Annotated in this window: 47 protein-coding genes, 1 tRNA gene and 1 pseudogene (2 of these 49 only partly in view); 26 read left to right on the forward strand and 23 right to left on the reverse strand. The window is 69.2% G+C overall.

Translation table 11 applies throughout. The features are described 5' to 3' along the window. From rlmN to DEIPH_RS12110, 5 genes are all read left to right on the forward strand, one after another. Positions 1-772, forward strand: the 3' portion of a protein-coding gene (rlmN, locus tag DEIPH_RS12090; RefSeq protein ID WP_034358421.1) for a 23S rRNA (adenine(2503)-C(2))-methyltransferase RlmN. Its footprint begins 263 nt before the window's first position; 772 of the gene's 1,035 nt are visible here — the last part of the coding sequence; its start codon lies beyond the left edge, outside the window; it ends in the stop codon at positions 770-772. A gap of 238 nt (positions 773-1,010) precedes the next feature. Beyond that, positions 1,011-2,693 (forward strand): tetratricopeptide repeat protein, encoded by a 1,683-nt coding sequence (locus tag DEIPH_RS12095; protein ID WP_034358423.1) that lies wholly within the window; start codon positions 1,011-1,013, stop codon positions 2,691-2,693. Beyond that, positions 2,690-3,946 carry an SPOR domain-containing protein gene (locus DEIPH_RS12100; protein ID WP_034358425.1) on the forward strand — a complete coding sequence of 419 codons (1,257 nt, stop codon included), beginning with the start codon at positions 2,690-2,692 and terminating at the stop codon, positions 3,944-3,946. Before DEIPH_RS12095 ends, DEIPH_RS12100 begins: the two co-directional genes overlap by 4 nt. Before the next feature lie 4 nt (positions 3,947-3,950). After that, a complete protein-coding gene (locus DEIPH_RS12105) occupies positions 3,951-4,646 on the forward strand; it encodes a redox-sensing transcriptional repressor Rex (protein WP_034358427.1) in 696 nt (231 codons plus the stop codon). Then, the gene (locus DEIPH_RS12110) at positions 4,643-5,263 is read left to right on the forward strand and encodes a hypothetical protein (protein WP_034358429.1); all 621 of its coding nucleotides are present in this window, start codon (positions 4,643-4,645) and stop codon (positions 5,261-5,263) included. The genes DEIPH_RS12105 and DEIPH_RS12110 overlap by 4 nt, the downstream gene beginning before the upstream one ends. Positions 5,264-5,349: 86 nt before the next feature. On the opposite strand, the gene cpdB is transcribed toward DEIPH_RS12110, so the two are convergent. The 6 genes from cpdB to DEIPH_RS12140 form a co-directional block, all read right to left on the reverse strand. After that, a complete protein-coding gene (gene cpdB, locus DEIPH_RS12115; protein WP_034358430.1) occupies positions 5,350-7,236 on the reverse strand; it encodes a 2',3'-cyclic-nucleotide 2'-phosphodiesterase in 1,887 nt (628 codons plus the stop codon). 44 nt (positions 7,237-7,280) lie between these two features. Further along, positions 7,281-8,552: a lactate 2-monooxygenase gene (locus DEIPH_RS12120; RefSeq protein WP_034358432.1), complete on the reverse strand. Its 1,272-nt coding sequence runs from the start codon at positions 8,550-8,552 to the stop codon at positions 7,281-7,283. A gap of 25 nt (positions 8,553-8,577) precedes the next feature. Then, entirely contained in the window at positions 8,578-9,237 is a 660-nt protein-coding gene (locus DEIPH_RS12125; RefSeq protein WP_034358434.1) for a DUF5639 domain-containing protein, read from the reverse strand. Next, positions 9,224-10,669, reverse strand: coding sequence for an FAD-binding oxidoreductase (locus DEIPH_RS12130; protein WP_034358436.1), 1,446 nt, complete (start codon positions 10,667-10,669; stop codon positions 9,224-9,226). The genes DEIPH_RS12125 and DEIPH_RS12130 overlap by 14 nt, the downstream gene beginning before the upstream one ends. 127 nt (positions 10,670-10,796) lie before the next feature. Continuing rightward, positions 10,797-12,074 (reverse strand): glycolate oxidase subunit GlcF, encoded by a 1,278-nt coding sequence (glcF, locus tag DEIPH_RS12135; protein WP_034358438.1) that lies wholly within the window; start codon positions 12,072-12,074, stop codon positions 10,797-10,799. Positions 12,075-12,154: 80 nt separating this feature from the next. Beyond that, positions 12,155-12,967, reverse strand: a complete 813-nt coding sequence (locus tag DEIPH_RS12140; RefSeq protein ID WP_034358440.1) for a pyruvate, water dikinase regulatory protein — start codon at positions 12,965-12,967, stop codon at positions 12,155-12,157. A 165-nt stretch (positions 12,968-13,132) separates the two neighbouring features. Here DEIPH_RS12140 and ppsA point away from each other — a divergent pair, with 165 nt between their 5' ends. Beyond that, positions 13,133-15,532 (forward strand): phosphoenolpyruvate synthase, encoded by a 2,400-nt coding sequence (gene ppsA / locus DEIPH_RS12145; protein WP_034358442.1) that lies wholly within the window; start codon positions 13,133-13,135, stop codon positions 15,530-15,532. 72 nt (positions 15,533-15,604) lie between these two features. Here the strand turns inward: ppsA and DEIPH_RS12150 are convergent, their stop codons facing one another. From DEIPH_RS12150 to DEIPH_RS12160, 3 genes are all read right to left on the reverse strand, one after another. Next, a complete protein-coding gene (locus DEIPH_RS12150; protein WP_034358445.1) occupies positions 15,605-16,801 on the reverse strand; it encodes a branched-chain amino acid ABC transporter substrate-binding protein in 1,197 nt (398 codons plus the stop codon). A 157-nt stretch (positions 16,802-16,958) separates the two neighbouring features. Beyond that, entirely contained in the window at positions 16,959-18,050 is a 1,092-nt protein-coding gene (gene dinB / locus DEIPH_RS12155) for a DNA polymerase IV (RefSeq protein WP_034358447.1), read from the reverse strand. Between the two features lie 35 nt (positions 18,051-18,085). After that, positions 18,086-19,315, reverse strand: coding sequence for a 23S rRNA (cytosine(2499)-C(5))-methyltransferase (locus DEIPH_RS12160; protein ID WP_034358449.1), 1,230 nt, complete (start codon positions 19,313-19,315; stop codon positions 18,086-18,088). An 87-nt stretch (positions 19,316-19,402) separates the two neighbouring features. Here DEIPH_RS12160 and DEIPH_RS12165 point away from each other — a divergent pair, with 87 nt between their 5' ends. Then, positions 19,403-20,302 (forward strand): Ig-like domain-containing protein, encoded by a 900-nt coding sequence (locus DEIPH_RS12165; protein ID WP_034358450.1) that lies wholly within the window; start codon positions 19,403-19,405, stop codon positions 20,300-20,302. Positions 20,303-20,371: 69 nt separating this feature from the next. Here the strand turns inward: DEIPH_RS12165 and DEIPH_RS12170 are convergent, their stop codons facing one another. The 6 genes and pseudogenes from DEIPH_RS12170 to DEIPH_RS12195 form a co-directional block, all read right to left on the reverse strand. After that, positions 20,372-21,577 (reverse strand): thiolase family protein, encoded by a 1,206-nt coding sequence (locus DEIPH_RS12170; protein ID WP_034358452.1) that lies wholly within the window; start codon positions 21,575-21,577, stop codon positions 20,372-20,374. Continuing rightward, positions 21,570-22,760, reverse strand: coding sequence for an alpha/beta hydrolase family protein (locus tag DEIPH_RS12175; protein WP_034358455.1), 1,191 nt, complete (start codon positions 22,758-22,760; stop codon positions 21,570-21,572). The genes DEIPH_RS12170 and DEIPH_RS12175 overlap by 8 nt, the downstream gene beginning before the upstream one ends. Positions 22,761-22,774: 14 nt before the next feature. Beyond that, positions 22,775-25,123 (reverse strand): 3-hydroxyacyl-CoA dehydrogenase/enoyl-CoA hydratase family protein, encoded by a 2,349-nt coding sequence (locus DEIPH_RS12180; RefSeq protein WP_034358458.1) that lies wholly within the window; start codon positions 25,121-25,123, stop codon positions 22,775-22,777. 278 nt (positions 25,124-25,401) lie between these two features. Further along, complete coding sequence (locus DEIPH_RS12185; protein WP_034358460.1) at positions 25,402-25,671, reverse strand: hypothetical protein; 270 nt, start codon at positions 25,669-25,671, stop codon at positions 25,402-25,404. After that, the gene (locus DEIPH_RS12190; RefSeq protein WP_034358462.1) at positions 25,668-26,420 is read right to left on the reverse strand and encodes a sulfite exporter TauE/SafE family protein; all 753 of its coding nucleotides are present in this window, start codon (positions 26,418-26,420) and stop codon (positions 25,668-25,670) included. Before DEIPH_RS12190 ends, DEIPH_RS12185 begins: the two co-directional genes overlap by 4 nt. Before the next feature lie 93 nt (positions 26,421-26,513). Then, positions 26,514-26,744, reverse strand: a pseudogene (locus DEIPH_RS12195) (enolase C-terminal domain-like protein); the annotation flags it as partial. 240 nt (positions 26,745-26,984) lie between these two features. Here DEIPH_RS12195 and DEIPH_RS12200 point away from each other — a divergent pair. Next, positions 26,985-27,401, forward strand: a complete 417-nt coding sequence (locus DEIPH_RS12200) for a hypothetical protein (RefSeq protein ID WP_034358465.1) — start codon at positions 26,985-26,987, stop codon at positions 27,399-27,401. Positions 27,402-28,054: 653 nt separating this feature from the next. Continuing rightward, a complete protein-coding gene (locus DEIPH_RS12205; protein WP_152544920.1) occupies positions 28,055-28,294 on the forward strand; it encodes a hypothetical protein in 240 nt (79 codons plus the stop codon). A 732-nt stretch (positions 28,295-29,026) separates the two neighbouring features. Here DEIPH_RS12205 and DEIPH_RS12210 read toward each other — a convergent pair. Further along, positions 29,027-29,101: transfer RNA gene (locus tag DEIPH_RS12210), tRNA-Ala, on the reverse strand. Positions 29,102-29,188: 87 nt separating this feature from the next. Here DEIPH_RS12210 and DEIPH_RS12215 point away from each other — a divergent pair. Then, entirely contained in the window at positions 29,189-30,490 is a 1,302-nt protein-coding gene (locus DEIPH_RS12215) for an HD domain-containing protein (protein WP_034358469.1), read from the forward strand. A gap of 36 nt (positions 30,491-30,526) precedes the next feature. Then, the gene (locus DEIPH_RS12220; protein ID WP_034358471.1) at positions 30,527-31,972 is read left to right on the forward strand and encodes a glycoside hydrolase family 13 protein; all 1,446 of its coding nucleotides are present in this window, start codon (positions 30,527-30,529) and stop codon (positions 31,970-31,972) included. A gap of 312 nt (positions 31,973-32,284) precedes the next feature. On the opposite strand, the gene DEIPH_RS12225 is transcribed toward DEIPH_RS12220, so the two are convergent. Then, the gene (locus DEIPH_RS12225) at positions 32,285-33,247 is read right to left on the reverse strand and encodes a homoserine dehydrogenase (RefSeq protein WP_034358473.1); all 963 of its coding nucleotides are present in this window, start codon (positions 33,245-33,247) and stop codon (positions 32,285-32,287) included. Between the two features lie 172 nt (positions 33,248-33,419). On the opposite strand from DEIPH_RS12225, the gene prfA reads away from it, so the two are divergent. The 5 genes from prfA to fdhD all read left to right on the forward strand — a co-directional run bounded on the left by prfA (position 33,420) and on the right by fdhD (position 39,517). Continuing rightward, positions 33,420-34,532, forward strand: a complete 1,113-nt coding sequence (gene prfA / locus DEIPH_RS12230) for a peptide chain release factor 1 (RefSeq protein WP_034358475.1) — start codon at positions 33,420-33,422, stop codon at positions 34,530-34,532. Then, positions 34,519-35,022 (forward strand): NUDIX hydrolase, encoded by a 504-nt coding sequence (locus tag DEIPH_RS12235; RefSeq protein WP_034358477.1) that lies wholly within the window; start codon positions 34,519-34,521, stop codon positions 35,020-35,022. The genes prfA and DEIPH_RS12235 overlap by 14 nt, the downstream gene beginning before the upstream one ends. 140 nt (positions 35,023-35,162) lie before the next feature. Continuing rightward, positions 35,163-38,168 carry a formate dehydrogenase subunit alpha gene (gene fdhF, locus DEIPH_RS12240; RefSeq protein ID WP_034358541.1) on the forward strand — a complete coding sequence of 1,002 codons (3,006 nt, stop codon included), beginning with the start codon at positions 35,163-35,165 and terminating at the stop codon, positions 38,166-38,168. A 36-nt stretch (positions 38,169-38,204) separates the two neighbouring features. Continuing rightward, on the forward strand, positions 38,205-38,720 hold the full coding sequence (locus DEIPH_RS12245; RefSeq protein WP_051517345.1) for a DUF1641 domain-containing protein: 516 nt from the start codon (positions 38,205-38,207) through the stop codon (positions 38,718-38,720). Then, positions 38,717-39,517: a formate dehydrogenase accessory sulfurtransferase FdhD gene (fdhD, locus tag DEIPH_RS12250; protein ID WP_235183237.1), complete on the forward strand. Its 801-nt coding sequence runs from the start codon at positions 38,717-38,719 to the stop codon at positions 39,515-39,517. The genes DEIPH_RS12245 and fdhD overlap by 4 nt, the downstream gene beginning before the upstream one ends. A gap of 229 nt (positions 39,518-39,746) precedes the next feature. Here the strand turns inward: fdhD and DEIPH_RS12255 are convergent, their stop codons facing one another. The 3 genes from DEIPH_RS12255 to DEIPH_RS12265 form a co-directional block, all read right to left on the reverse strand. Further along, a complete protein-coding gene (locus DEIPH_RS12255; protein WP_034358479.1) occupies positions 39,747-40,412 on the reverse strand; it encodes an anti-sigma factor in 666 nt (221 codons plus the stop codon). Next, entirely contained in the window at positions 40,409-40,993 is a 585-nt protein-coding gene (locus DEIPH_RS12260) for an RNA polymerase sigma factor (RefSeq protein WP_034358481.1), read from the reverse strand. Before DEIPH_RS12260 ends, DEIPH_RS12255 begins: the two co-directional genes overlap by 4 nt. Positions 40,994-41,089: 96 nt before the next feature. Then, entirely contained in the window at positions 41,090-41,371 is a 282-nt protein-coding gene (locus tag DEIPH_RS12265) for a Sec-independent protein translocase subunit TatA/TatB (protein WP_034358483.1), read from the reverse strand. A gap of 260 nt (positions 41,372-41,631) precedes the next feature. On the opposite strand from DEIPH_RS12265, the gene DEIPH_RS12270 reads away from it, so the two are divergent. The 5 genes from DEIPH_RS12270 (at position 41,632) to ilvC (ending at position 48,745) form a co-directional block, all read left to right on the forward strand. After that, a complete protein-coding gene (locus tag DEIPH_RS12270; RefSeq protein WP_034358485.1) occupies positions 41,632-42,600 on the forward strand; it encodes an RluA family pseudouridine synthase in 969 nt (322 codons plus the stop codon). Positions 42,601-42,807: 207 nt separating this feature from the next. Then, on the forward strand, positions 42,808-44,610 hold the full coding sequence (locus DEIPH_RS12275) for a DEAD/DEAH box RNA helicase (RefSeq protein WP_034358487.1): 1,803 nt from the start codon (positions 42,808-42,810) through the stop codon (positions 44,608-44,610). A 471-nt stretch (positions 44,611-45,081) separates the two neighbouring features. Beyond that, on the forward strand, positions 45,082-46,788 hold the full coding sequence (gene ilvB, locus DEIPH_RS12280; RefSeq protein WP_034358489.1) for a biosynthetic-type acetolactate synthase large subunit: 1,707 nt from the start codon (positions 45,082-45,084) through the stop codon (positions 46,786-46,788). After that, positions 46,785-47,393, forward strand: a complete 609-nt coding sequence (gene ilvN / locus DEIPH_RS12285) for an acetolactate synthase small subunit (protein WP_034358491.1) — start codon at positions 46,785-46,787, stop codon at positions 47,391-47,393. Before ilvB ends, ilvN begins: the two co-directional genes overlap by 4 nt. A 341-nt stretch (positions 47,394-47,734) precedes the next feature. Then, on the forward strand, positions 47,735-48,745 hold the full coding sequence (gene ilvC / locus DEIPH_RS12290; protein WP_034358492.1) for a ketol-acid reductoisomerase: 1,011 nt from the start codon (positions 47,735-47,737) through the stop codon (positions 48,743-48,745). A gap of 77 nt (positions 48,746-48,822) precedes the next feature. Here the strand turns inward: ilvC and dgt are convergent, their stop codons facing one another. Continuing rightward, positions 48,823-50,226, reverse strand: a complete 1,404-nt coding sequence (gene dgt, locus DEIPH_RS12295) for a dGTP triphosphohydrolase (protein WP_034358495.1) — start codon at positions 50,224-50,226, stop codon at positions 48,823-48,825. A gap of 268 nt (positions 50,227-50,494) precedes the next feature. On the opposite strand from dgt, the gene DEIPH_RS12300 reads away from it, so the two are divergent. Together DEIPH_RS12300 and DEIPH_RS12305 are read left to right on the forward strand one after the other, a co-directional pair. Further along, positions 50,495-52,045 (forward strand): 2-isopropylmalate synthase, encoded by a 1,551-nt coding sequence (locus DEIPH_RS12300; protein WP_034358499.1) that lies wholly within the window; start codon positions 50,495-50,497, stop codon positions 52,043-52,045. A gap of 61 nt (positions 52,046-52,106) precedes the next feature. Further along, positions 52,107-52,400 carry an antibiotic biosynthesis monooxygenase family protein gene (locus DEIPH_RS12305; protein WP_034358502.1) on the forward strand — a complete coding sequence of 98 codons (294 nt, stop codon included), beginning with the start codon at positions 52,107-52,109 and terminating at the stop codon, positions 52,398-52,400. Between the two features lie 57 nt (positions 52,401-52,457). Here the strand turns inward: DEIPH_RS12305 and guaA are convergent, their stop codons facing one another. After that, a complete protein-coding gene (guaA, locus tag DEIPH_RS12310) occupies positions 52,458-53,975 on the reverse strand; it encodes a glutamine-hydrolyzing GMP synthase (RefSeq protein WP_034358505.1) in 1,518 nt (505 codons plus the stop codon). A gap of 48 nt (positions 53,976-54,023) precedes the next feature. Then, a complete protein-coding gene (locus DEIPH_RS12315; RefSeq protein ID WP_034358507.1) occupies positions 54,024-55,364 on the reverse strand; it encodes a PEGA domain-containing protein in 1,341 nt (446 codons plus the stop codon). Positions 55,365-55,475: 111 nt separating this feature from the next. Here DEIPH_RS12315 and DEIPH_RS12320 point away from each other — a divergent pair, with 111 nt between their 5' ends. The 3 genes in view from DEIPH_RS12320 to truD are tightly spaced (at most 58 nt apart) and all read left to right on the forward strand, a layout consistent with a single transcriptional unit that may run on beyond the window. Further along, the gene (locus tag DEIPH_RS12320) at positions 55,476-56,045 is read left to right on the forward strand and encodes a MogA/MoaB family molybdenum cofactor biosynthesis protein (protein ID WP_051517346.1); all 570 of its coding nucleotides are present in this window, start codon (positions 55,476-55,478) and stop codon (positions 56,043-56,045) included. Positions 56,046-56,048: 3 nt separating this feature from the next. After that, positions 56,049-56,843, forward strand: coding sequence for a hypothetical protein (locus DEIPH_RS12325; RefSeq protein WP_034358510.1), 795 nt, complete (start codon positions 56,049-56,051; stop codon positions 56,841-56,843). A 58-nt stretch (positions 56,844-56,901) separates the two neighbouring features. Next, positions 56,902-57,470, forward strand: the 5' portion of a protein-coding gene (truD, locus tag DEIPH_RS12330; RefSeq protein ID WP_034358512.1) for a tRNA pseudouridine(13) synthase TruD. Its footprint extends 517 nt past the window's final position; only the first 569 of its 1,086 coding nucleotides appear in the window; the start codon lies at positions 56,902-56,904; the stop codon falls past the right edge of the window.

Below are 57,470 nucleotides of genomic sequence, written 5' to 3' on the forward strand. Positions count from 1 at the left end.
GTACCTCGACCGCAAGACCATCTGCGTGTCCACGATGGTGGGCTGCCCCGCCAAGTGCGCCTTCTGCGCGACGGGGGCGATGGGCTTCGGGCGCAACCTGACGCCGGGCGAGATCGTGGGGCAGATTCTGGCGGTGGCGGGCGGCGAGGGCCTCGCGCCGCGCGAGCTGCGGAATCTGGTGTTCATGGGCATGGGCGAGCCGCTGCTGAACTACGACCACACCATGCAGGCGGCGCGGATTCTGCTGCACCCGCAGGCGCTGGGCATGAGCAAACGCCGCGTGACCCTCAGCACGGTGGGGCTGCCCAAAGGCATCCGGCGGCTGGCGGCGGAAGACGACCTCGGCATCAAGCTGGCGATCAGCCTGCACGCGCCCGACGAGGAAACCCGCCAGCGCATCATCCCGACCGGGCACCGCAACTCGATTGCCGAGATCATGGCCTCGGCGCGGGAATACCAGGCCGTCACAGGCCGCCGCGTGACCTTCGAGTATTCGATGCTGCGCGGCGTGAACGACCACCTCTGGCAGGCGGAGGAACTCGCCGGGCTGCTGCGCGGGCTGGTCAGCCACGTGAATCTGATCCCGATGAACCCCTGGGACGGCTCGGGCTTCGAGAGCAGCACCGAGGAGGAGATTCAGGCCTTTTACGACGCCCTGGAGGCGCGTGGGGTGGACGTGAGTGTGCGGCGCTCGCGCGGCAAGGATGCGGGCGCGGCGTGCGGCCAACTCGCGCTGAAGCGGCCCGGAGCCGCAGCGGGCGCACCGGCCTGAGCGCCTCCACCGGTCCCTCGTCTGTCCCTCTGCCTCCCTTCCGGGGAGGTGCTTTTCTTGAAAGCAGCAGCCCCGGCCAGCAGATGAGGCCAGTGAGGAAGGTAAATCCACGTCCCGCCACCTTCCTCACGGCGGCGTGAGAGAATTACGGCGCCCAGCGCACCCCAAGCCGCGTAAGGGTTCAGCAAGAGCCTGATGCTACGATTTTCATGTTCCCCCCGTTCAGGAGGCCCCTCCGGTGACTCAACATAACCTCAAGGTACTGCTCGGCCTGCTGCTGGTCGCCCCTCCCGCTGCCTCGGCCCAGACGCTGCTCGACACGTCGGCGGCCATCTCGGTGCAGAACACGTTGCAGCAGGGCCAGAGCGGTTCCATGACCGTCAACTTCGATGCCTGCAAGCTCGCGCCCCAGGCCTGCCCGGAAGGCCAGGCCCCCACCGGCCAGACGCCAGCCGGGCAGACGCAACCTGCACCCGCAACCGTGGCCCCCGCCGCGACGCCCCCGGCCCCCACGCTGCCCCCCGCCCTCCCGCTGACGGAGGCGCAGCAGAAGCAACTGGCCCAGGCTCAGGCCGCCCTGGGCGCGGGGCAGCTCCCTCAGGCCCGCACCCTGTTCGAGGGCCTGATCGCGCAGAACTACCGGCAGCCGGAACCGCATTTCGGACTGGGCCTGACGCTGCTCTCTCTGGGCAATCTGAAGGGGGCCGCCTTCGAGTTCACCCAGCTCGTGGCCCTGGCCCCGGAGCGCCCCGAGGGACCGTACAACCTGGGCGTGATCGCGGGCCGCGAAGGCCGCTTTGCCGACGCGCTGCGGCTGTACGGCGAGGCCGCGACCCTAGCACGCGGCAAGGCCGGCCCCGCCACGCAGCGGCAGGTGCTGGAAGCCCTGGCCGCCGAGCAGACCCGCGCCGGAGACTTCGCGGGCCTGAGCGCCACCCTGGCCGAGATCACGGCGCTCGACCCGAACGACGTGAATGCCCAGTTCCGGCTGGCGCAGGCCCAGGTGCTCGCCGGGCAGGGCGCAGCAGCGTTGCCGGGCGTCTACGCCGTGCTGGAGCGGCAGCCCGAACGGGTGGACGCCGCGCTGCTGGTGGCCGATATCTACGTGGGCCAGGGCCTGCCGGACCGGGCAGTGCGCGAACTCGACGCCGCCGCCGGACGGGTCAGGAACGGTGGGGACCGCGCGGTCCTGCTGCTGCGCAAGGCCGACGTGCTGGCCGCGAGCGGCGACACGCGGGCCGCCGTCTTCGCCGCGCAGGATGCCGCACGCGAGGACAGCCGCAATGCGGCCGCCTTCGCGCGGCTGGCCGAGCTGCGAACCGCCCGCAACGACCGGCCCGGGGCACTCGCCGCCTATGAAAAGGCCACAGCACTCGCCCCGCAAAATGCCGCCTACCGCACCGGGCAGGCCGCCTTGCGGCTCGCGCTGGGGCAGCCGGCCGGGGCCGCGCGGGACGCCGCGCAGGCCCTGCGGCTGAGTCCCGACCCGGCCACCCTGGCCCGCGCCCAGTTCGTACAGGGTGTCGCGGCGTACCGCCAGGGCCAGTACGGCCCGGCACAGACGGCGCTGCGGGCCAGCACCGCTGCCGCTCCCAGTGCCGAGGCGTACCTGTGGCTGGGCCTCAGCGCCTACGCCCGCAAGGACTACGCCGCAGCCGCGACGGCGCTGGGCGAGAGCGTGAAGTTGAACCCCACGCCGACCGCGCGGCAGAACCTCGCGTCGGCCCTGCTCGCCAGCGCCCGCTACGCGGAGGCCGAGGCGATCCTGCGCGGCCTGGTCAGCGACACCCCCAAGAACGGCGAGGCGTGGTATCTGCTGGGCCTGGCCCAGCGCGCCCAGTCGCGTGAACCCGAAGCCCGGCAGTCGCTGAAGACGGCGGCCAATCTGGGGAATGCCAAGGCCAAGGGAGCGCTGAAGTGAGCCGCGCCGAGAGCCGACCCCGCCGCTGGCCGGACCTGCTGATCGGCCTGCTGGTCCTGCTGCTGCTCGCGGGTTTCGCCCTGCTGCTCCTCGGGCAGCGCCGCCCGCAGCTGGCCCAGGCCCCTGCACCCGTGACCGAACCGGCCCCCGCGCCCGTCATTCCCGGCGCACCCGGCACCGAGATCGTGCCGGACCACAGCGCCGCCCCCACTCCGGTCGCCTCTTCCCCAGCACCGGACAGCGCCGGAACAGAGCAGGTTGGCGGCGCGAACACGGCGGCACCGGCCCAGACGGCGGACCCCGGCAACCCGCCGGCCACCCCGGCGACTGAACCCGCAACGGCCCGCCCGGCACAGCCTGACCCGGCGAAGGCGGACGCGGGCACCTCCACACCGGAAACGCCCCCCTCGGAAACGGCGGCCCCCGCACCCACCCCGCCCGCCAGCAGCGCGCCTGCGTCAGCCAGCGGCGAAGTGCCCGTGGTGCCCGCCGAACCCATCCCGGCGGCCCCCAGCGCCCCCCCTGCCCCGCCCGTGACCCTCCCCGATCCCCCGACGAACCCCGTCCAGCCGGTTCCCTCGCAGGCGACGGCGGGCCAGCCGTCCGGTGCGTCTGGCGTCCCGCCGCGTGCCGGGGGAGCGGTCGCCACCAGCGAGCAGCGCACGCCCCTGCGGAGCGACTACCGCATCAGCCTGGGCACCTTCGGCTCGGTGGGCACCGCGCAGAGCCGGACCCAGGGCGTCCGTGATCTCGGGTACACCGTCTACCCCATCGACCTGGGGTCCCAGGCGGTCGCGCAGGTCGGCCCCTTCGCGGACGAGGCGACCGCCCGGCAGGCCCTCGCGGATATTCAGCGGGCCTATCCCAGCGCGGTTCTGTATCCTCCGCGCAACCGCAGTCTGGGCGCTGCGGGCGCGGAGAGCACCGAGAGTGCGCCTTCCCGCCCCGCCTCCCCTGCTCAGGCACCTGCGGCCCAGACAGCCTCCAGCGAGGCCCCAGCCGCCGAGACGGCCAAGCCGACAGCCGCGCCGGTGCCCAGCGGTCCCGTCTACCTCCAGGTGGGGGCCTTCGACCGGGTGGAGAGCGCCCAGACGCTGGTGGGCCAGCTGCGCGAACAGGGCTACGCGCCCACCGTGAACGCCCCCGAGGGCCGCAAGGTCAGCGTGCTGATCGGCCCCTTCAGTGGCGCGGCCGTGACCAGCGCCGAGGAGAAGCTGGACGCGAACGGCTTCGACCACTTCCGGGTCCGGTGAACGCATGACCGGGATTCCGACCGCCACCATCAGCCGCCTCGTCACCTACCTGCGAATTCTGGAAGGGCTGGAAGCGCAGGAGGTGAGCCGCACCAGCAGTGGCGACCTGGCCGAGCGGGCGGGCGTCACCGCCTTCCAGGTCCGCAAGGACCTCGCCTACTTCGGGCGCTTCGGCACGCGCGGCATGGGCTATACGGTGCCCATCCTCAAGCGTGAACTGATGCGCGTCCTGGGCCTGAACCAGACCTGGAACGTGGTGATCGTCGGCGTGGGCCGTCTGGGGCAGGCCATCGCCAACTATCCCGGCGCGAGCGATTACCAGTTCCAGTACGTGGGCCTGTTCGACGTAAACCCGGAGCTGGTCGGAACCCAGGTGCGCGGCCTGACCGTGCGCCATGTGGACGAACTGCGCGATTTCACGCGTGGGGCGCGGGTGGACATGGGCTTTCTGGCCGTGCCGCCCGAACGTGCCCAGGACGCGGCCCAGGCCCTTGCCGACGCGGGCGTGCGGGGCATTCTCAACTTCGCCCCCACCGTGATCCAGCCGCGCACCCTGGAGCGGTCCGGCCAGCAAGAAATCAGTGATGAATGGCGTGCTGTGATTGTGGAGAACGTCGATTTCCTGGCAGGCATGAAACGGCTGGCCTTTTACATCCTGAACCCGCATCTCAGCACTGTGGATACAGAGGAGAATGAATGAAAAACCTGGCTCTTGGTCTCGTGGCACCCGTTCTGCTGCTCAGCGCGTGCGGTCAAGTTGGCGTCAACAACCGTGTCGATATCGGCATCTCAACCAACGACGCCACATCACAAGTCACCGTGACCAAGACAGTCACCGCGCCCGTCGTAGACGAGAAAGGAAACGTGACCAAGCCTGGGTCCACCACCTTCAGCTCCGGCGCGTCTGGGCCGGTCAGGTTTATCTTCACCGCCAGACCCGGCTCTGACGCCGCCTACATCACCGGCTACCGGATTACCCGCTATATCATTAACGGCACTGATGTCACCGGCAAAGAGGTCGTCGAGCAAAAGAAGATGAACCTTTATGTCGGCTCAGGTTTCACCTGTGCCGAACGAACGGCCACAGATTCCTGCTCCGCCAATGGAACCAACCTGGCTCCAGCCAATGGCCTGCCCAGTGCAGAAGTCGCCATCGATTTTGCCAGCGCCCTGATTCCAGTGGCTCAGCAAATCGAAGGCCCCGCTTACAGCACCGTTGACCTTGAGTTCGTAGGCAAGAGCAGCAACGGCGCGTCTGTCGTCATTCCGGTTTCCGGTATCGGCAGCAATGCCTATTTCAATCTCGTAAACAACTGATCCCTTAACCCTTCAGCAGCAGACAGGCAGAACAAAAAAGAGAGAGGCGACCATTCCACCGCCTCTCTCGCCAGTTGCTGCTCGCCTCAGAACTTGATCAGATACTCCGCAAAGCCGTCATCCCGCGTGCGCAGGAGGGTCGCCCCGGCGGGCAGGTTCTTCTGGGCGTTGGGGCTGCTGACGTACAGCAGGGTTGCGCCGGGGATGGGCGTGAGCTTCCAGTTGCCGTCGGCGGTGGGGTTCACCGTCTTCTGCTCGTTGAAGTACTTCACCAGCGCCTCGCGGGTCTCGTCGGGGGCCTGGAGGATGATGTTCTTGCCGGTCAAGCCGGGGAAGGAGCCGCCGCCCGAAGCGCGGTAGTTGTTGGTGGCGACCACGAACTGCGCCCCTGGGTCAATGGGCTTGCCCTGATACATCAGGTTCCTGATGCGGTGGGCCTGGTCGTTGACCAGTTCGCCCTTGCTGCCGTAGCGGCTGGGCTGGGTCACGTCGATCTCGTAGGTGACGCCGTCGATCACGTCGAAGTTGTAGGTGGGGAAGCTGTCGTCGACGAGCGCCTGGGGTTCGGTCTTGCTGGGGTCGATCTGCTTGAACTGCCCGGCCGCGCGCTCCAGCCACTCCTGCACCTGCGCGCCCGTCACCAGCACGGCCTGGACGGTGTTGGGGTACACGTACAGGTCGGCCACGTTCTTGATGGCGAGCGTTCCGGCGGGAATGTCGGTGTAGTAGCTGGCCCCGCCCCGGCCCCCGGCCTTGAAGGGCGCGGCGGCGCTCAGCACCGGCAGGTCCTTGTACTGGGTATTTGCCAGCGCGGCCTTGACGTAGGCGGTCTGGGCACTACTCACGAGCTGCACGCTGGGGTCGTCCTGCACGAGGGCCCAGTAGGACGTGATGGGCGCCGTGAGATCGGCCACCTTGCCGCGCACGTAGGCGAGGGTCCCCTCATGGGCCTTCTTGACGGCGGCGGCGATGCGCGGGTCGGGCGTGATGAGGCTCTTCTTGGCCGTCTTGTCCCAGATCGGGCGCAGGCTGGCCGTTCCGTCCGCGACCGTCCACTTCTGCGCCTTGCGGTCGTAGTTCAGCTTCAGGTCCACGATCCCCAGGTCACTGCCCCAGAAGCCCGCCATCACGACCGGCTTGCCGTTGATGGTCCCCTTGGTGAGGTCCGCGCCGGGAATGCTCTTGTACACCGGCCCCGGGAACTCCTGGTGGCTGTGGCCGCTCAGGACCACGTCGATACCGGGAACCCGGGTGAGTTCGGCGGCCACGTTCTCCTGGCCGGGCTGGTAATCGGCGCTGATACCGCTGTGCGCGACGGCCACGACGATATCGGCCCCCTGGGCCTTCATCTGCGGCACGAACTTGCGCGCGGCCTCCACGATGTCGGTGGTGACGATCTTGCCGTCGAGGTTGGACTTGTCCCAGTTGACGATCTGCGGGGGCAGGAAGCCGATCACGCCCACGTTGATGACGTAGGGGCGGCCCTCGGTGTCGTAGACGATCTTGCGCTCGATCAGGTAGGGCGTGAAGGCATTTTCGCCGGGTTTGCCGTTGCCGTCGTCCTTGTAGGCGTTGGCACTCACGTAGGGCATGGGCGCGGCGGCGATCACGCCCTGGAGGAAGGGCAAGCCGTAGTTGAACTCATGGTTGCCGAGGTTGCCCGCGTCGTACTTCAGGACGCGCATGGCGGCGTGCAGGGGGTGCATCTGCCCGGCCTTGAGCGGCTGCACCCGCGCCACGAAGTCGCCCAGCGGGTTCCCCTGGATCAGGTCGCCGTTGTCGTACAGCAGCGTGTTGCGCTTCTCCTCACGGGCCTGCTTGATCAGCGTGGCCGTGTACTCCAACCCGAACTCGCCGGTGGGCTTGTCCTGGTAATAGTCGTAGCCGAGCGCATTGGTGTGCAGGTCGGTCGTTTCGAGAATACGCAGGTCGACGGTCTGCGCACCCGCCGCTCCCAGGAGCAGGGCCGTCATCAGAGCAAACTGTTTATGCACGCCCTTCAGGATACGCGCCCCGGTCAGGGTTGTGTAGACGGCGCGAGATATTCCGGTCCCAGGTCCCGGGCTGCCCCCACCCCCATCAACCCCAGCGTGAGGTCGAACTCGGCCAGCACGTTCCCCAGCACCTCGCGCACGCCCGCCTCCCCCGCGAGGGCGAGGCCGTACACGTAAGGCCGCCCCAGCAGGACGGCCCGCGCCCCCAGCGCCAGCGCCTTGGCCACGTCCGATCCGGTGCGGACCCCACTGTCGAGGAGGACCGGCAGGTCGCCCGCCGCCGCGACCACACCGGGCAGGGCGTCGAGCGCCGCCACCTCCCCGTCGATCTGGCGACCCCCGTGGTTGCTGACGATCAAGCCGTCGGCGCCCCGGCGGACCGCCTCCCGCGCGTCGTCGGGATGAAGGATGCCCTTGAGGAGAATGGGAAGGTCGGTCCACTCGCGCAGGCGGCTCACGTCGTCCCAGCCGAGGTCGGGGCGGGTATAGGTGGCGGTGAAGCGGGCGGCGGCCGAACGCATCTGCTCCAGGCTGAGGCCGAACCGGCGGCCTTTGGCGGCCAGTTCGGTCCCAGCGCGCAGCAGGGCGGGGGTGCGGGGAGGCTGCACGGCGGGGGCGGGCAGGGGCGCAGCGAGCCGCGAGCGGAACACCGGGTCGCTGAGATACTGCGCGATGCCGCGCCCACGCAAAAAGGGCAGGCTCCCCAGGTCGAGGTCGCGGGGCCGCCACCCCAGCAGCGTGGTGTCGAGCGTCAGCACGATGGCCTGTGCGCCGCAGGCTTCGGCGCGGCGCACGAAGGAGCGCGTCACCTCGTCGTCGGTGCCCCAGTAGAGCTGAAACAGGCGGGGCGAGTCGCCCATCGCGGCGGCACACTCCTCCATAGGCACGGACGCCTGCGAGCTGAAGATGAAGGGGACGTTCTCCGCGGCCGCCGCCCGCGCCACCGCCAGGTCGGCTTCCGGGTGCGCCGCCTCCAGCACGCCGATGGGCGCGAGCAGCAGCGGCGCGGACAGGGTGCGGCCCAGCAGCTCCACGCTGAGGTCACGTTCGCGGGGACCGCTGAGCCGGCGCGGCCACAGCCGGACCCGCTCGAATGCCGCGAGGTTGGCGCGCATGGTGCGCTCGGCCCCCGCCCCACCCGCGATATAGGCAAAATCCGCCGCGTTCAGTCTGGCGCGGGCGGCTTCCTGCAACCGCTCGGGCATCACCGGGACAGCGGGCCTCTCACCGCCCAGGCCCCGCACGTAGATGCGCGTCTGCCGCGAGCGGCCCGGTCCCGACCCGATGTTCGTCATGGGTCAGGATAAAGCGCCGCCCCGGTTACAGGCGGGCGGCGACCCGTGCAAAGAGGGGGGGGACAGGTGGGACCTCGCCGCCGTCGACCCACCCGAAGCGGCGGTCACGCAGCGCGGCCCCCTCGCCCACCCCCATGCCCGCCGGAAAACGGGAGGTCAGGTCGAGCGGCCCCGTCACCTCCCTGGCCCCCGGCCATAGCCCCAGCGCCCGCTCCACCTCGCGCGCATGGCCGAAATGCATCAGGTGAACTTCGGCCCCGTCCTGCCACGCGAAGCGGGCGGTCAGGTGACCCAGCGCCGCCAGGGTGCCGGGGGCCAGGACGTGCCGCACGGACAGGCCGGGGCGCAGGCGTAACGTGACCTCCAGCGCCTCGCCCAGCGCGCCGAAACTCCCCACGAAGGGCCGGGTGAGGTCGTAGCCCTGCACGTTCTTCACGGTGCGCCCGCCCGCCCGGATCACCCGCCCACTGGGGGCGCGGAAGGTCACGCCCAGCACCTCCGCCCCGAAGAAGAAGGTCTGGCCGAAGCCGCCGCGCACGACCAGGCCGCCCACCCCCCCCGGCAATTCCACGGGTGGAAAGGGGGGGAACAGGCCAGCGGGAAGCGCGGCGTAGACCTCCAGCAACCCGGTATCGCCGCTGACAGTGGCGGTCTGGTCGCCGGGAGAGAGGTCAAGGACGGGCATGGTCACTTCCAGTCTCGTCCGGCAGCACCTTCCCCGGATTCAGCGCCCCCGCCGGGTCCAGTGCCCGCTTCACGTCCCACAGGGCCGCGAGGGTCACCGGGTCCACCGCCTCGCGCATGAAGGGGCGTTTCATGGTGCCGATGCCGTGTTCGCCGCTGAGGACGCCGCCGTACCGGATGGCGACGAGGGCGATCCGGTGGGCGAGGTCGTGGACGGCTTCCGCCGACTCGCGGCGCGGATCGAACAGGATGTTGGGATGCAGGTTCCCGTCCCCGATGTGCCCGAACTGCACGACGTGAAAGCCGCTGGCGTCGCCCAGCGCGCGAATCTCGCGCACCACGTCGGGCAAGGCGCTGCGGGGCACCACGATGTCCTCGTTCATGCGCTGCGGGCGGATGCGGCCCAGCGCCGGGCTGACGCTGCGGCGGGCCTGCCACAGGGCGGCGCTCTCGGCGTCACTGGCAGCGCGGCGCACGGTGCCCCCCGCCGCCAGACAGGCGGCCTCCACCAGGGCGCGTTCCTCCTCCACCGTTTCCAGGTCGTCGCCGTCGGTGTCCACCAGCAAGACCGCTTCCGCCTCACGCGGCAGCCCCAGGTGTAGATAATCCTCAACCGCGTTCGTGCAGGCCCGGTCCATGAACTCCAGCTTGCCCGGCACGGCCCCGGCGGCAATCGCGGCGCTGACGGCCTCGGCGCAGGCCCCCACTTCCGGGAAACTCGCCATCAGGGTGCGGGTGTACTGCGGGGGCGGGGTCAGGCGCAGCGTGGCCTCGGTGATCAGGCCCAGCGTGCCCTCCGAGCCGATCAGCAGTCCGGCGAGGTCGTAGGCGTCACGGGTCAGTTCATGCACCTCGCCGTCCGCGTCCACAAATTCCAGGGCCTTGACGTAATCCCCGCTCACGCCGTACTTGAAGCACAGCGGCCCGCCCGCGTTCTCGCCCAGGTTTCCGCCGATGGTGCTGGTGCGGAAGCTGGCGGGGTCGGGGGGGTAGATCAGGCCGAAGGGCCTCGCCTTCTCCGTCACCGCCAGCGTCACCACGCCCGCCTGCGCCCGCGCCTCACGCCGCTCGGGGAAGATAGCAAGCCGGGTCATGCGGGTAAAGGAGATGACGAGGCCGGGCAAGGCCGGAGCCGCGCCGCCCGAAAGCCCACTCGCCGCCCCACGCCCCACGATGGGCACACCCGCCGCCCGCGCCGCCCGCACCGCCGTCACCACGTCCGCCGTGCTTTCCGGCAGCACCACCGCAAGAGGCGTCGCGCCGAACTGAATCGCGTCGTACCGGTAGTTCAGGCGCTCGGAGAGGTTGGACAGCACCTTTTGCGGGCCGAGCAGGCGGGTGAGTTCGGCGGCCAGAGCGTTGTCCGGTTTCCCGTTTGAGCGGGGTTTGGGGGCGGGAGAGCCGGGGGAGAGGGCGGTTTTGCGGGGGGTCATGGGCGGCAACCCCTCCGACCCCTTCGGGGCCACCTCCCCTTAAAAGGAAGGCATGAAACCTGATGTTCTGGCTCCCTTTCAAGGGGAGCTGTCGGCGCAGCCGACTGAGGGGTCATCCGCGACCCGTTCACAGCTCCCCCCGGTAAGCCAAATCCAGCACTTCCACCGTATGCAGCACCGGCACCCGGCTCCCCTGCCGCCGGACGTGGCTCTGAATCTGCGTGTGGCAGCCGATGTTGCCGCTGGCGATCAGGTCGGGCATGGTGGAAAGGATGTTCCTGGCCTTCCGCACGCCGAGCTGATTCGCCAGTTCGGGCTGTTCGAGGTTGTAGGTGCCCGCCGAGCCGCAGCACAGGTCGCCCTCGGGCACCTCCAGCACCGTCACGCCGGGGATGGCGCGCAACAGTTCGCGCGGCGCGGCGCGGACGCCCTGGGCGTGGGCGAGGTGGCAGGCGTCGTGGTAGGCGACGGTGAGGGGCCGGGAGGTGGGCAGGAAAGGTTCGAGGTCGCCTTCCCGCAGCAGCCCCGCCAGAAACTCGCTGATGTCCTGCACCTTCACCGCGAAGGCCCGCGCCTGCGCCTCATCGGGGAGGCCGTGCAGCACCACCGGGTATTCCTTGAGGCCCGCGCCGCAGCCTGCCGCGTTGCTGAGGATCGCGTCATAGTCGCCCGGGTCGAAGGCGGCGAGGTTCTGACGCACCAGCCGCAACGCTTCTTCCCGCGCGCCGGTGTGCAGCGCAGCCGCCCCGCAGCAGCCCTGCCCTTCAGGCAGCACCACCTCGATACCGTTGCGGGCCAGCACTCGGAGCGTGGCCGCGTTGAAGTTGGGGGCGAGGGCCTGTTGCGCACATCCGGCGAGGAAGGCCACCCGGCCCCGGCGTTGGCCCCTGGCGGGCGTGACCCGTGGGCTGGGCTGCATCGCCGGAACATGCTCGGGCAGCAGGTCGAGGGGCGCACGCAGCGCAGTAGGCAGCACGGGCGCGAGGGGCTTGGTGTACTGCCCCACCCGCGCGGCGAGGCTGAACACCTTCGGGGCGGGGAGAATCTTCAGGATGGCCGCCCGCTTGGCGCGGTCCAGCGGCGAACGCTCGCGCTGCGGTTCGCTCCAGCCCCGGAAACTGGTGATGAGTTCGCCGTAGGGCACGCCACTCGGGCAGGCGGTCACGCACGCCTGGCACCCCAGGCAGCGGTCGAGGTGCGGGGCGGCGTCCGCGAGGGGCAGCGCACCTTCCAGCACCTCCTTCATCAGCACGATGCGCCCGCGCGGGCTGTCCATCTCGTCACCCAGCAGGGCATAGGTCGGGCAGGCGGGCAGGCAGAAGCCGCAATGCACGCAGGCATCCACCGCGTGCGCCATCACCTCGCCCTGCGGCCCGATGTGCTGCACGGGAATGTCGTTGTTCACGGCCTCTGCCTCACGGGGGACAGGATAGAGGGGCGGAGGGGGCAGGAAAGGGAGATATGTAGGGGAGCGTCCGCGCCCCTTTACCCCCGCCGCACCTGCGCCAGAATCCCCGCCGCGATCTCCTCGACACTGGCGCTGGTGGTGTCGCGGACGGGAATCCCGACCCGCTGAAAGAGGCGCTCGGCGCGGCGGACCTCGTGTTCGCACTGTTCTAGGCTGGCGTAACGGCTGTTCGGCTTGCGCTGGGTGCGGATGGCGTGCAGGCGGCGGGGGTCGATGGTCAGGCCATGCAGCTTGGCCCGCCAGGGTTCGAGGGGAAGGGGCAGCGACTCGCGCTCGAAGTCGTCCTCGGCCAGCGGGTAATTGCTGGCGCGGATGCCGTGCTGGAGGGCCAGAAACAGGCTGGTGGGAGTCTTCCCCGCGCGGCTGACGCCGACCAGGATCACGTCGGCCAGCCCGTACTGGCGGTCGCCCAGGCCGTCGTCGGTGGCGAGGGCGAAGTCCAGGGCGTCCATGCGCGCCAGGTAGCTGCTCTGGTCGTGCATGTCGTGGTAGCGGCCCACGCTGCGGGCGGCCCTCTCGCCGAACTCATGTTCCAGCGCCGTCAGACCGGGGCCAAGCAGGTCGAACAGCTGGGCGGGCGAGGCTTCCAGTTCGCGCAGCACGGCGGCGTCGGTGATGGTGGTGAAGATCAGGGGCCGCTCGCCCCGCTGGGCCAGCGCCGCCACCTCACGGGCCACCCCTTGCGCGGCGGGCACACTGGCGACGAAGGGCCGCTGGAGGTACTTGAGGGGCTGATTGGGAAAGTGCGCCAGCAGCGCGCGGGCGGTGTTCTCGGCGGTCAGGCCGGTGTGGTCGCTAACGATCAGCACGGTGCGGGGAGGCGGGGTCATGGTGGCAGCCTGACACGCCGGGGCGGGGGGCTGTCCAGAAGCCTGAAGATTGTCCCTGGGCAGGTGGCAGACGGGAACGGGCGGTCAGGGTAAGCTGTGGGGGTTTCCGAACACGAACCCCCGCCGGTTCCACACGCGGGAAACCCACCCACACGCGGAGGACGCATGGACATGATTCGCTGGTTCCAGACACTAAGGATGACGGACGTGGAGGTCGTGGGCGGCAAGAACGCCTCTATCGGCGAGATGATTCAGGGCCTGAGCAGTGCCGGGGTGCGGGTGCCGGGCGGCTTCGCCACCACCGCCGACGCTTTCCGGGCTTTCCTGACCCACAACCGGATCGAGGAGAAGATCAACGCGCGGCTCTCGGCGCTGGACGTGAACGACGTGGTGGCCCTGGCCGCCGCCGGGAAGGAGATTCGCGGCTGGGTCGAGGAAGGCGAATTGCCCGCCGAGCTGGAACAGGCCATCCGGGACGCCTACGCCCAGCTGACGCAGGAGGCGGGGGGCACCGAGCCGGACGTGGCCGTGCGCTCCAGCGCCACCGCCGAGGACCTGCCGGAAGCCTCCTTTGCCGGACAGCAGGAAACTTTTCTGAACGTGCGCGGCGCGGATTCGGTGCTGCACCATGTCCGGCTGGTGTTCGCCTCGCTGTACAACGACCGGGCGATCAGCTACCGCGTCCACCACAACTTCGAACATGCGGACGTGGCGCTTTCGGCGGGCGTGCAGCGCATGGTCCGCACCGACCTGGGCGTGAGCGGCGTGGCCTTTACCCTGGACACCGAGAGCGGTTACCGGGACGCGGTGCTGGTGACGGCGGCCTACGGTCTGGGTGAACTGGTCGTGCAGGGGGCAGTCAACCCCGACGAGTTCTTTGTGTACAAACCCGCGCTGAGGGCTGGCAAACGGGCGGTGCTGCGCCGCACCCTGGGCAGCAAGGCCCGCAAGATGATCTACGCCGAGGGCGGCGGTGTCGAATCGGTGGACGTGCCCGAGGAGGACCGCCGCCGCTTCTGCCTCTCGGACGAGGACCTGACCGAACTGGCCCGCCAGTGCGTGACCATCGAGGACCATTACCAGCGCCCGATGGACATCGAATGGGGTAAGGACGGGCGCGACGGGTTGATCTACATCCTCCAGGCCCGGCCCGAGACGGTGCAGAGCCGCGCCGGGCGCACGCTGGAACGCTTCGAGCTTCAGGGAACCGGCGAGGTACTGGTCGAAGGCCGCGCGGTGGGCAACCGCATCGGCGCGGGCACCGTGCGGGTGGTCCGCAACCCCTCGCAGATGGAGCAGGTGCAGGACGGCGACGTGCTGGTGGCCGACATGACCGATCCCGACTGGGAACCGGTGATGAAGCGGGCCTCCGCCATCGTGACCAACCGGGGCGGGCGCACCTGCCACGCGGCGATCATTGCGCGTGAGCTGGGGATTCCGGCGGTGGTGGGCAGCGGCACCGCCACCCGCGAACTGCAAAGCGGACAGGCCGTCACGGTCAGTTGCGCCGAGGGCGACACCGGGTACGTGTACGCGGGCCAGTTGCCCTTCCGCGTCAACCGCGTCGAACTCGACGCCATGCCCGCCGTCCCGATGAAGATCATGATGAACGTCGCCTCGCCCGACCGCGCCTTTTCCTTCGCCGCGCTGCCGAACGAGGGCGTGGGGCTGGCGCGCGTCGAGTTCATCATCTCCAACGTGATCGGCATTCACCCCCGCGCGCTGCTCGATTACCCGGACGTGCCGGATGAGGTCAAGGCGCAGATTGACGAGAAGACCGCCGGGTACGCCTCACCGCGCGACTTCTTCCGCGAGAAGCTGGCCGAGGGCGTGGCGAGCATCGCGGCGGCCTTCGCCCCCAAGCCGGTGATCGTCCGCCTCAGCGACTTCAAGAGCAACGAATACGCCCACCTGATCGGCGGCCCCGCCTACGAGCCGCAGGAAGAGAACCCGATGATCGGCTTCCGGGGCGCTTCCCGCTACCGCTCCGCCGACTTTGCCGCCGCCTTCGCGCTGGAGTGCGAGGCGATCCGCGAGGTGCGGGGCGGGATGGGCCTGACGAACGTGCAGGTGATGATTCCCTTCGTCCGGACGGTAGGCGAGGCGCAGACGATCATCGGGATTCTGGAGAAGAACGGCCTGACGCGCGGCGAGGCTGTGACTGAAGGGGATGAGGGCCTCAAGGTCATCATGATGTGCGAGGTGCCCAGCAACGCGATTCTGGCCGACCAGTTCCTCGAACACTTCGACGGCTTTTCTATCGGCAGCAACGACCTGACGCAGCTCACGCTGGCCCTGGACCGCGACTCCGGGCTGGTGGCCGACCTGTTCGACGAGCAGAACGAGGCCGTGCTGGCACTGATGAGCCAGGCGATCAAAGCTGCCAAGCGGGCGGGCAAGTACGTGGGCATCTGCGGGCAGGGGCCTTCGGACCACCCGGCGCTGGCCCAGTGGCTGATGGAGCAGGGCATCGACTCGGTCAGCCTCAACCCCGACAGCGTGCTGAGCACCTGGCTGCACCTGGCGGGGGAAGAGACGGGCGCGCGGGAGGAAGCGCGGGCGTAAGCCCAGCGCGAAAGAGAGGGGCGGCCCGGCAGGTGGGGCCGCCCCTCTCTTGTCTTTCCGCGCGGGATCAGCTTATTTCAGGCTGTCGGCGCTGACGATCTGGACCTTGGCGACCTGGGGCTGAAGCACCTCGTCGAAGCGCATGATCAGCACCCGCGAGCGCAGACGTTCTCCGTTGTCCGAGAAGGCGACGGCCCCCGTGATGGTCGTGCAGCGGGCCTTGTCGGCGTTGAAGCAGGCGGGAAGGTTGACCTTCCGCATGGCCGCACTCACCTGGGCGCGGGTGGGCAGCGCCTTGGCGTTGGTCGCCGCCGTCTTGATGGCCGCGAGAAGCGCGCTGGTCGCGTCGTAGGCGTACACGGCGACGCCGCTCGGCTTGCTCTTGTAGGCCGCCTGATACCGGTCCGTGAACTCCAGCGCGTTGGAAAAGGCACTCACCGGACCGAAGACGGTGCTGTAGACGACGCCCGCCCCCGCGATGCCGGTCCGCTGGAGAAAGCTGGGGGAATCCAGACCGTCGCCGCCCATGAAGGTCGCCGTGACGCCCGCCGCCCGCAGCGACTTGACGAGCTGGGAGCCGGTATCGTCCGTCCCGCCGAAATACACCATGTCGGCCCCGCTGGCCTTGACCTTCTTCACGGCGTCGGCCATCTGGGCGGGGGTCGACGCGCCCGTGTAGGCGGCAACGTTCACCTTGCGCTTCTTGAGGTTGCTGAGCAGCACGCGGGTCAGGCCGTTGCCGTAGGCCGTGTTGTCGGAGATCACGAACACCGACCGGGCCTTCAACTCGTCCGCGATGTAGTTCGCCGCCGCGACGCCCTGCGCGGCATCCGGCGCGACGACCCGGCTGAAGTGCGCCCAGTCATTCTGGGTGAGCTGATCGTTGGTGCTGGCCGGTGAGACCATGGCGAGGCCCGCCGGGCCGAATGCCTGCGCCACCACGTTCGACACGCTGGAGTTCAGCGCCCCGACTACGCCCAGCACGCTCCTGTCCGCCACGATGGACTTGGCGACCTGTCCGCCCAGCGACGCCGAGGCCTGATCGTCATAGGGCGCCAGCACCAGGTCGTAGCCCAGCGCCTTGAAGGCTCCGGCCTGCTCCTGCACCGCCAGTTCCGCGCCGCGTTTGACCTCGCTGCCGATGGCCGTCAGACTGCCACTCAGCGGACTGACCGTCGCCACCCTGATCGTGGCCGCATGGGCTGCGCCGAGCAGCAGCAGCGCGGAAACTGCCGCCGGCCGGATCCATCCTTTTCTCACCTTTTGCATACGTCACAGTACCGGGGCCAGCTCACAGCGCTCTTACAGGTGTTCCGTCGCGCCGGCGGCCACTCCCACACGCAAACGCCCGTCCGCAGACCGCTCAGACGGCTGACCCCATCCGCCGAGCTGGGGGGACTATCCTCACCCGAGGTCGGGCCGTTCTCTAGCCCGAGCGCGGTTCCTCCCACGCTTCCCCGAACAGGGTCGGCTGCGGCTCGGTGGGCACGCCCAGCCCCGAGACGGTGATGCCCACCAGCCGCACACCACGGCCCGCCGTCAGCTCGGGCGTGACGAGGCCGGAAGCCACCCGCGCCAGCGTCTCCGCAGTCCGCACGGTGTGGGGCAGGGTGACCCGCCGCGTGAGGACCGTCCAGTCCTGGAACTTGAGTTTCAGGATGACCACCCGCCCCGCCAGGCCCGCCCGGTCGAGCCGCCTCTCGACGTTCCGGGCCAGCTCCGGCAGCGCGGCCCGCACCTGCTCCAGCGTGCGGAGGTCCTCGGCATAGGTTTCCTCCGCGCCGATGCTGACGGGCGCGCGGTCCGGCTGCACCGGTCGGTCGTCCTGCCCGCGCGCGATCCGGGAAAAATGCTCGCCCACCCGCCCGAACAGCGTGACCAGCTGCCCGGGGGGCGCGGCGCGCAGGTCGGCCCCGGTCTGAATCCCGTGCGCGGCGAGCTTGCGGGCCGTCGCCGGACCGATGCCGTGGAAGTCGGCGGTGGGCAGCGCAGCCAGCAGGGCGCCGGCCTGCTCGGGCAGCAGCACGGTCAGGGCGTCGGGTTTGTTCAGGCCGCTCGCCAGCTTGGCGAGGAACTTGTTCACGCTCACGCCCGCCGTGGCCGTCAGCCCGGTCCGGGAAAGCATCTCGGCGCGGATTCGCTCCGCGATGCGGGTGGCGCTCGGGCCGCCGGTCAGAGGCGCCGTCACGTCCAGATACGCCTCGTCCAGCGAGAGCGGCTCGACCAGCGGCGTGTACCGCAAAAAAACCTCGCGGACCTGCGCGCTCACCTCGCGGTACGCCTCGAAGCGCGGCGGCACCACCCGCAGGTCCGGACAGCGTTCCAGCGCCCGGTACAACGGCATGGCACTCCGGACTCCGTCCACGCGCGCCTCGTAACTCGCCGTGAGGACCACGCTGCGCTTGCCGCCCCAGGCCACCGCGACGGGCTGCCCACGCAACCGGGGATCGTCACGCTGCTCCACCGACGCATAAAAGGCGTCCATATCCACATGGATGATCTTGCGTGGCCCCGCCACGGCCCTTCCCTCCCCCACCCCGGCCCCCGCCAGGGTCAGGGTTCCAGTTGCAGGTAGATCGCCTTCAGGTATTCGGCCTCGGGGAAGCTGGCGTGGTGGTCGGGCGCGTGGCGACTGGTCCGCAGCTCACGCCATTTGCGGCCGCTGCGCCGCGCCGCGCCCCGCACCGCCTCCCAGAACTCCTCGGCGCTGACGTGCGCGCTGCACGAGGCACTCACCAGCACGCCGCCGGGCGCGAGGCGGCGCAGCCCGTCGGCCGCCAGTTTGGCGTAAGCGCGAATGGCCCCTTCCCGCTCGGCTTCCCGCCGCGCCAGCGAGGGCGGGTCGAGGACGATCAGGTCGAAGGTGCGCCCCGTCTGCGCGAGCCACTCGAACACGTCCGCCTGCACCGTTTCATGCCGCGCCGTGAGGCCGGGGTTCAGGGCGAAGTTCCGCTCTGCGCTGGCGAGGGCGTGCGCGCTGATGTCGAGGCTGACGACCTCCCGCGCCCCGCCCCTCGCCGCGTACAGCGAGAAGCCCCCGGAAAAGGAAAAAGCGTTCAGCACCCGCCGCCCCCGCGAGAGCGTCTCCACCCGCCGCCGGTTCTCGCGCTGGTCGAGGAAAAACCCGGTCTTCTGCCCGCGCACCACATCCGCCTCGAACTGAAGGCCGGATTCGCGGAAGATGACGGGGCCGTCCGGCTCCGCACCCACCAGGGTCTGACCATCGTGCAGGACCGCCGCCTGCGCCAGCGCCTCAATGTTGCGACTGAGGCGCAGCACCACGCGTCTGGCCGGAAAACGCTGCGCAAGCAACTCCAGCAGCAGGGGCAGGTGCGGGAACCAGGCCGCCGTGTAGAGCTTCAGGACCAGCGTGTCCGCGTAGCGGTCCAGCACAGCCCCCGGGAAACCGTCGCTCTCGCCGTTCAGCAGGCGGTAACCGTCCGTCTCCCCGGCCTGGTTCACCGGTCCGAACAGGGGCGCACGCCGCAGCAGGGCCAGATCCAGCCGGTGCGCCCACCACGCCTCGTTCACGGTCACGGGCGTCCCCACGTGCAGCACCCGCAGCCGCAGCGGCGAGTGGGGATCGTACAGACCGAGGGCCAGAAAGCGGTCGCGGCGGTCGTACACCACGGCCAGTTCGCCCGCCTCCCCTGCGCGGTTTTGCTCGCGCACGCTCGACTCGTACAGCCAGGGGTGCCCCGCGCGCAGGTGCGCTTCCGCCGGGGCCGACACACGCAGGCGCAGGCGGGGGCGGGCGGGGGAAGAGGTGGGAAGGTCGGGCATCGGGAGGCAGGGTAGCGCAGGTGTCTGGCCGGGACTGTGCCGGATATGGGGCAACGCGGCCGAACTTCAACCGCTACTCTGGGCCGGATGAAAAAGCTTGCCCTGCCCTTCCTGAGTGCCGCACTGCTGCTGGCTGCCTGCGGGGGCGACCCCCGACCGACCGCCGACACCACGCCGCCCACGGTGGCTCTCCAGGCGACCCAGAGCGGCACCACCGTCAACCTGACCGCGACGGCGACCGACAACGTCGGCGTGACGAAAGTCGAATTCTACCGGGGCAATACCCTGCTCTCGGCGGATACGACGGTGCCCTACACCGCCAGCCTGCCCGTGACTTCCGCCGATAACGGGGCCGTGAACTTCACGGCCAGGGCCTACGATGCGGCGGGCAATCAGGGACAGGCGGGGGCGCAGGTCACGGTGAACATCCCCCGGGCCGGGACCCTTTACCAGGGCGTCTGGGGCTGGGCGGTGGCCGATGCCAGCACCGGGGACATTATCGAGACGGGTGCGATGGTCCTCGTCGATGAAGGCGACCACGAGGGCCGCAAGGTGGCCGTCGGCGCATACACCAACACGGCTCAGAGCCAGACGGGGGCCAGCCTCCTGGGGCCCATCACGGCGGCGGGTGAGCTGGAAACGATCTTCTCCTACGACCTGAATACCGAAGATCCCCGCGCCTACCTCGTAGCGATTGATGATGACGGTCAACTGGAAGCGACGGAGGACGGCCCTGCCTTCTTCGGCGCCGGCGCCCTGTTCGACCGCGCGACCCAGCAGCCCAACCGGGCGGTTGATGTCCTTCTCCTGCAACTCGACGACGAGGTACCCGCAGGTCAGGACGCTCAGGCCACGGCGAAGCGCAATGCGCGGGCACTCGCCGCCAGTACCCTGCGGCATCAATTCCGCACGGCATCTGGCCTCCAGGCCCAGACCCTGAAGACCGGTGCCCTTCAGCAGGCGGCGCGCGACATTCTGCGCCGCTGAGTTCATCCGCAAAAGTGAGCAGAGGGCGGCCCCATACATGGGGTCGCCCTTTCTCCACTCTGAAAAGCCTCAGTCTGCTGCCTGCTCGCCCTGCCCTTCTTCCGGGTAGACCTCGATCACGCCCGCCGCGCCCATGCCGCCGCCGATGCACATGGTGATCAGGGCCTTGCCGCCGCCGCGACGGCGCAGTTCGTAGATGGCGGTGGTGGTGAGCTTGGCCCCCGAGCAGCCGAGAGGATGCCCTAGCGCAATCGCGCCGCCGTTCACGTTCAGCTTCTCCTCGGGGAGGCCGAGTTCACGGATGACGGCGAGGCTCTGGGCGGCAAAGGCCTCGTTCAGCTCGATCAGGTCGATGTCGTCCAGCGTCAGGCCGGTCTGCGCCAGCACCTTGGGAATGGCCTTCACGGGGCCGATGCCCATCAGCTCCGGCTCGACGCCGGCAACTGCGAAGCCCAGGAACTTTGCCAGGGGCTTCACGCCGAGTTCCTGCGCCTTCTCGCCGCTCATCACCAGTACGGCGGCGGCACCGTCGGAAAAGGGGCTGGAGTTGGCGGCGCTGACCGAGCCGGTGGCCTTGAAGGCCGGGCGCACCTTCGCCATGTCTTCCAGGTTGGCGTCCCGGCGAATCAGCTCGTCCTTGTCGAAGTTGACGGTCGTGCTGGTTAGCTTGGTGCCCTTGAGCTTGTCCACCTGCACGGGCACGGGCACGATTTCCTCGTCGAAGCGGCCCGCGTCCTGTGCCGCCGCCGCCTTCTGGTGACTGCGGAGGGCGAACTGGTCCTGGTCCTCGCGGCTCACGCCGTACTTGGCGGCCACGTTCTCGGCGGTCAGGCCCATGCCGATGTACGCGCCGGGGCGGTCGTCCACCAGGTCGGGGTTGGGGCTGGGGTTGTGGCCGGTCATGGGCACCATGCTCATGCTCTCCACGCCGCCCGCCAGCATCACGTCGGCCTGGCCGGTCTGGATGGCCGCCGCCGCCATGGCGATGGTCTGGAGGCCGCTGGAGCAGAAGCGGTTGACGGTCACGCCGCCCACGCTATCGGGCATCCCGGCCCGCAGCGCGGCCATGCGGGCCACGTTCAGGCCCTGCTCGGCCTCGGGGATGGCGCAGCCCAGGTACACGTCCTCGACGATGCTGGGGTCCACGCCCGCGCGCTTGACAGCCTCGTCCAGCACGAGGGCGGCGAGGTCGTCAGGGCGGGTGTTGGCGAGGGTGCCTTTGACGCCGCGACCCACGGGGGTCCGGACGGCGGAAACGATAACTGCGTCACGCATGTGGTTCTCCTTGTTTCAGACCGGGCAGAACCCGGTGAATGAACTTCTCCAGCGCCGCGTCGTACTGCTGGGGGTCTATGTTCCAGCAGCGAATGTGCTTGGCCCCCTTGACGCGGTGGTACTCCACGAGGTCCGGGCGGGCGGCGGCGAGGGCGTCCGACTGTGCCACTGGAATGGTACGGTCACGGGCGCCGTGCCACAGGAGGATGGGCACCTTGAAACCCGGGGCGGCTTTGAGCTGGTCCACCACGTCGAAATCCTGCCCGCTGCGCCGGGTGACGAGGGCCTGCACCGCCCGCCCGATGTGCCGCGCCAGGAAGGCCGGGAGGCCGTAGCGTTGCCCGTTCGAGCGAATCACGTCCCGCCAGTCCAGCGCCGGGCAGTCGAGCATGACGCCCGTGACAGGCAGGGGCAGTGGCTCGTGTTCGGGCCGCAGCACGCTCAGGGCAATGTTGCCACCCATGGAAAAGCCGTACAGCACGGCCCGCTGGTAGCCCGCCTGCCGTGCCCAGTGCAGGGCCGCCACCACGTCCCCCGCCTCCTCGTCGCCCAGGGTGTGGAAGCCGCTGGGGGAACGGGGCGCGCCGTAGGCGTTGCGGAAGGTGACGAACAGCGACCCCGCCCCGGTGCGCCGCAGCGCCGGAAGCATCCGCAGCGCCTGCGACCGCTGTCCCCCGTGCCCGTGAATCACGATGACCACGGCGTCGCGCTCGCCTGAGGTGGGCGGGATGTGCCAGGCGGGCATGTCACCCAGCGGCGTGTCCACCGCCACGTCCTCGTAGGCCACGCCCAGCTGGGCCGGGGTGCCGTTGTAGACGAAGGTAGACACCCAGGCCACCGAGCCGTTCGGCAGCACCCCCCGCTCCTCCAGCACGGGCCGCTGCACCAGCGTGCCCGCCAGGCGGTGCGGCCCCAGCAGGGCGTGGCCCCGGTTGGGCCGGAGGGGCACGACCCCCACCACGCCGCGCGAGAGCGTCTCCGGCGAGGCGGGCAGCCACACCGTGTTGCCCCGCCGCCCCACCGGCACGAACACGCCCTTCACCCAGCGCGTCTTGGACCGCAGGGTGATGTCCGCGCCCACCAGCGCCCCGGCCACCAGCAACGTGGCGTAGGCCAGGGCGGCCCAGCCCAGGACACGTCGGCGGGACAGAGAACGCAGGCGGGAAAGGGGGCGCGGGGGCATGTCCGGTTCTCCGCTCAGTTCCGCAGGGGCTTGCCGGTCTTGAGCATGTGGGCAATGCGGTCCTGGGTGCCCTTCTTGCCCAGCAGCGTCAGGAAGGCTTCGCGCTCCAGGTCGAGGAGGTGCTGCTCACTGACCTTCGCCGTGCGGTTGTTGCCGGTGCCGCCGCTGAGAACGTGGGCGAGCTGCATCCCGACTTCGGCGTCGTACCGGCTGGCGTAGCCGCCCTCGGTCATGCCGTAGAGGGCCAGTTTGACGGCGGCCACCGCAGCCTCGCCCATCACGGGGATGTCCTGGCGGGGTGTGGGCATCACGTAGCCGGGCGCGAGGGCCAGCACCATCCGCTTGGCCTCCTCGATGATATGGTTCCGGTTCATCGCAATGGTGTCGTGGTCGCGCAGGAAGCCCAGTTTGCGGGCCTCCAGGGCACTGGTGGACACCTTGGCGGTGCCGATCAGCTCGAAGGCACGCTGCACGGCGGGCAGCAGCGGCTGGCCGGGCTGAAGCTGATCGGTGAAGCGCAACAGCATTTCCTTGGTGCCGCCGCCCCCGGGAATCAGGCCCACGCCCACTTCCACCAGACCCATGTACGTTTCCGCACTGGCGACGATATGGTCGGCGTGGATGCTGAACTCACAGCCGCCGCCCAGCGCGAGGCCAAAGGGAGCCGCGACGGTGGGGTGGGGCGAGAAGCGCATGGAGGTCGTGACCTGCTGGAACTGCTTGATGGCGCTGTCCAGCTCGTCCCATTCCTCGTCCTGCGCCTGCGACAGGATCAGCGGCAGATTCGCGCCCGCGCTGAAGTTCTCGCCCTGGTTGCCCAGCACGAAGCCCGCGTAGCCCATCTCCCCCACCAGCTTGTGCGCGTCCTGCACGGCGCGGAGCTGGTCCTCGCCCAGCGCGTTCATCTTGGCGTGCCACTCGACCAGCAGCACACCGTCGTCCAGGTCCACGATGCTCGCACCGGGGCGCTTCTTGACGACCTTCGTGGCGTCCTTCTTGAGGTCCGTCAGGATGAAGTAGGGAGCCTCGTACTTCGTCGGCTCGCCCGCCGGGGTGACGGTTTCACCGCCTTCGTAGAAGCGGTCGCGGCCCGTCTCCTTCATCTTCTGGAGGAGGGGCGGGAGGGTGCGCCCCTCACCTTCCAGGTTGGCGATGACGTTCTGGACGCCCAGGGTATCCATCGTCTCGAAGGGGCCTTCCTCCCAGCCGAAGCCCCACTTCAGGGCGTTGTCGATGTCCTGAAGGCGGTTCGAGACATTCCCGGCCATCTTGGCGGCGTACCAGAAGCCGTCGTTCATCACGCCGCGCAGGAAGTCGCCTTCCTTGCCTTCCGCGTTGTAGAGGGCCTTGACGCGCTGGGCCAGCGGCTGGTTCTTGACGCTCTCGACCAGGGGCACCTTGACCTTGCCCCGGTCCTCGTACTCCAGCGAGTCGAGGTTGAGCGACAGAATCTTCGTCTTGCCCTTCTCGTCCTTGGTCTTCTTGTAAAAGCCGCCGCCGGTCTTGTCGCCCAGGAACTTCTTGTCCTCCACCAACCGCCTGAAGGTGTCGGTAAGGCTGAAGTCCTCGTCCTCCGGCGTGGCTTTGCCGAGGTCCTGCGCCACGTGGTAGATGATGTCCAGGCCCGAGAGGTCGGCGGTGCGGAAGGTGGCACTCTTGGCGCGGCCCAGCGCGGGGCCGGTAAGCTGGTCCACCTCGTCGGGCGTGAGGCCCGCTTCCTGCATGTGCTGCATCGCGCGGACGATGCCGTACACGCCGATCCGGTTGGCGACGAAGCCCGGCACGTCGTTGGCGATCACGATGCCCTTGCCCAGCACGTTCTCCCCGAACGCCACGAACGCCTTCAGCACTTCGGGGTCGGTTTTGGGCGTGGGGATCACTTCGAGGAGGTGCAGGTAGCGCGGCGGGTTGAAGAAGTGCGCGCCCACGAAGCGGCGCTGGAAGTCTTCCGAGCGGCCCTCGATCTGGAGGTGCATCGGGATGCCGCTGGAGTTGCTGGAGATGATGGCCGTCTTCTTGGCGACGCCTTCCACCTTCGCCCACAGGTCACGCTTGGCGTCCAGCTTCTCGATAATGGCTTCGAGAATCCAGTCGGCGTCCTTGAGCTTCTTCAGGTCGTCTTCGAGGTTCCCCGGCGTGATGAGGCCTGCGCGGGCCGGGTCCATGAAGGCGGCGGGGCGGGCCTTGAGCGCCCGCTGAATCCCCTGCTTGGCGAGGAAGTTGCGGTCGGGATTGTCCGGCAGCACGATGTCGAGCAGCAGCACGGGAATGCCCGCGTTGGCAAGTTGCGCAGCGATGGCGGCACCCATCACGCCCGCGCCGATGACGGCGGCCTTCTGAATACGGTAGGGCTGTATCTTCATGCGACCTCCTGAAGCAGAACCAAAAATCTTGAACTCGGTTCAATTTTAAGGTGTGGCGGGGCGTTTGTCCACTCGTCTCCCTGGCACCACCTCAACTTTGAGCCGTTCTTCACGTGGACGGAAGTAGCCCCCGCTGGCCCGTACAGTGGGGGCAGTTCCTCCCACAACCCCTGCCCGACCAGAGCCGCAAGGAGACGCGGCTGGATGCCGAAACGCCCGCCACATGGACGGGCGTTTCTTGCCGGGAAGCTCTTGGCCGGAAGAGCTTTTGCTGAACGCTAGATGAAGCTCTTTACCACGTAGACCACGACCAGTCCACCCAGCGCGGCCAGGGCCGCGAGACTCAGGCGGCGGTCGCGGTTCCAGGCGGTGACGGCGACCCAGAGGGCGGCCAGCACCGGGACCAGGCCCACCCAGGTGACGCCCACGGCGGCCAGGTCCGGAAACAGCACGCCGACCGCCAACAGGACCACCGCCACCCAGAAGCCCGCCGGATACAGCCAGGCGGGGAGGCCCGCGAGTTCGCTGGGGTCCTTCTGCGGGGTCATCCGTGCCCCCAGTATTTCCACAGGAGCTGACCTGCCGTGAAGATCAGCAGCAGACTGAAAAACAGCTTGAGCTGTGCGGCGGGAATGCGGCTTTGCAGCCCGGCCCCCGCCCGCGCCCCGACCAGCACCCCCAGCGCCACGCCCGCCGCGAGGCGTACGTCCAGCAGCCCGCCCGCCTGGTACACCAGGGCGTTACCCACGGCGGTCAGGCCCATGATGAAGGTGCTGGTGGCAATCGCCTGCCGGATGGGCACGCCCGCGAGCAGGTTCAGCACCGGCACCTGCACCGTGCCCCCGCCGATGCCCAGCAGCCCGCTCATGATGCCCGCGAAGGTCATGGCGGGCGGCACCAGGCGGCTGGGTTCCCGCTCCACCTCCACCCGCTTCAGGCCACGCAGCAGGTTATAGGCCGAATACAGCAGCAGCAGCGCGAAAACGGTCGCCACGGCCCGCGCGGGCAAGACCAGCCCGAGAAAGGAGCCGACCGCGCCGCCCAGAATCGTGTATGGCGAGAGCAGGTAGCCGGTGCGGGCGCGCACCAGCCCCTGTTGCAGGTAACTGGCGGCCCCGCTCAGGCCCACGGCCAGCACCCCGATCTGCGATACGGCCACCGCTTGTCCGATCGTGATGTCGCGCCCGAACAGCGGCAACACGAACTCCAGCGCGGGCACCACGACCACACCCCCACCGAGGCCCAGGATGGCCCCCAGCACCCCGGCCAGCAGGCCCACGCCGATCACAGCGAGCATCAAGGGAAGATCACGCGGAAGAGGCTAACACGCGGATGCCGGCAACCGACCAGACAACGGCGGCCCTGGGCGGCCATCTCGCGGACATAGGCTTCAATTGACCCGAATCCCCAGGCCGGGACCGTCCGCCTCCTCGAACACCTGCGGACCGGTCAGGTCACCCAGCAGGGCGTTCCCGGCGTTGTCCTGGATGCCGAGGCTCTGCTCCCGAATCAAGGCGTTGTGCGATGCGGCGGCCACCCGGAGGCAGGCGGCCCGCGCGACCGGTCCCAGCGGGCAGTGCAGGGTCAGGGCCACGTCGTAGGTTTCGGCCATCGCCGCATCCTGTAGGAACTGCTTGAATAGCCCCTCTGTTCCCCAACGCGATGGGCGTGCCGGTCAGACAGCACATGGCCCGCAGCGGGCCGAGTTCGCCACGCGGACCAGTACCTCGTCGACTTTGCGGGCGCTGCCGAGGTCCCGGAGTTCCCCGGTGGCGTTCATCTTGACGGTAGTGAACCCCTCCGACGTGGGCGAGGTGGGCACACTGGCGAGGCGGAGAGGCCTGTTTGTTACAGTCGGGCCATGGACTTTCACGATTTGACACGTGTCGACCTGGACACGGCCGATCACCTCCTCCGCAGCCTGCGCGGCGTCATGGCGCGCCACGGTGTACTGAACCTCAAGGCCAGGGCCGGAGAACAGGGCCATCTGGAACTTCAGCAGGACGGCACGGCTCACCCCTTCGCCCTGCATCTGACGTGGGCACACCCCGGCGACCTCCCACGCTTGCGGCAGGCGGCGGCACTCCCCGCAGACGTTCCGCAGGAGACGGAGCGGGACGAGGTGACCTTCTACGGGGATTTGCTGATGGCGCTGCTCCGTATGGGCGTGCGGCGGGTGGAGTTCGGACCGGGGAGCCTTCTGGCCTTCGTGCCCGATGCTCAGGAGTCAGGCGGGATCGCCTTTAGAGGTGAGGGCCTCGTGTTCACGCCCCGGTGACGAGAGTCGTGGGGCGGGGAAGTCTCCCCTCCCGACCAGAAACGAACCTCCCGCCGCAGGGCCGGGGCAAGTACAAGGTGAAAGACAAACGGCACCGGGCGCTTTACCCAACGCACGAGACAGCAGTATCGGTGGCTTGACTGGCACGCTCTTCGCGGCACACCGCCAATCCCACTGGGTCTGGGTGGCCTGCCTGTATCTGAAGGACTTGAATCTCGGCAACCGTCAGCTTGCCCATGAACTCGGGTTGAATGAAGACGACGCTTGAAAGGCAGACGAGGACGGGACACAGCAGCCAACGACAAACCGCCTGTTCTCGGCATGATCGCCTGTGGCGGTCAGCTCTTCCTGCGGATGTGCGACAACGTTCAGCAAAGCATCCGCAGTGGGACAGCCATCAATGCCGACGAGTACAGCAGCTATGCCCGGCTGCCTGAATGAGGCGATCCTCACACGACCATCAACCCTGCTGAGGTGAGGTTGCTCCAGACGCCCTCAGCGTGGCATCTCTTCGCGATTCCTGCCGCGCTACATCCTGATACGCCACACCCACGTGAATGCGGGTGCGGGACGTACGAGCGACCCACATCAAAGACCTCATAGCGGCGCTCTCCCAACGGGAGATGAAGGGTGGGCGTGGCCTGGGCCAGGCTATGGCCCCCCGTACCCAGAGCAAGGTGCTGACGCGTCTGCGAGCGCTGTTCAAGGAGGCCGTGAGCGACCAGATCATCTACGCCAGCCCCATGGAGGGTGTCCGCCGCCTGAAAGGCCCCGCGCCCGATGTTGTCGGCAAGGCTCTCGACTTTGATGAGGCGACCCGCTTCCGGGAAATAGGAGAGGAACTACACACGGCAGCCTGTGCCGCCTGTGACCCGCCCTGTTCACGGCGATGAGTGTGGGCCTGCGCCGGGGAGAAGTCATGGGGCTTGCCTGGGACTGCGTGGACTTTGAACGGGGGGTGCTGCGTAGCCGTCGCCAACTCGTTCAGGGCAAGGGCGGAGTGAAGTTCGAAAATGCGCTCAAAACGCAGACATCCAAGCGCGACGTGTATATGCCAGAGAACCTGCGAGACAGACTGCTCGCGCACCGTGAACGTCAACGTGCGGAGCACGACCTGGTAGGACCAGACTGGGTGGAGACATGCGCAGTGTTTGCCACCGAGCTTGGCACCCGGACCTGCCCCGACAACCTCAATCGTGCGCTGGTTGCCATGATTGCCTGGTCGAGGCCGGGGAGGGGCAAGGCCGGCCGGGGCCGGTTTGGGAGCAGCGAAGCTTGCCCGATTGCAGGCCCTCGCAGGCGAGAACGGGGGGCTACCGAATCTCACCCCCCACGACCTACGCCACCCTCGCCCTCCGTAAGCGGGTGCCCGTGGAGGTCGTGAGCAAGCACCTGGGACATACCCGCGTCAGCATCACCCTGGACATTTACCGTCATGTCCTCGACAACGAACAATGTGAACACGTCGTCGATGTGTTCGCCCCAGGCTCGCCACCACTCCCGGCCCAGGCGGTCACTCCGGCATTGCTGAATTAGCCCTACTACACACCCATTACACACGAAGAGCGCCCAAGGAAGTTCTCCCCCGGGCGCTTCTCGTTTTTGCCGTCTACAACGGCATCTTCTGGTGGAGGCTAAGAGATTCGAACTCTTGACCCTCCGCTTGCAAAGCGGATGCTCTCCCGCTGAGCTAAGCCCCCTCAGCGGCGTACAAGGTAGCAGAGCGGAGGAGCGGAGGCAAGTGCACGACCTCAGGGGGCTACTCCCCTACCCGCTACCATACCGGCATGTTCCGTCGCCGGCCTCCCCTGCCGCCCTTCCCAGCGGGCGCCCTGCTGGTCGGCGGGGCGGCGCGCGACTGGTTCCGGGGTGTGGCTCCAAAAGACTTCGACTGGGCCGTTCCCGCGCCAGCGGCGGCGGCGTGGGAACTGGCGGCACAGACAGGGGGTTCTGCTTTCCCGCTCGACGAGACACGCGGGTACTGGCGCGTCCACGCCCCGGACGGCCGACAGCACGACTTCGTGCCGCTACCAGATGACGTAAGGGGTGACCTGTTGCGGCGAGACTTCACGGTGAATGCGCTGGCGCTCACGGCGGGCAGGCAGATTATCGACCCGGCGGGAGGACAGGCCGACCTGCGCTCACGGCGGCTGAGAATGGTGTCGGAAGCGAATCTGCGGGATGATCCGCTGCGGGCCTGGCGGGCCGCCCGCTTCGAGGTCACGCTGGGGTTCCGGCTGGACCCGCCGACGGAGGCGGCAGTGCAGCGGGTCGCCGCCGACCTCGCGGCAGGAACGTTGCCCATGCCCGCACCAGAGCGAATCCGCGACGAGATGCAGGCGCTCCTGATGCACCCAGAGGCGGCGCGCGGGGTGCTGCGGCTGGAGGATCTCGGCCTGCTGGCCCTGACCCTCCCGGAACTGCGCGAGGGGCGGGGCCTCACGCAGGGCGGTTTCCACCATCTGGACGTGTTCGGGCACGGGGTGGAGGCGCTGCATCAGCTGCTCACGCGCTTCCCGGAAGCAGACCTGCCGCTGCGCTGGGCGACCCTGCTGCACGACGTGGGCAAGCCCCGCACAGGCGGCACGAACGCGGAGACCGGCCACACCACCTTCTACGGACACGACAAGCTGGGGGCGGCCCTCACGCGGGGCAGCCTCACGCGGCTGCGCCTGCCCGCCGCCGAGGTGGACCGCGCTGCGGCACTGGTCGGCGCACATATGGTTCAGCTGCCCGCCGGGGAGCGGGAAGCGCGGCGCTTCGTGCACCGCCGCCGTGAGCTGCTGCCCGACCTGCTGCGGCTGATGCTGGCCGACCGCGAGGCCGCGCGGGGACCGCAAGGTACCCTGGCCACCCGCCACGCCTACGCGCTGGGGCTGGAGCGCGTGCTGGCCGCGCTGGAGAAGCAACCCACGCTCCCGCCCCCACTCATGACGGGCCGGGACGTGATGGCGCTGCTGGACATCCCGCCCGGTCCCGCCGTCGGGGAGGCGCTGCGGGCCGTCGCGGAGGCACAGGCGCTCGGTGAGGTCCAGACCGTGGCGCAGGCGCGGAGCTTTTTGCTGGGGCAGCGAAAACCCGGCCTGTAAGCGTTCCGTGAAGCGCTTCCGCTATCCTTGCCGCGCATGTCCCCCGAACCGCTTCCCCTCACGCCCGAATGGGTCAAGGACGCCGTCTTCTACCAGATCTTCCCCGACCGCTTCGCCCGCAGCGGGCGCGTCACGGGCCTGAACCTCCAGCCGTGGGGCAGCGCGCCGCAGCTTCACGGCTATATGGGCGGCGACCTGTGGGGCGTGCTGGACCACCTGGACCATCTTCAGGCGCTCGGGGTGAACGCCCTCTACTTCTGCCCCGTGTTCCAGTCAGCCAGCAACCACCGCTACCACACGCACGACTACGGTCAGGTGGACCCCATGCTGGGCGGCAACGCGGCGCTGAGGGCCTTGATCGACGCGGCGCACGCGCGCGGTATCCGGGTGGTGCTGGATGGGGTGTTCAACCACGCCAGCCGGGGCTTTTTTCAGTTCAACGACCTGCTGGAACAGGGGGAGGCGAGCGCCTACCGCGACTGGTTCCATGTGGAGGGGTGGCCGCTCCACGCCTACGACGACGCCCGGCCCGCGGGCTACCACGCCTGGTGGGGCATTCGCGCGCTGCCCAAGTTCAACACCGGCAACCCCGCCGTGCGCGAGTTCCTGTGGGGCGTGGGCGAGTACTGGATGCGCTTCGGGATCGACGGCTGGCGGCTCGACGTGCCCAACGAGATCGACGACGACGAGTTCTGGCGCGAGTTCCGCCGCCGCGTGAAGGCCGTCAACCCCGACGCCTACATCGTGGGAGAAATCTGGGGGGACGCCCACCGCTGGCTCGCGGGCGACCAGTTCGACGCGGTGATGAACTACCACTTCACCCGGCCCTGTCTGGCCTTTTTCGGCGGCCACACCCTCGATCATCCCATGAACGAGCGCAGCGGTCTGGGGCATGTGGACGCCATCGACGCCGCCGCCTTCGCCCGCCGGATGGAGGAGGTGACCCGGATGTACCACCCCGAGATCGTCCGGGCACAGATGAACCTGCTCGACTCGCACGACACGGCCCGCTTTGTCACGGCGGTGGGCGGCGACGCCAGCGCCTTTCGCCTCGCCAGCGTCTTTCAGTTCACCTACGTGGGTGCCCCCTGCATCTACTACGGCGACGAGGTGGGCCTCCCCGGCGGCCCCGACCCCGACTGCCGCCGCGCCTTTCCCTGGCAGGACGAGGCCGGCTGGGACCGGGAGACATTGAGCCTGCTGCAAAAGCTGACGGCCATCCGCCACACCGTCCCCGCCCTGCGCCGGGGCGAGTTCCGCGTCACGCACGCGGAGGGCGAAGGGCTGGTCTACGTGCGCGAACACGCCAGCGGGAATGCGTACGTCGCCCTGAACACGGCCCACACTCCCGCCCGCCTGCCCCTGAGCGGCGCGCAGCCCGGCAAATACCGCGACGCCCTGTCCGGATGGGTCTATGAGCTGGACGGAGAGACGGAGGTGGAGGTGCCGGCACGCGGCGCGGTGGTGCTGGTAAGGGAGTGAGGAAAGGGGCAAAACGCTTTCCACACGCTCTTTTCTCCAGGTTACGTCCATCCTCGGCTGCTCGTCTCTTCTTTTTCTCTGTGTCAGCAGACGCCCAATCCCCGCCTTCCCCCTCCACCTTCCAGACAGACGAGCCGTTCGGGCCGCCAGGCCCGAGGCCTTCCAACGGGAGCGAAGGATGGCGTCAAAGCCGGAACCGTTCTAGATCGAGTCCATCCATAAACGTCAGGGACGACTCTTGCCGAGCGCAGCGAAAAGCTCCCCTGCCCCCGCCGGGGGTAGGGGCTGGGGGTGGGGGCCACGCCTTCGACCTCAGTGCAACGGCACGTGCCCCGGAAACCCGATCAGCCAGTCCAGCAGGTCCCCCACCATCGCGGACGCCGTGACCATACCGCCCGCACCGCCCCCCGCGAAGATCAGCGACCCGCATTCCTCGCCTTCAAACACCAGGGCGTTGCGGCTGGCCCCCTCGTTACACAGCGGATGCGTGGCCGGGAGGCGCTGCGGCGAGACGGTGGCGCGCCAGCCCTCGCCCTCGCAGCACAGGTCGGCCACCAGCTTGATGCGTTCGCCCGCCGCGCGCGCGGCAGCCACATCGTCCAGCGTCACGGCCTCGATGCCCTGCACCTGCACGGCGGAATAGGGGAAATCCCCGTTGGCGCAGAAGCGGGCCAGCACGGTGAGCTTGTGCGCGGTGTCGAAGCCGCCGACGTCCAGGGTGGGCGGGTCCTCGGCGTAGCCCAGGGCCTGCGCTTCCGAGAGCGCCTGCGTGTAGGTCTTGCCGCCCTCCATCTGGGTGAGGATGTAGTTGCAGGTCCCGTTCAGCACGGCCTGGAGCCGGGTAAAGGTGCTGGCGCGCAGCACGGTGCTCATCGGGCCGATGACGGGGGTGCCCGCCATCACGCTGGCCTCGTAATAGAGGCGACCGGCGAGGGCATGGTCGCGCAGGTCGTCCCAGCGCTCGGCCAGCAGCGCCTTATTCGCGGTAATCACGGGCCGCCCGCTGCGGAGGTAGGGCAGCAGCAGGGCCAGCGGCTGCTCGATGCCGCCCAGCGCCTCGATCACCACGCTGCTTTCCTGGAGAAAGGCGGGGTCGGTGGTCAGCGGCGTGCCGGGCGGAACGTCGCGCGCCTTGCCTGCATCGCGCACCAGCACGCCCGTCACCTCAACCTGCACGCCGAGGTTGTCGAAAATATCCCTGCGCCGCTGGAGCAGGTGCAGGATGTTCTGACCCACCGTGCCGCACCCCAGGAGGCCCACCGTGACGGTTCTCATGCGGGTGACTGTAGCGCCCGCGTCCGGCATTCCGCGCCCACCGCCCTGTTGCCTGCCTTCCGGTCGTCTAGGGAGGGGGGCGGTAGACTGAGTCCATGATGCCTGTGTCAAGTATCCCCGCCCAGACTGGTTTGCGACCGCCCGGGTCGTGTCCGCCCGGGGAGGTCCGGGCTTGACGGGGGGCCGCCTGGAAGAGCTGGCTTCGGAATTCGGCATGGTCGAGCGCGCCCTGGGCGACCCGGCGATGCTGGCCGACGCCCGCGAATACGCCCGCCTGACCCGCCGCCACCGCGAGCTGACGCCAGTCGTGACCCTCTACCGCGAACACGCCGCGCTGAGCCGTGACTTGGCAGGCGCGCGCGAACTGCTGGCCGACCCCGACATGCGCGACCTGGCGGCGGGCGAGGTGGAAACCCTGAGCGCCCGCCTGGCCGAACTGGACGCCGAACTGGAAGTGCTGCTGCTCCCCACCGACCCCGACGACGCGAAGGACGTGATTCTGGAACTGCGCGCCGGGGCCGGGGGCGCGGAAGCCGGGCTGTTCGCGGTGGACCTGCTGCGGCTCTACACCCGTTACGCCGAGGGCGCGGGTCTGAAACTGAACGTGCTGGACGCCTCCGAGAGCGATCTGGGCGGCGCGAGCAAGGTCGTGGCGGAGGTGACGGGCGACCACGCCTTTCGCGCCTTCAAGTGGGAGCGCGGCGTTCACCGCGTTCAGCGCGTGCCCGCCACCGAATCGCAGGGCCGCATCCACACCAGCACGGTGACGGTGGCGGTGCTGCCCGAGGCCGAGCAGGGCGAGGTGGGCCTGGACCTCTCGGAGGTGCGGATCGACGTGTTCCGCTCACAGGGCGCGGGCGGCCAGGGCGTGAACACCACCGACTCGGCGGTGCGCGCGGTGTACCGGGCCGGGACGCCGGACGAGATCGTGGTCGTCTGTCAGGATGGCCGCAGTCAGATCAAGAACCGCGAGAAGGCGCTGGTCGTGCTGGCCTCGCGCCTGGCCGAACGGGAACGGGCCGCGCGCGAGGAGCGCGAGCGTTCGGAGCGCGCCTCGCAGGTGGGTACGGGCGAACGCAGCGAGAAGATTCGCACCTACAACTATCCGCAAAACCGCGTGACCGACCACCGGCTGGAAGGGGACGCCAAGAACTTCGCCCTCGACGGCGTGATGGCGGGCGGCCTCGCGCCGGTCGTGGCGGCCCTGGCCCGCGACGAACGTGAGCGGCAACTGCTCGACATGCAGGGAGACGGGGAAGAACGGGGCACGTATGGCGCGGCGTGACCTGCTGGTGGCGGCGGGCGTGCTGCGGGACCGTTTCGGGCGGGTACTGCTGGTCGGCAACGACTGGCAGGGCCTCGGGCGGGTGCGCCACACGTTGCCCGGCGGCGTGGTCGAACCCGGCGAGACGCTGCTCGAAGCCCTCTACCGCGAGATTGCGGAGGAGACGGGCCTCAAGCTCACCGGCATCAAGCACATGGCCTACACGGTGCATATCGAGGACGAGCGCCGGGGCGAACGCGCCATCGCCGTGGCCTTCGAGGCCACCTGGGAGGGCCTGCTGAACCCCGCCGACCCCGACGGCTTCATCGTGGAGGCCCGCTTCTGCACCCCCGACGAGGCGGTCGAGCTGCTGGAGTCGCCGCCCATGCGCGAGCCGCTGCACGACTACCTGCGGACCAACGAGCCGGGCCGCTTCTACGCCTTCAAGGGCTGGGACGGACGCGGCGGGTTGCGGGTGCCGCCGCTCAAAGCCGAGCCGTCGGCGCGGTAGGTGGGCGACAGATTCAGAGCCAGGGGCCTCCAGCGGTGGGGGCCTCTGTTCCTTTGACCGTGTTCTGCCCGGGTCCGAAGTAGACTGCGCGCCAGTCAAACCGCAGCAGTCAACCCCGCAGAAAGAATCGAGGTGTGCCCGTGCCCGGACCCGACATTCAGCTTCAGATCGACGGCGGCTCCTATGCCGCGCGGCAGGGTGAACCCCTGATCGACGCCCTCAACCGCGCTCAGGTCGAGCTGCCCCAGGTCTGCTACCATCCGCAGCTCGGCCCCATCCAGACCTGCGACACCTGCGTGGTGGAGGTGGACGGGCAACTGGTGCGCGCCTGCGGCACCCCCGCGCGGGCAGGCATGCGGGTCCGCACCGCCGTGCAGGCCGCGCAGCAGGCCCGCGAGGAAGCCTTCGACCGCCTCCTCGCCAATCACCTGCTGTACTGCACCGTCTGCGACAACAACAACGGCAACTGCACGGTGCACAACACCACCAAACTGATGGGGGTTCAGCACCAGAACCGGCCCTTTCAGCCCAAGCCCTCCGCTGTGGACGACTCCAACCCCTTCTACCGCTACGACCCCGACCAGTGCATCCTGTGCGGACGCTGCGTGGAGGCGTGCCAGAATTTGCAGGTCAACGAGACGCTCAGCATCGACTGGGAGGCCGAGAGTCCGCGCGTGCTGTGGGACGGTGGGCGGGAGATCAACGGGTCGAGCTGCGTGAGCTGCGGCCACTGCGTTTCGGTGTGCCCCTGCAACGCGTTGATGGAAAAGTCCATGCTGGGCGAGGCGGGCTACTTCACCGGGATAGAACTGCCGATGTTCAACAGCGCCGTGGCCCTGGTCAAGAACGTCGAGCCTTCGCTGGGCTACGTGCCCATCCTGAACATCAGCGAGATCGAGGCCGCCGGGCGTGAGGGCTACATCCGGCGGACCAAGACCGTCTGTACCTACTGCGGCGTGGGCTGCTCCTTCGAGGTCTGGACCAAGGACCGCCACATCCTCAAGGTGGAACCGACGCACGGCCCCGCCAACGGCGTGAGCACCTGCATCAAGGGCAAGTTCGGCTGGGACTACGTGAACAGCCCCGAGCGCCTGACCACGCCGCTGATCCGGGAAGAGTGGGGCTTCCGCGAGGCGAGCTGGGACGAGGCCCTGAACCTGATCGCGCGGCGCTTCCGCGAGATACGCGCGGAGTCCGGCCCCGACGCCCTGGCCTTCATTGCCTCCTCCAAGACCACCAACGAGGAAGCCTTTTTGATGCAAAAACTCGCGCGGGCGGTGGTCGGCACCAACAACATGGACAACTGCTCGCGCTACTGCCAGTCGCCCGCCACCCTGGGCCTGTGGCGCACCGTCGGCTACGGCGGCGACAGCGGCTCGATCTCCGACATCGAGCAGGCCGGGCTGGTGATCGGCATCGGCACCAACACCGCCGAGTCTCACCCGGTCCTCGCCACCCGCGTCAAGCGGTCGCACAAGCTGCGCGGGCAGCGTTTGATCATGGTGGACCTGCGCGAACACGAGCTGGCGCGGCGGGCCGACCTGTTCGTGCAGCCGCGTCCCGGCACCGATTTCGTGTGGCTGAACGCGGTCAGCCGGTACATCCTGGAGCAGGGGCTGGAAAAGAAGGACTTCCTGGCCCGCTGGGTCAACGATCTGGACGGGTTCCGGGCCAGCCTGGAGGGCTACACGCTGGCGCACGCCGAAGCGGTGACAGGTATCGCCCAGGACACGCTGCGGCAGATCGCGCGCGAGATCGTGCAGGCCGACGGCACCTGCATCCTGTGGGCGATGGGCGTGACGCAGCAGATGGGCGGCAGCGAGACGAGCAGCGCGATTTCCAACCTACTGCTCCTGACCGGGAATTACATGCGCCCCGGCGCGGGGGCCTACCCGCTGCGGGGGCACAACAACGTGCAGGGCGCGTCCGACATGGGCGCAATGCCCAACTACGTGACCGGCTATCAGAAGGTGGACGACCCCGGGGTGCGCGCCCGCTACGCCGCCGAGTGGGGCGTGGACCTCCCCGCCAGCCGGGGCCTGGACAACCACGAGATGGTCCACGCCATCCACGCCGGGGAACTCCGCGCCATGTACCTCAAGGGCGAGGAGATGAGTCTGGTCGATTCCAACTCGAACTATGTGGACGCGGCGCTCGAAAAGCTCGACTTCTTCGTGGTGCAGGACGTGTTCTTCAGCCACACGGCCAGCTTTGCCGACGTGGTGCTGCCCGCCAGCCCCAGCCTGGAAAAGGACGGCACCTTCACCAACACCGAGCGCCGGATTCAGCGGCTGTACCGGGCGCTGGAGCCGCGCGGCGGGAGCAGACCCGACTGGGAGATCATTCAACTCGTCGCCAACCGGCTGGGCGCGGGCTGGACCTACACCCACCCCTCGCAGATCATGGCCGAGATCGCCCGTCTGACGCCGCTGTATGCGGGCGTGACCTACGAGCGGCTGGAGGGCTTCCGGTCGCTACAATGGCCGGTCCACCCCGACGGCACCGACACGCCGCTGCTGTTCAAAGACGGCTTCCCCTTCCCGGACGGCAAGGCGCGGCTGTACCCGGCCCAGTTCGTGCCGCCGGTCGAGCCGCCGACCGAGGAATACGACCTGCACTTCAACAATGGCCGGATGCTGGAGCATTTCCACGAGGGGAACATGACCTTCAAGACTGGCGGCATCGCCCAGAAGGTGCCGGGTACGTTCGTGGAAGTCTCGCCCGAATTGGCGGGGGAACGCGGGCTGCAAACGGGCAGCGTCGTGCGGCTGGTGTCCCGGCATGGGGCGGTGCGGGTGCCGGTGCTGGTCACGGAGCGCGTGAGCGGCCACCAGCTCTACATGCCGATGAATACCCAGGACGCCGCGCAGGCCGTCAACCGCCTGACCGGCAGCCACGCGGACCTGAGTACCCACACGCCCGCCTACAAGGACACGGCGGTGCGCCTGGAGGTGCTGAGTGTGGACGGCCCACCCCCCCTCCCGCGCACCAACCACCGCTACGGCCACCCCACCCCGCAGAACGGCGTGGAGGTCGGGCGCAAGTGGCGGCGGCCCGATTACGTGTTTCCCGGGGCCAGCCTGACGATGCTGGAGGGGTCCAGCCTGAACGCGCGGGCCGACCGCAGCGGCGGCGCGGATGACTGACCCTAAAATCCCCGACTCCCGAAAGCCGAGGTAAAGATGGCCCGCTCCCTGAACTATGTCCCGCCCGTCCCCACCCCGCAGGAGGAGCTGACCGCCGCCAGTCTGGAAAACGCCGAGGCGCTGCTGGAGGGCCTGAGGCTGCTGCGCGCCCTGCACGAACACGGCGTGCTGGACATGCTGAACAGGGTGGTGCGCGGCGGCAGCGGGCTGACCGGCCAGACCCTGCATACACTGGAGGGGGTGGGCGGCACCGTCCTCATTCGCAACCTGCTGGAGGTGGGGCGCACCCTCACCGAACTCGACCCGCAGAGCGTGGGCACCCTGGGCCGCGCCCTGAACGCGGGCGTGAACGAGGGGGCCAGGCGGGTGGCCCAGGGCGAGCGGGTGGGCCTGCCCGAACTGCTGGGCTTGCTGCGCGACCCGGATATTCAGGTGGCGCTGACCGCCCTCTTTGGCACTCTCAAGGGCTTCGGGCACGCCCTCCGCACCGCCGACGCGCAACGGCAGGAGCCGACCGAGGAGCGCCGCACCAGCGGAGAACGCCCCCTGTGACCCGGCCGGAAGCGGTCACGGCGGCCCGCGTGCTGACCTACCACGCGGGCCGCCTGACCGGGCGCGAGGACGCGGTGGCCGTCGAGGAGCCGCTGGAGCTGCGCGTGCAGGACGGCGACGGGAGCGTCACGCTGGCCGTCACCATGCGCACGCCCGGCCACGACCGCGAGCTGGTCCTGGGCTGGCTGCACGCCGAGGGGCTGCTGGAGGCCGTTACGCGGCTCTCCGTCCTCCGGGACACGCCGAATGTGGTGCTGATCCGTGGGGATCCCGAACGGCTCCGGGCGGGGGCGCGCTCCGGGGTCACGTCGGCGGCCTGCGGGGTGTGCGGGTCAGGCAGCGTGGAGCGCCTCAGCGTGTGGGCTGCGCCGCCAGTCTGGACCGCAGAACCCCTCGCGCCCGAGGTGCTGCTCGGCCTGCCGGGGCGGCTGCGGGCGGCCCAGCCCGGCTTCGCGGCCACCGGGGGACTCCACGCGGCGGGCCTGTTCACGCCTGCGGGCGACCGGCTCGCCGCCTTCGAGGACGTGGGCCGCCACAACGCCGTGGACAAGCTGGTGGGCTGGGCGTTGGAGCGCGGCCAACTGCCGCTGACGGACCGCGTGCTGGTCACCAGCAGCCGCGCGGGCTTCGAGATCGTGCAGAAGGCCGCCCTGGCCGGGATTCCGGTGGTGCTGACGGTCGGTGCCCCCAGCAGTCTGGCAGTGGAAACGGCGACCGCCCTGAACCTCACCCTGATCGGCTTTGCGCGGGCGGACCACTTCAACGTGTACGCGGGAGCCGAACGCCTCCAGCCCTGAGCCGGCCTGAGGCCGAACCCGGCTCATACCGACTTGCTCTGATTCCAGAACATCTGGACAAACCACCTGATGTTCTTCCATCGCCGCAAGTTGGTATTTTCTTATTCTCGCTGTCTTGGGCAGAACGGACTGTCGGTCAGAACGGACTCGCTTGAGCAAGCCTGCCCTCCCCTTGAGGACACCTGCCCGCTCCGCTCGCCCCTCGTCTTCGACTCACCTTAAGTTCGTATCAGAGGGTCTGCACCAGGATGGGTGTGGTGGTCGGCTGGGGACTGCCGCCCGGCGGCTCGACGCTCACGGCGATGGTCGCGCCCGGCGGCAGCCCGGCCAGCAGGAACCCCTGTCCCTCGAACACGCCCAGCGACACGGGCACGCCGGCCTGCACCTGCCACATCTGATAGGCCCGTCCCGTGCTGGCCGGCTGACTGAGGTGCAGGTAGGCGCGGCCATCGGGCATCCGGACGAGTTGACCCAGGGTGTTACCGTTCGCGGTCACGGCCTGCGTGGCGGCTCCCGGAATCTGCACGTAGCGCTGAAGGGGATCGGCGGGAGGCCGCACGACGAACGCCAGAGCCAGCGCGGCAGCCAGACTGAGTGCGGCCAGCGGCAGCCAGGAGGTGGAGCGGGCGGGCACCGCAGCGCGGGGCGACGGGGCAGCAGCCGGCGTTCCGGCCTCCCGCTCGCTTGCCAGGCGGGCCAGCAGGCGGTCCTCGGCCCCGGCGGGCGGGTCCACCTCGGGGAGGGCGTCGGTCAGGGCCAGCAGCACCTCGCGCTCGGCGCGGAGTGTGGCACGCAGTTCGGGGCTTGTCTCCAGGGCGGCTTGCACGCGGGCCTCCTCGGCCGGGGGCAGGATGCCCAGGGCGTAGGCAATCAGTTGGTCACGGTCCACGGTCACGCGCGCTCACCTCCTTCCAGAGCGTCCGGCCCCCGCGCACTGCCCTCGCGGGCCAGCACGCCGCGCATGCGTTCCAGGGCCGCCCGCAAACGGGACTTCACAGTGCCGATCGGCAAGCCGGTCAGGGTCGCCAGCTCCGAGTGAGAGTAGCCGCGGTAATACGCCAGTTCAACCAGCTGGCGCTGCGGGGCGTCCAGTCCCTCCACGGCGCGGCTTGCCAGGATACGGTCGGTGGGGTCGGCAGACGGTACAGGTGCGTCCCAGTCCTCCAGTTCCAGTGCCGTCTCGGGACGGTCGCGCAGCTCCTGGAGGAAGCGGTGGTGGGCAATGCTCACCAGCCAGGTCTTGACACTCGCCCGCGTGGGGTCAAAGCGGGCGGCGTGCCGCCAGGCGTTCATAAAGGCGTCCTGCACGCAGGCCTCGACATCGTCGCGCTGCCGCAGCATCCGGTAGCCCAGGGCATACAGCAGCCGGGCGTAGCGGCGATGCAGCTCGCGCAGCGCGTCCTCGTGTCCCCCTGCCATGGCCTGAATGAGGGCGTCATCGGTCGGCTCGTGGGCGGGTGGCGGCTCGGCAGTCATGAGATGGGTGCAGCCTAACAGCTCGGTCGGGGGCCGCCATGTGCCGCGCCCTGCCAGGGCCTTAACGAGAAGCAGGCCCTTGGCGGAAAGCTCAGGTCAGGCGCGGGGCGTGTTCTCGGGCACAGCCGGGGTGGCAACGACCTGGGCAGCGGGAACGGGAGCGGCCGTGAGGGTGGGCACGGGTGCAGGCACGCCGTCGGCGGGAGCCGGGGTGTCCAGGCCGCGCCGCAGCTCGTCCGTCACGGCACCCGTGCTGCGGCGAAACTCGCGCAGGCCCTGTCCGAGGCTCTTGCCGAGTTCCGGCAGTTTGCGCGGCCCGAACACGACCAGCGCGACAAGCAGGATAATGATGAGTTCCGGGGCACCGATGTTGGGCATGAGGCGACCTCCTAGGGACGCGACCGGCAGGGCCGGAAGAAAGAGGCGGGAAAAAGAAAGTCTGAGGGGCACGGACGCCCGAACGCCTCCAGGGGTGGGGGCCGGAGCGGTTGGCGGTACAGAACGGGACGCGGGGGGAGCCACGTCAGGCCGTTCCGTACCTGTCTGGCTGTATGCCGTCCACGCCGAATCGGATCACCGGGCGCGGGAGGGTAAAGGCCGGCTCAACCTGGCGGGGCGTCGGCGCTACACTGCCCGCCGTGACCGGCGCACCCCCCACCCTGGACCTGACCGCCACGCCGGGCCGCCTCGACGCCGTGCTGGCCGACCTCGCGGGCGTGAGCCGCTCGCAGGTGGCCGGGTGGATCGCGGGTGGGCACGTGCAGGTCGGCGGCGTGGTGGTCCGGAAGGCCAGCCTGAAGCTCAGGGGCGGCGAGGCCCTGACGGTGCAGGTGCCCCCGCCCCCGGACGCGACCGTGGCCCCCGAAGCCGTGCCCCTCGACGTGCTGTACGAGGACGAGGCCCTCATCGCCGTGAACAAGCCGCCCGGCATGGTCACGCACCCCGCGCCAGGCGTCACCTCCGGCACCCTGGTCAACGCGCTGCTGGGCCGGATGGTGCTGCCCGAGCAGCCGGGCGCAGGCGGCCCCGACGGCTACCGCCCCGGCATCGTTCACCGGCTGGACAAGGACACCAGCGGCGTAATCGTGGTCGCCAAGACTGTCGAGGCCCACGCCCGCCTCGCCGCCGCCTTCAAGGACCGCGACACGCGCAAGACGTACCTGGCGGTTGCCTACGGCGCGTGGCGTGCAGAGGGACCAGTCAACGTGGATGCCCCGGTCGGAAGGCACCCCACGGCCCGGCAGCGCATGACCGTCGGCGGCGTGAATCCCCGCGAGGCGCAGACCCTGTTCACGCCGCTGGCCGCGCACCCGGACGGACATGGGCGCACGCTGGCCCTGGTGCGTGCCCAGCCGCGCACCGGCCGCACCCACCAGATCCGGGTCCATCTCGCGCACCTGGGCAGCCCGATCCTGGGCGACGCGGTGTATGGCCGCGAGAGTGCCGTCATGCCGCGCCACGCCCTGCACGCGCATTTTCTGGCCCTTCCCCACCCCATGACGGGCGAGGCGCTGCACCTGCATGCGCCCGCGCCGGACGACCTGCTGAGCGCCTGGGTGGCGCTGGGCGGCACGCTTCCGGCGGGGCTGGAGGGAGGACCCGAGTAAGGAAGCGGGAAATGGGAAACCGTAAGAGCTTCTTCCCGGGTCCCGTTCCCCCTTGCCTTTTCCCTCCGTATGGTGTAAACTTCTTTTTCGTGCGCCGTCCGGGATGTTCCCGGCGGCTGGAAGGTGCCCCCACTTTCAGGACATGCTGGATGCCGATTAGAGGCGTTTGCTGGTCACTGGGGACGCGCTTTCCCGAAAGGACCACAAATGAACTTTGATCAACTGATCGCGCCCGAACTCGCGGCGCGTCTCGCTGAGCGCGGCATTACGGAAGCCAGCCCCATTCAGGCGGAAAGCCTGCCCCAGACCCTCGCCGGGAAGGACCTGATCGGCCGCGCCCGCACGGGCACCGGCAAGACGCTGGCCTTCGCGCTGCCCATCATCCAGAACCTCGAACCCAGCCGCGAGCGGGCGCGTCTGCCCCGCGCCATCGTGGTCGCGCCGACCCGCGAACTGGCCAAGCAGGTCGCGGACGAGTTTTCCAAGAGTGGCCTGGGCCTCACCACCGTCACCGTGTATGGCGGCGCGGCCTACGCGCCCCAGGAAAACGCGCTGCGCCGGGGCGTGGACGTGGTCGTGGGCACCCCCGGCCGCCTGATCGACCACCTGGAGCGCGGCAACCTCGACCTGGGCGCGGTGCAGTACGCCGTGCTGGACGAGGCCGACGAGATGCTCAGCGTGGGCTTCGCGGACGCCATCGAGACCATCCTGCAAAAGACGCCCCAGGAGCGCCAGACCATGCTGTTCAGCGCCACCCTGAACGACGACATCCGCCGGATTGCCCGCAAGTACCTGCGTGAGCCGGTCGTGGTGGATATGGTGGGCGAGGGCAAGAGCCAGGCCGCCCAGAGCGTCGAGCACCTCAAGGTGAAGGTGGGCCGCACCCGCACCCGCGTGCTGGCCGACCTGCTGACCGTCTACAACCCCGAAAAGGCCATCGTCTTCACGCGCACCAAGCGCGAGGCCGACGAGCTGGCAAACGAACTGATCCACCGTGGCCTGGAAGCCGAGGCGCTGCATGGCGACCTCGCGCAGAGCCAGCGTGAGCGGGCGCTGGGGGCCTTCCGCAGCGGGCGCGTGGGCGTGCTGGTCGCCACCGACGTGGCGGCGCGCGGCCTGGACATCCCGGAAGTGGACCTGGTGGTGCAGTACCACCTGCCCCAGGACCACGAGAGCTACATCCACCGTTCGGGCCGCACGGGCCGCGCCGGGCGCACCGGCACCGCCATCGTGATGTACGGCGACCGCGATAACCGCGACATGCGCAACCTGGAGTACCGCACCGGCGTGCAGTTCAAGGAACGCACCCTGCCCACCCCCAAGGAAGTGCAGGCCGCGAGCGCCAAGGCCAGCGCCGACATCGTCCGCAAGGTGGACAGCGAGGTGGCGGGCAGCTTCCAGGCGGAAGCCGAGCGCCTCTTCAGCGAGCTGGGCCTCGAAGCCCTGACCCGGGCGCTCGCCAAGATCAGCGGCGTGACCGAACCCGTCAAGGCGGCCAGCCTGCTGAGCGGTGAGGAAGGCCTGACCACCATCATCCTGCACGCCGAGCGCATGAGCGTGGCCCGCGCGGTCGCCGTCATTGCCCGGAACAGCGACGTGGACACCCGCCGCCTCGGCAAGGTGCGCCAGTGGCGCGGCGGCGCGGTGGCCGACGTGCCCAGCGAGTTCGTCGAGAAGTTGCTGGCCGCCAACCCGCTGGAAGGCGAGGTCCAGGTGGAGGTCGCGCAGGAACTCCCCGAACTGTTCGAGGCCCCGACCCGCGAGGGCCGCCAGGGCGGCGGCTACCAGGGTGGACGCGGCGGCTCCCGCGACGAGGGCGGCTACCGGGGCAACCGGGGCGGCGGCTCTCAGGGCGGACGCGGCGGCTATGGCAACCGCGAGGGCGGCTACCAGGGCGGCGGCAACCGGGGCGGTCAGGGCCGCTGGGGCCGCGACCGTGACGACCGTCAGACCGGCGAGCGCCGCCGCGAGGACTTCGCGGACCGCGAGTTCGTGCCCGGCGGGCGCTGAACCCCGCCGCTGATTTCAGCCTCGACAGCGCCCCTGCCTCCGTGGTGGGGGCGCTGCTCTATGCCGCATTTCCGGGCCGAACGCCCGTTTGTTCCCCGGCCTGTACCCGTGGGGCGTCTAGACGCCTTCTCCTTCCGGCCTCTTCCCAGCGTTTAGGGTGAGGCCATGAACGCGCCGCACACCATTCTCGTGGTCGTAATTCTTAGCACCGGGGGTTCTGGCGGCTAAGCGCGAGCGCGTGCCACACACCCCCGCCCACCGACAGGGCGGGGGTTTTTCAGTGAAGGAAGTGAAGGAGAGGTCAAATATGGGAAGCCGGGAACAACAACAGCATCGGGAAACCGCCCGCCGGGGACTGGCCCACTGGGGTCTGGCCTACTGGGGTCTGGCCCCACGGGCCGCACTGCGCGCCGCGCCGCCTTCAGGTGAGCGTGGCGCGCGCCGTTTGGCGGGCCTGGAGGGGGGGAACACATGACGCAGGGGGACATGACGGGCGCGAAGGCGCTGTGGGCGACCCTGGTGGGGCACGGCATTACCACCGTGTTCGGCTATCCGGGCGGGGCGATCATGCCCGTATACGACGCGCTGACCTTTTACCCGGAGATGCGGCACATCCTCGCGCGGCACGAGCAGGGCGCCATTCACGCGGCGGAAGGCTGGGCCAAGGCGACGGGCGAGATCGGCGTGTGCCTGGCAACCTCCGGGCCGGGCGCGACCAACCTGGTGACGGGCCTGGCCGACGCGATGATGGACTCGGTGCCGCTGCTGGCGATCACCGGGAACGTGGCGCGGCACCTGATGGGCACCGACGCCTTTCAGGAAGCGGACATCACCGGGATCACGCTGCCGATCACCAAACACAACTACGTGGTGCGCGACGTGGAGGAACTGCCGCAGGTGATCGCGGAAGCCATCCGCATCGCGCGCAGTGGGCGGCCCGGCCCGGTGCTGGTGGATATCCCCAAAGACATTCAGCTCGCGGCCTACCAAGGCGAGATCGCCACGCCCCATGCAAGGCCGGAAGCGCCCGCCCCCGCGCCGGAAGCCCTGGAACGCGCCCGTGAACTGCTGCGCTCCGCCAAAAAGCCCGTCATCATGGTGGGTGGGGGCGCGCTGGACGCGGCGGCGGAAGTGACCGCCCTGGCCCGCGCCTGGGACATTCCGGTCATCACCACGCTGATGGGACTGGGGGCCTTCCCCTCCAGCGATCCCCTCTGGCTGGGCATGCCGGGGATGCACGGCTCGGTCGCGGCGAACCGCGCCATCAGCGAGGCGGACGTGCTGCTGGGCATCGGCCTGCGCTTTGACGACCGCGTGACCGGCCGGGTGAACGGCTTCGCGCCGAACGCCGCCATCATCCATGTCGAACTCGACGCCGCCGAGATCGGCAAGATCGTGCGGACGCACGTGCCGGTGCGCGGGGACGCGCGGGTGGCCGCCCGGCTGCTGACGGAAGGCGCGCAGAACCTCGACTTGCCCGAGTGGAAGGCGCAGATCGAGGAATGGAAAACCCGCACCCAGCGGCCCGACCACTGGGGGGCGGCTTACGGGGTGCAGGCCGTGGTGGAACGCCTCGGCCCGGACGACATCCTCTCCTCGGACGTGGGGCAGCACCAGATGCTCGCCGCGCAGCTCGCCCGCTTCGAGCGGCCCCGGCGCTGGCTGAACTCGGGCGGGCTGGGCACGATGGGCTTCGGCTTCCCGGCGGCCATCGGGGCCGCGCTGGCCGAGCCGGGCGTGCGCTCGGTGGTCATTGCCGGTGACGGCGGTTTTCAGATGACGGCGCAGGAACTCGCCACGCTGAAGATGTACGACATCCGCAACGTCAAGATCTGCATCGTCAACAACTCCTACCTGGGGATGGTGCGCCAGTGGCAGGAGATGTTCCACGGGCGCCGCTACTCGGAAGTGTGGCTGGGCGACTCCAACCCGGACTTCCTGAAGCTGGCGGACGCCTACGACGTGCCGGGCTACCGCGCCAGTAGCGCCGAGGAACTGCCTGCCGCCATCGACGCCTGGCTGGCGGACCCGAAAAGTGCCCTGCTGGAAATCGTGGTGCCGCACGAGCACGCCGTCTTCCCGATGGTGCCCGCCGGGGCGGCGCTGAGCGAGATGCTCGAAGCCGAACCCCCACGCACCGCGCAGCCCGTTTCCCAGAAGGAGGCGAAGGACGCATGACCGACCCCACCCCACGGGACCACCTCGTCTCCGCCCTGGTCCGTGACGAACCGCGCGTCCTGACCCGCATCACGTCGCTGTTCGGGCGGCGCGGTTACAACATCCGCAGCCTCTCGGTCGGCTCCACCGAGCATCCCGGCGTCAGCCGCATGACCTTTGTCGTGACGGGTGACCGAGGCGTGGTCGAGCAGGCGATGCGGCAACTGGAAAAGCTGCACGACGTCATCAGGATCATCGACCACAGCCTGGAAAAGTACGTGGACCGCGAGCTGGTGCTGGTGAAGGTCGCCATCACGCCCGAGAGCCGCGTCGAGGTCCGCCAGATCGCGGAGGACTTCCGCGCCCGCATCGTGGACGTGGGCCGCCACGCGCTGACCTTCGAGGTGACCGGCGACGAGGGCAAGATCACCGCCTTCATCGAGCAGATGCGCCCCTTCGGGATTCTGGAAACCATGCGGACGGGCCGGGTGGCGCTGACGCGCGGCAGCAACGCCGACATTCCCGCCCACGTCTACCACGAGGGCGAGACGCAGGCCCTCAAGCCCGCCGTGGAGGGCATCGAACCGCGCGAGGAGAAGGCGCGGGGGGTGCCGAATCTGTTTTAGGGAGCGTCAAGCCCGGTCGGTGAGGTATTCGACTCCGGCACCCACCGCTCTGAGTTGGTCCTCCAGTGCCAGCGCGGAGGCGGGTGCAGAAGAGAACGTGTAGATGTCAACGCAACAGCCACAGCCCCCGTTCTCCAACGCGGCCACGTCCACCCCACAGTGCGCCGCCCAGGCCTCAAAAGCGCAGCGCTGTGACGGTTCGTCTACTTCCAGAATGACACGCAGCCTGACTGCCGATGCGTCAGCATGATTCACATCCAGGACTCTACTCCCGCCGAAGAAGACCTCCTCCCCTAGCCCACATTCCCCCTCAACTCACTTTTTTATAGGAGAATCCCCCAATGGCTGCAAAAATGTACTACGACCGCGACGTGAGCCTCTCCCCCATCGAGGACAAGCTGATCGCCATCATCGGCTACGGCAGCCAGGCGCACGCGCACGCGCAGAACTTGCGGGACAGCGGGCTGAATGTGGTGGTCGGCCTGCGCGAGGGCAGCTCCAGCCGCCCCAAGGCGGAACAGGCGGGCCTGCGGGTGGCAAGCATCGAGGACGCCGTGAAGGAAGCGGACGTCATCATGCTGCTGATCCCCGACGAGACGCAGCCGCAGGTGTACGAGGAGAGCATCGCCCCCAACCTCACGGCGGGTAAGGCGCTGGCCTTCGGGCACGGCTTCAACATCCACTTCGGGCGCATCAAGCCACCCGCCGACGTGGACGTATTCCTGGTCGCGCCCAAAGGGCCGGGCCACATGCTGCGCCGCGTGTACGTGGACGGCGCGGGGATGCCCAGCATCTTCGCCGTGGGGCAGGACGCGAGCGGGAGCGCCCGCGACATCGCCCTGGCCTACGCGCGTGGCATCGGCGGCACCCGTGCGGGCGTGCTGGAGACTAGCTTCAAGGAGGAGACGGAAACGGACCTCTTCGGGGAGCAGAGCGTGCTGTGCGGCGGCGTCACGCACCTGATCCAGGCGGGCTTCGAGACGCTGGTGGAGGCGGGCTATCAGCCCGAAATCGCCTACTTCGAGACGCTGCACGAGGTCAAGCTGATCGTGGACCTGATCTACGAGAAGGGCTTCGAGGGCATGCGCCACTCGATCTCCAACACCGCCGAGTACGGCGACTACGTGACCGGCCCGCGCATCATCACCGATGAAACCAAGGCCACCATGAAGGACGTGCTGGGGGACATCCAGAGCGGGAAGTTCGCGCAGAGCTTCATTCAGGACGCCGAGAGCGGCTTCCCGTACATGCAGGAGCAGCGCGGCAAGATGCGCGACCACACGCTGGAAGTGGTCGGCAAGGAGCTGCGCGGCAAGATGCCCTTCATCAGCAAGCAGGAACTGGAGGTTTAAGAGCAGTCAGCTTTCAGCCGTCAGCGGTCAGCCTTTCCGGAGAGGAGGCTGGCCGCTTTCACTGGGGAACGCTCGCCTCAGGGCACGCGCACGCCCGTCAGAATCTGATGGAGTTCCAGCGCGTACGAGTCGGTCATGCCGGACACGTAGTCCGTGATGGCCAGCACCCGCTCGTAGGGCGTGAGCTTCAGGACCGCCTCCTCAGGCTTCAAATCGTGGAAAGTACCGTGCAGTTCGGGGCGGACACTCAGGTACTTCTTCGGAAACAGCTTGAAGAGCTTTTCACCTGAACGGCTGAGCTTCCCGCCCTCACCCAGGCCGGGCGGCAGCGCCCCCATCAACTCGTCAAGCAGACCACCGATCACCTTAAACCCGGCGTACTCCACCTGAAGGACCCGCTCATCCACATATACCTTGGCCTTGGCCTCGGCACCGAGGGCCTCGAAGGCGGCGTAAATCTGCGGCTCCGTGTCCGCCACTCCATCGATCAAAGCCTGCTTGTATGTTCCCTCGCGCAGTTCGTCCAGATGGCCCCTGACCACCACCATCACAGCCCGGGTCAGTTCACCGATGGCCTGGGCGCGCAGAGCCGAGACGTCCATCCTGTGCAGTTCCGCCACTCCCCGGGCACGGAGATTCGCGGGCAGCAACGGCTCAAGCAGTTGACACAGCCGCTCTTTGCTGACCAGCCGGGCATCGTGGGCGTCTTCCAGATCGACTACCCGGTAGCTGATATCGTCTGCCGCTTCCATCAGGTACACCAGCGGATGGCGGGCAAAACGGCCCGGTTCATACTGGGTCAGGCCCAGTTCCGCCCGCACGGTTTCAGCCAGTGCGGCGTCGGCCTGCGTGTAGTTGAACTTCTTGCGGGCACAGTCCGACCGGTCCACGGTGTGCCCGCTGCCCTGAGGGTATTTGAGGAGCGCACCGTAACTGGTGAACGTGAGCCGGCCCCCGCCCGCCCGTTCGCGGTCCCACAGCCTCGCCATGATGCGGAAACTCTGCGCGTTTCCCTCGAAGCGGGCGATATCCTGAAACTCTGCTTCCGTCATGTGCGGCTTCAATTCGCCCACGTGCCGCACAGCCCACTCCTGAATCGCGGCCTCGCCGGAATGACCGAAGGGTGGATTACCAATGTCATGCGCGAGGCAGGCCACGCTGACCACCGTGCCGAGGTCCTCGGGTGAGAGGTGATCAGGCAGCTCACCCCGCTCCCGGAGGTGCTTGCCGAACGCCTTCCCCAGACCTCGCCCCACGTTCGCCACTTCCAGGGTATGGGTCAGGCGTGTGCGCGTGTAATCGGACTTGGCGAGCGGAAAGACCTGCGTCTTGTCCTGCAAACGCCGGAAGGCACTGCTGAAGGTCAGCCGTCCAAAATCGGCATCGAACTGCGTCCGGCCCGTCGCGGCGTCCTCAAAAGCGTGACGGCTCCCATAGAGCCTCTTGTGGTCGAGAAGTTGTCCCCAGCGTTCCTGACTCATGTCCAGTTCCTCCTCATCTGTGACGCCCCCGGCAAGACGGCATTGTCTCACGCACCGCAGTCGGTGCCATGCTCACTTTCGGCTAGACGACTTCCCCTCCCCTCCCGTCCCGTCCCGTTACCATGCACCCTATGCAAGCGTTCGGCGGCCTTCTTCTTAGCCTTCCTCCGGTGGAGTGAACGGCGAAGACCCGCCTTACCCCCCGGAGGAACCCCCTCCGGGGTTTTTCTTTGTCCCCTCCCGCCCCCTCACCCTTCAGGAGACTCCCATGACGCAGCAGACCGCACAGGCCCAGCGCATCCGCATCTTCGACACCACCCTGCGCGACGGCGAGCAGTCGCCCGGCGTGGCGCTGAACCACACGCAGAAGCTGGAGATCGCGCACCAACTGGCCCGCCTGGGCGTGGACGTGATCGAGGCGGGCTTTCCCATAGCCTCCCCCGGTGATCTGGAGGGCGTGAGCCGCATTGCCCGTGAGGTCCGGGGGCCGATCATCGCGGGGCTGGCCCGCGCCAACCGCGCCGACATCGAGGCGGCGGCGAAGGGCGTGGAGCTGGCGGAAAAGCCCCGCATCCACACCTTCATCGCCACCAGTCCGATTCACATGGCGAAGAAGCTGGGGCTGGAACCCGACGCCGTGATCGAGCGCGCGGTGGAGTCGGTGCGCCTGGCCCGTTCCTTCGTGGACGACGTGGAGTTCAGCGCGGAGGACGCCACCCGCAGCGACCGCGAGTTTCTGGCCCGCATCTTCCGGGCGGCGGTGGAGGCGGGCGCGACGACGATCAACATCCCTGACACCGTGGGCTACACGACACCCGAGGAAATCCGCGACCTGTTCGCGTACCTGCGCGGCGAGTTGCCCGAACACATCATCCTGTCGGCCCACTGCCACGACGACCTGGGCATGGCGGTCGCCAACTCCATCGCGGCGGCGGAGGGGGGCGCGCGGCAGATCGAATGCACCATCAACGGCATCGGGGAGCGGGCGGGGAACGCGGCGCTGGAAGAGATCGTGATGGCGTTCCACACCCGCAAAGACCACTACGGCTTCGAGACGGGCATCCGCACCCGCGAGATCTACCGCAGCAGCCGCATGGTCAGCCGCCTGAGCGGGATGCCGGTGCAACCGAACAAGGGCGTGGTGGGCGACAACGCCTTCGCGCATGAATCCGGCATCCATCAGGACGGCGTGATCAAGGCCCGCGAGACCTACGAGATCATGAACGCCGAGCTGGTGGGCCGCGAGGCCGCCGTGCTGGTGATGGGCAAGCACTCGGGCCGCGCCGCTTTCCGCAAGGCGCTGACGGATCTGGGCTACGAGGTGGACGAGGACCGCATCAAGCACCTGTTCGCCCGCTTCAAGGACCTGGCCGACCGCAAGGGGCAGATTTTCGCGGACGACCTGCGCGCCCTGGTGGAGAGCCGCAGCGACGTGCCGCAGACCTTCACGCTGGAGGGCTTCCAGATCACGAGCGGCATGAACATGACCCCGGTCGCCTTCGTGCGCCTGCAAACGCCCGACGGCCCGGTGGACAGCACGGCCCACGGCGACGGCCCAGTCGAGGCGGCCTTCCAGGCCATCAACAAGATCACCGGCATCACCCCCACGCTGGAGAGCTACCGCATCCAGGCCGTGACGGGTGGGGGCGACGCGCTGGGTGAGGTCAGCATCGGCGCGCGCTACGGCGAGACGACGCTGCACGGGACCGGCGTGGCGACGGACGTGGTGGAGGCCAGCGCCCGTGCCTGGATTCGCATCGTGAATCAGGTGGTGGCCGGAATGGGCAAGAGTCGGGCGGTGAGCCAGACGACGGTGTGAGGACGCCGGGAAGCCGGGGGCGGAGTGCAGGACTCGGCCCCCTTTCCTTTTTGGAGGCCCAATGGTTCTAGAAATCGCCCTGCTCAACGTCCGCCCAGGTCAGACCGCTGCCTTCGAGACCGCCTTTGCCCAGGCGCAGCGGATCATTTCAGGAATGCCGGGGTATGTCCGCCACGAGTTGCAGAAGTGCCTGGAAGACGACCACAGGTACGCCCTGCTGGTGTGGTGGGAGACACTGGAAGACCACACAGTCGGCTTTCGCGGCAGTCCGGAATATCAGGAGTGGCGCGCGCTGCTGCACCATTTCTATGATCCGTTTCCGACGGTGGAGCATTTCGTGCCCGCGCTGCCGTGAGGAAGCAGGAGAAGGGGCCAGGGAAATGACGCTTCCTGGCCCCTTTTGGTCAATGCTTCACTCCCACTCAATCGTCGCGGGCGGCTTCCCGGTGATGTCGTACACCACGCGGTTGATCTCGTGGACCTGGTTCACGATGCGGTTGCTCATGGTCGCCAGGAAGTCGTAGGGGAGCCGCGCCCACTCGGCGGTCATGAAATCGTCGGTGGCGACGGCGCGCAGGGCAGTCGTGTAGGAGTAGGTGCGCTCGTCGCCCATCACGCCGACGGACTGGATCGGCGTCAGGACCGCGAGGGCCTGCGAGCAGCCGTCGTACAGCCCGAACTCGCGCAGGCCGCTGATGAAGATGTCGTCCACCCGCTTCAGGATGTCCAGCTTCTCCTCGCTGATGGCCCCCAGGCAGCGGATCGCCAGCCCCGGACCGGGGAAGGGGTGACGCATACGGATGTGGTCGGGCAGGCCCAGCAGCCGCGCGATCTCGCGCACCTCGTCCTTGAAGAGGGTGCGGAAGGGTTCCACCAGCTTGAAGGCCAGGTCTTCCGGCAGGCCGCCGACGTTGTGGTGGCTCTTGATGTTCGCGGCCCCCTCGCCGCCCGCCGACTCGATCACGTCGGGGTAGAGGGTGCCCTGCGCGAGAAAGTCGAAGGGGCCGTACTTGCGCGCCTCGCGCTCAAAGGCCCGGATGAACTCGCGGCCGATGATCTTGCGCTTCTGCTCGGGGTCGGAGACGCCTTCCAGTGCGCCCAGGAACTCAGCGCGGGCGTCCACGGTGACGAGGTTCACGCCGAGGGGGAGCAGCGCCGCTTCCACCTGTTCGCGTTCGCCCAGCCGCAAGAGGCCGTGGTCGATAAAGACGGCGGTCAAGCGGTCGCCGATGGCGCGGGACAGCAGCAGTCCCAGGGTGGAGGAGTCCACGCCGCCGCTGATGGCGAGCAGGACGCGGCCTTCACCCACCTGTTGCCGCACGCCTTCGATCAGCTCGTCAATGATGTGTTCGGCGTTCCAGTCGCGCGCCACGCCGCAGAGGTCGAGGAAGTTCGCCAGCAGTTGCCCGCCCTTGGGCGTGTGGACGACCTCGGGGTGGAACTGCACACCGTAGCGGTGAGTCACCGGGTTCTCGATGGCCGCGACGGGCGTGTCTTCGGTTTCCGCGATCACCTCGTAGCCCTGCGGAAGCTGCGTCACCGAGTCGCTGTGGCTCATCCAGGCGACGAACTCGCCCTGAATCCCGGCGAAAAGCTGACCGCCGTAGCGGGTCAGGTCGGCCTTGCCGTACTCGCGTTTCCCGGCCCGCTTCACGTCGCCGCCGGCCTCGTGCGCGAGGAACTGCATCCCGTAGCACACGCCCAGGATGGGCACCGCGAGGTCGAGGACGCCGGGGGCCGGACGCGGGGCGTTCGCGTCGTACACGCTGCTGGGGCCGCCCGACAGCACGAGGCCCTGGGGGTTTTCCTGCGCGATGCGCTCCAGGCTCGAGCTGCCCGGAAGAATCACGCTGTACGCGCCGAGTTCGCGGAAGCGCCGGGCGATCAGGCGCGTGAACTGGCTGCCGAAGTCGAGAATGACGACACTCACGGTCTGGATTGTCTCACGCGGCGGGCCGGGGGTGTCCGGGCGGGCGGATCAGGGCGTCAGGGCGATCTGCACGGGCACGCTGGTCGGAGCCGTCAACGTCACGGTGCCCGGCGTGTAGCCCTCGGCAGCCACGCGCAGGGTGTAGGTGCCGGGCCGGGGCAGGCGCACCACGCCGGGCGCGCGGCCCACCTCCTGGCCGGGGTCCACCTTCACGCCCTCCGGGGCCGAGACGAGGCTCAGGCGCACCGGCACCCCTTCTGCCCCCCGGACCACAAAGCGCACGTCGCAGCAGGACTGAGCCGCCGTGGCCGCCGGAGGGACCGCAACCGCCGCCGGCGAGGCCGACCGCCACAGCCACCACGCGCCGGCCACAAGCAGCAGCAGCGCCAGCACCGGCCACAGCCAGCCGGGGCGGCGGGCGGGTGCCGGGGCAGCCTCGCGGCCAGGTTTGACGATCTGGCGGGTGCCGTCCGCGTTCCACTTGATCCGGACCGGCTCACCGACCACGCGCCTCGCGGATACCTGCCCGGCCAGAGTGCCGGGGGCCACCGGGGGAGGAGGCGCGGGTTCTTCCTGCTCCTTCACCTGCGCAGATGCGGCCGTGTCTCCGTCGGTCTGCGCTTCCGCCGGGGAGGGCACGCCTGCGGCCGAGGCGCTGTCCGGGGCAGAGCTGTCCGGGGCAGCGCCGTCCGGGCCACCGTGCAGAGGCTCCGGCACACTGGCCGTGACGACCAGGGGGGTGGACGGAGGCGCGGAAACCGGAAGAGGCGTGGCGGGCGCATCCCGCTGGGCCTGCAACCGGGCCTCCTCCGGCGGGCCGGGAGGCCCTGCATCCTGCGCGGCGGGTTCCGGCTCCGCAGCGGGGGCATTCAGCAGGGCCAGGAGATCGTGGGCAGTGGCCCCGGCCGGCGCGTCCCGCAAGGGGGCCGGCACGCCTCCCAGCGTGTCCAGGGCGCTCATCAGGTCGTGCAGGTCCCCGGCGGGCGTGGTGTCCCCGCCCCAGGGCAGGCCCGCCCCGGCCAGCGCCACACGGCCGTCCACGCTCCAGAGCTGCGCGGCATTCACGCCGCCGTGCGTCAGGCCCGCGCCGTGCAGGGCCGCCAGTCCGGCCAGCGCCCCCCGCGCCGCGAGCAGCGGGTCGGAAGCGGGCAGCGCGTGCGGCGGCAGCTCGGTGACCACGTAGGCCGTCTCGCCGTCGATCCCGCCTTCACTGGGGGTCAGCAGGGCCGGGTCGGCGGGCAGGTCGGGCAGCGGGGCGGCGTGCGGCAGCACATGCAGCAGCACCGGCATACCGGTCAGGCGGTCGGTGGCGCGCAGCGTCCGCACGGCACCGGCGGGCCGGTCGCCCGTCAGATCACGCGCGGCCACGTAGGGGCCGATGGGCTTCACAGGGGCAAGTATAGGGGCCGGAGGCCGGTCCCGGCACAGCAAAGGCCCGCGCGGCCCCCACCGTGACGCGGTCCACGCCCCCCACCCCCCGCCCGGCGTATCGTGCCGGACATGACGGACGCTTCTCACCCTGCCGCCCCCGACCACCGGGCCGCCGCCCCCCGCGCCGTGCGGATCGCGGTTCTGACGGTCAGCGACACCCGCACCGAGGAGACCGACACCAGCGGCCAGTTCCTGCTTTCCGAACTGCGCGCCGGGGGCCACGAGGTCGTGGGCTACCGCGTGGTGCAGGACGACGCGCCGGCGATCCGCGCGGCCCTGACCGGATTCATGCGGGACGCGGCAGTCGTCGTCTCCAGTGGCGGCACGGGCATCACCGGGCGGGACGTGACGATTCCGGTGGTGGAGTCGCTGCTCACCAAGCCCATGCCCGGCTTCGGCGAACTGTTCCGGATGCTGAGTTACCGCGAGGTGGGCGGCGCGGCCATGCTGTCGCGCGCGGTCGGGGGCCTGGCGGGCCACACGCTGCTGTTCGCCCTGCCCGGCAGCCTGAACGCCGTGCGGACCGCCTGGGAGGGCCTGCTGAGAGACGAACTGGGGCACCTGGCCTTCGAGGTGGCGCGGCACGGGCAGCCGGGACCGGACCAGCCCGGACCGGGGCAGCCCGGCGGAGGAGGCTGAGCCGTGGCGGACTGGCTGGCGCCCATCTCCCACATCACGCTGCCCTACGCGCTGGCCCTGGCCCTGATCGCCGCGTACTGGCTGTGGCGGGTGGCGCGCGAGGCCGGGCACCGCTGGGTGCCGCACGTGTCCTGGTGGGCGGTGCCGGGGCTGGGGCTGCTGTGGACCACGCCCCTGGCCGACGCCCCCGCCCTGTTCGGCCTGGGCGCGGCGCTGCTGCTGCTGGCGGAGTTCTGGCCGGGTGCCTTCCGGCCCGCGCGGGTGCGTCCGGGCTGGGCCTGGCCCGCGGTGGGGGTGGTGGTCGGCCTCACGCTGCTGGGGCTGACCGCAGTGCGCGGCGGCACGGACCTCTCGGTGACGCTCGCGCTGGCGGCCCTGCTGGCCGGGCTGGGCGGCCTGCTGTCGGCGGCGCTGTACCGGGAGCACGCCGCCTCCCGCCTGCCGGGCCTGGAAGTCCGTTTCGGGCGGGTGCAGTTTCCCGAGTGGCCCGACCTGAGCGTCACCCTGACCGAGCGGGGCGCGCGGCTGGTGAACGTGTCGGACGGCCCGCTGCGGCTGGCGGGCTGGTCCCCTTCGGGCATGAATGCCTGGCTGCGCGTCCGCGACGAGGGCGGCGCACCCCTGAACACCCTGAATGCCGGGCAGAGCGCCTTCCTGCCGCTCAATGGGCGCGCGGGCGGCGTGCGCGTCTGGTACGTGCCGGTCCACCGCCGGGGGGGCCGGCAGCCGGGAGAGCCGCGCCTCTTTCGCGCCGACTGGACCCCGCCGGTCTACGCGGACCAACGGGTGCTGAACTGAAGCGGGTGGGAGGGCCGCTGCGTGAGGCCGTTCACGTCCCCGGGGGGCCGACTGGCGTATGGTGGGCAGCATCGTGAGTCTGGTTTTCGAGTGGTCGGCGCTCGCCGCGCTGACGGACACGCCTGGAACGGGTGGCCGTCTGCGGGCCGTGCCGGAGGATTTCCGGGTGGAGGAGGTTCCCGCCTACCCCCTCTCGGGAGAGGGCGAGCACCTGTATCTGCACCTGGAAAAGACAGGGCACACCACCGCCCACGTGCTGCGTGAGCTGTGCGCGCAGGTCGGCGTGCGGGACCGGGACGTGGGCGCAGCCGGCCTGAAGGACCGCCACGCGGTGACGACGCAGTGGATCAGCATCCCGGCGAAGTACGAGGAGCGGCTGTCCGCCTTCAGTCTGGAAGGCGTGCGCGTGCTGGACACGCGGCGGCACGGCAACAAGCTGGGGCTGGGGCACCTGCGTGGCAACCGCTTCGTCGTGCGGGTGCGGGAGGCAGCGGGCATGGCGGATCAGGCGGCGGCCACGCTGGCCCGGCTGACCGCGCAGGGTGTGCCGAACTACTTCGGGCCGCAACGCTTCGGCTTACAGGGCCTGAACGCCGAGGAGGGGTTGCGGGTGCTGCGCGGCGAGTC

Origin of the sequence: Deinococcus phoenicis (assembly GCF_000599865.1) — a bacterium.
Lineage (GTDB): Bacteria > Deinococcota > Deinococci > Deinococcales > Deinococcaceae > Deinococcus > Deinococcus phoenicis.

Excerpts from the sequence above, each read along its gene's own strand:
- DEIPH_RS12300 (WP_034358499.1), top strand. The coding sequence starts at position 50,495 with ATGACGCAGCAGACCGCACAGGCCCAGCGCATCCGCATCTTCGACACC.
- DEIPH_RS12105 (WP_034358427.1), top strand. The coding sequence starts at position 3,951 with ATGACCGGGATTCCGACCGCCACCATCAGCCGCCTCGTCACCTACCTG.
- DEIPH_RS12170 (WP_034358452.1), bottom strand. The coding sequence starts at position 21,577 with ATGCGTGACGCAGTTATCGTTTCCGCCGTCCGGACCCCCGTGGGTCGC.
- DEIPH_RS12235 (WP_034358477.1), top strand. The coding sequence starts at position 34,519 with ATGGCGCGGCGTGACCTGCTGGTGGCGGCGGGCGTGCTGCGGGACCGT.
- DEIPH_RS12190 (WP_034358462.1), bottom strand. The coding sequence starts at position 26,420 with ATGCTCGCTGTGATCGGCGTGGGCCTGCTGGCCGGGGTGCTGGGGGCC.
- cpdB (WP_034358430.1), bottom strand. The coding sequence starts at position 7,236 with ATGACGGCCCTGCTCCTGGGAGCGGCGGGTGCGCAGACCGTCGACCTG.
- dgt (WP_034358495.1), bottom strand. The coding sequence starts at position 50,226 with ATGAGTCAGGAACGCTGGGGACAACTTCTCGACCACAAGAGGCTCTAT.
- ilvN (WP_034358491.1), top strand. The coding sequence starts at position 46,785 with ATGACCGACCCCACCCCACGGGACCACCTCGTCTCCGCCCTGGTCCGT.
- ilvC (WP_034358492.1), top strand. The coding sequence starts at position 47,735 with ATGGCTGCAAAAATGTACTACGACCGCGACGTGAGCCTCTCCCCCATC.
- DEIPH_RS12130 (WP_034358436.1), bottom strand. The coding sequence starts at position 10,669 with ATGACCCCCCGCAAAACCGCCCTCTCCCCCGGCTCTCCCGCCCCCAAA.
- DEIPH_RS12205 (WP_152544920.1), top strand. The coding sequence starts at position 28,055 with ATGGCCCCCCGTACCCAGAGCAAGGTGCTGACGCGTCTGCGAGCGCTG.
- DEIPH_RS12200 (WP_034358465.1), top strand. The coding sequence starts at position 26,985 with ATGGACTTTCACGATTTGACACGTGTCGACCTGGACACGGCCGATCAC.
- DEIPH_RS12265 (WP_034358483.1), bottom strand. The coding sequence starts at position 41,371 with ATGCCCAACATCGGTGCCCCGGAACTCATCATTATCCTGCTTGTCGCG.
- DEIPH_RS12120 (WP_034358432.1), bottom strand. The coding sequence starts at position 8,552 with ATGACGAACATCGGGTCGGGACCGGGCCGCTCGCGGCAGACGCGCATC.
- DEIPH_RS12140 (WP_034358440.1), bottom strand. The coding sequence starts at position 12,967 with ATGACCCCGCCTCCCCGCACCGTGCTGATCGTTAGCGACCACACCGGC.
- DEIPH_RS12180 (WP_034358458.1), bottom strand. The coding sequence starts at position 25,123 with ATGAAGATACAGCCCTACCGTATTCAGAAGGCCGCCGTCATCGGCGCG.
- DEIPH_RS12225 (WP_034358473.1), bottom strand. The coding sequence starts at position 33,247 with ATGAGAACCGTCACGGTGGGCCTCCTGGGGTGCGGCACGGTGGGTCAG.
- DEIPH_RS12215 (WP_034358469.1), top strand. The coding sequence starts at position 29,189 with ATGTTCCGTCGCCGGCCTCCCCTGCCGCCCTTCCCAGCGGGCGCCCTG.
- ilvB (WP_034358489.1), top strand. The coding sequence starts at position 45,082 with ATGACGCAGGGGGACATGACGGGCGCGAAGGCGCTGTGGGCGACCCTG.
- DEIPH_RS12150 (WP_034358445.1), bottom strand. The coding sequence starts at position 16,801 with ATGCAAAAGGTGAGAAAAGGATGGATCCGGCCGGCGGCAGTTTCCGCG.
- DEIPH_RS12305 (WP_034358502.1), top strand. The coding sequence starts at position 52,107 with ATGGTTCTAGAAATCGCCCTGCTCAACGTCCGCCCAGGTCAGACCGCT.
- DEIPH_RS12275 (WP_034358487.1), top strand. The coding sequence starts at position 42,808 with ATGAACTTTGATCAACTGATCGCGCCCGAACTCGCGGCGCGTCTCGCT.
- DEIPH_RS12110 (WP_034358429.1), top strand. The coding sequence starts at position 4,643 with ATGAAAAACCTGGCTCTTGGTCTCGTGGCACCCGTTCTGCTGCTCAGC.
- DEIPH_RS12320 (WP_051517346.1), top strand. The coding sequence starts at position 55,476 with ATGACGGACGCTTCTCACCCTGCCGCCCCCGACCACCGGGCCGCCGCC.
- DEIPH_RS12165 (WP_034358450.1), top strand. The coding sequence starts at position 19,403 with ATGAAAAAGCTTGCCCTGCCCTTCCTGAGTGCCGCACTGCTGCTGGCT.
- ppsA (WP_034358442.1), top strand. The coding sequence starts at position 13,133 with ATGGACATGATTCGCTGGTTCCAGACACTAAGGATGACGGACGTGGAG.
- DEIPH_RS12245 (WP_051517345.1), top strand. The coding sequence starts at position 38,205 with ATGGCCCGCTCCCTGAACTATGTCCCGCCCGTCCCCACCCCGCAGGAG.
- DEIPH_RS12220 (WP_034358471.1), top strand. The coding sequence starts at position 30,527 with ATGTCCCCCGAACCGCTTCCCCTCACGCCCGAATGGGTCAAGGACGCC.
- DEIPH_RS12160 (WP_034358449.1), bottom strand. The coding sequence starts at position 19,315 with ATGCCCGACCTTCCCACCTCTTCCCCCGCCCGCCCCCGCCTGCGCCTG.
- DEIPH_RS12260 (WP_034358481.1), bottom strand. The coding sequence starts at position 40,993 with ATGACTGCCGAGCCGCCACCCGCCCACGAGCCGACCGATGACGCCCTC.
- DEIPH_RS12125 (WP_034358434.1), bottom strand. The coding sequence starts at position 9,237 with ATGCCCGTCCTTGACCTCTCTCCCGGCGACCAGACCGCCACTGTCAGC.
- DEIPH_RS12175 (WP_034358455.1), bottom strand. The coding sequence starts at position 22,760 with ATGCCCCCGCGCCCCCTTTCCCGCCTGCGTTCTCTGTCCCGCCGACGT.
- DEIPH_RS12185 (WP_034358460.1), bottom strand. The coding sequence starts at position 25,671 with ATGACCCCGCAGAAGGACCCCAGCGAACTCGCGGGCCTCCCCGCCTGG.